Origin of the sequence: Corynebacterium sp. HMSC05H05 (assembly GCF_001807265.1) — a bacterium.
Classification (GTDB): domain Bacteria; phylum Actinomycetota; class Actinomycetes; order Mycobacteriales; family Mycobacteriaceae; genus Corynebacterium.
This window is the reverse complement of the sequence record NZ_KV788370.1, coordinates 1-54,985: the sequence shown is the minus strand read 5'-3', so window position 1 is coordinate 54,985 and position 54,985 is coordinate 1. Positions and strand designations below refer to the sequence as shown.

The 54,985-nt window shown below is 65.4% G+C and carries 52 protein-coding genes, 1 tRNA gene and 1 pseudogene (1 of these 54 cut by a window edge); 26 read left to right on the top strand and 28 right to left on the bottom strand.

Annotated elements, in window-relative coordinates:
* Positions 1-92, bottom strand: partial view of an SdrD B-like domain-containing protein gene (locus tag HMPREF3151_RS11950; RefSeq protein WP_070472520.1) — the 5' end (the start) only. It extends 1,429 nt beyond the left edge of the window; only the first 92 of its 1,521 coding nucleotides appear in the window; the start codon lies at positions 90-92; its stop codon lies beyond the left edge, outside the window.
* Between the two features lie 1,413 nt (positions 93-1,505).
* Positions 1,506-1,593: transfer RNA gene (locus tag HMPREF3151_RS01285), tRNA-Ser, on the bottom strand.
* Between the two features lie 31 nt (positions 1,594-1,624).
* Here HMPREF3151_RS01285 and HMPREF3151_RS01280 point away from each other — a divergent pair.
* Positions 1,625-2,560 carry an NAD(P)H-quinone oxidoreductase gene (locus tag HMPREF3151_RS01280; protein ID WP_070472517.1) on the top strand — a complete coding sequence of 312 codons (936 nt, stop codon included), beginning with the start codon at positions 1,625-1,627 and terminating at the stop codon, positions 2,558-2,560.
* A gap of 16 nt (positions 2,561-2,576) precedes the next feature.
* On the opposite strand, the gene HMPREF3151_RS01275 is transcribed toward HMPREF3151_RS01280, so the two are convergent.
* Positions 2,577-3,788, bottom strand: coding sequence for an aminotransferase class V-fold PLP-dependent enzyme (locus tag HMPREF3151_RS01275; RefSeq protein ID WP_070472514.1), 1,212 nt, complete (start codon positions 3,786-3,788; stop codon positions 2,577-2,579).
* A 144-nt stretch (positions 3,789-3,932) separates the two neighbouring features.
* Between HMPREF3151_RS01275 and HMPREF3151_RS01270 the strand changes: the two genes are divergently transcribed.
* Both HMPREF3151_RS01270 and HMPREF3151_RS01265 read left to right on the top strand, forming a co-directional pair.
* Complete coding sequence (locus HMPREF3151_RS01270; protein WP_070472547.1) at positions 3,933-4,781, top strand: galactan export ABC transporter permease subunit Wzm/RfbD; 849 nt, start codon at positions 3,933-3,935, stop codon at positions 4,779-4,781.
* A 17-nt stretch (positions 4,782-4,798) separates the two neighbouring features.
* Positions 4,799-5,605, top strand: coding sequence for a galactan export ABC transporter ATP-binding subunit Wzt/RfbE (locus tag HMPREF3151_RS01265; protein ID WP_070472511.1), 807 nt, complete (start codon positions 4,799-4,801; stop codon positions 5,603-5,605).
* Positions 5,606-5,684: 79 nt separating this feature from the next.
* Here the strand turns inward: HMPREF3151_RS01265 and HMPREF3151_RS01260 are convergent, their stop codons facing one another.
* On the bottom strand, positions 5,685-6,422 hold the full coding sequence (locus tag HMPREF3151_RS01260) for an endonuclease domain-containing protein (RefSeq protein ID WP_141741260.1): 738 nt from the start codon (positions 6,420-6,422) through the stop codon (positions 5,685-5,687).
* Between the two features lie 291 nt (positions 6,423-6,713).
* Here HMPREF3151_RS01260 and HMPREF3151_RS01255 point away from each other — a divergent pair, with 291 nt between their 5' ends.
* Positions 6,714-7,616: a galactofuranosyltransferase GlfT1 gene (locus HMPREF3151_RS01255; RefSeq protein ID WP_070472504.1), complete on the top strand. Its 903-nt coding sequence runs from the start codon at positions 6,714-6,716 to the stop codon at positions 7,614-7,616.
* Here HMPREF3151_RS01255 and HMPREF3151_RS01250 read toward each other — a convergent pair.
* Both HMPREF3151_RS01250 and HMPREF3151_RS11945 read right to left on the bottom strand, forming a co-directional pair.
* The gene (locus HMPREF3151_RS01250; protein WP_246815166.1) at positions 7,603-8,031 is read right to left on the bottom strand and encodes a GtrA family protein; all 429 of its coding nucleotides are present in this window, start codon (positions 8,029-8,031) and stop codon (positions 7,603-7,605) included. The genes HMPREF3151_RS01255 and HMPREF3151_RS01250 overlap by 14 nt on opposite strands.
* An 11-nt stretch (positions 8,032-8,042) precedes the next feature.
* A complete protein-coding gene (locus HMPREF3151_RS11945; RefSeq protein WP_070472501.1) occupies positions 8,043-8,825 on the bottom strand; it encodes a hypothetical protein in 783 nt (260 codons plus the stop codon).
* A gap of 25 nt (positions 8,826-8,850) precedes the next feature.
* On the opposite strand from HMPREF3151_RS11945, the gene HMPREF3151_RS01240 reads away from it, so the two are divergent.
* From HMPREF3151_RS01240 to HMPREF3151_RS01230, 3 genes are read left to right on the top strand one after another with little or no spacing between them, the layout of a single operon-like run.
* Positions 8,851-9,087, top strand: coding sequence for a hypothetical protein (locus tag HMPREF3151_RS01240; protein ID WP_070472498.1), 237 nt, complete (start codon positions 8,851-8,853; stop codon positions 9,085-9,087).
* 21 nt (positions 9,088-9,108) lie between these two features.
* A complete protein-coding gene (locus tag HMPREF3151_RS01235) occupies positions 9,109-10,506 on the top strand; it encodes a decaprenylphosphoryl-beta-D-ribose oxidase (RefSeq protein WP_371335871.1) in 1,398 nt (465 codons plus the stop codon).
* 12 nt (positions 10,507-10,518) lie between these two features.
* On the top strand, positions 10,519-11,283 hold the full coding sequence (locus HMPREF3151_RS01230; RefSeq protein WP_070472491.1) for a decaprenylphospho-beta-D-erythro-pentofuranosid-2-ulose 2-reductase: 765 nt from the start codon (positions 10,519-10,521) through the stop codon (positions 11,281-11,283).
* 118 nt (positions 11,284-11,401) lie between these two features.
* Here HMPREF3151_RS01230 and HMPREF3151_RS01225 read toward each other — a convergent pair whose 3' ends face one another.
* Entirely contained in the window at positions 11,402-12,793 is a 1,392-nt protein-coding gene (locus HMPREF3151_RS01225) for an FtsX-like permease family protein (protein ID WP_083290108.1), read from the bottom strand.
* A complete protein-coding gene (locus HMPREF3151_RS01220; RefSeq protein ID WP_070472485.1) occupies positions 12,790-13,455 on the bottom strand; it encodes an ABC transporter ATP-binding protein in 666 nt (221 codons plus the stop codon). The genes HMPREF3151_RS01225 and HMPREF3151_RS01220 overlap by 4 nt, the downstream gene beginning before the upstream one ends.
* A 92-nt stretch (positions 13,456-13,547) precedes the next feature.
* On the opposite strand from HMPREF3151_RS01220, the gene HMPREF3151_RS01215 reads away from it, so the two are divergent.
* From HMPREF3151_RS01215 to HMPREF3151_RS01185, 7 genes are read left to right on the top strand one after another with little or no spacing between them, the layout of a single operon-like run.
* The gene (locus HMPREF3151_RS01215; RefSeq protein ID WP_070472482.1) at positions 13,548-14,222 is read left to right on the top strand and encodes a sensor histidine kinase; all 675 of its coding nucleotides are present in this window, start codon (positions 13,548-13,550) and stop codon (positions 14,220-14,222) included.
* On the top strand, positions 14,219-14,863 hold the full coding sequence (locus tag HMPREF3151_RS01210) for a response regulator transcription factor (RefSeq protein WP_070472479.1): 645 nt from the start codon (positions 14,219-14,221) through the stop codon (positions 14,861-14,863). Before HMPREF3151_RS01215 ends, HMPREF3151_RS01210 begins: the two co-directional genes overlap by 4 nt.
* A gap of 20 nt (positions 14,864-14,883) precedes the next feature.
* The gene (locus HMPREF3151_RS01205) at positions 14,884-16,713 is read left to right on the top strand and encodes an arabinofuranosyltransferase (protein WP_070472476.1); all 1,830 of its coding nucleotides are present in this window, start codon (positions 14,884-14,886) and stop codon (positions 16,711-16,713) included.
* A 10-nt stretch (positions 16,714-16,723) separates the two neighbouring features.
* Positions 16,724-19,921, top strand: a complete 3,198-nt coding sequence (locus HMPREF3151_RS01200; protein ID WP_246815165.1) for an arabinosyltransferase domain-containing protein — start codon at positions 16,724-16,726, stop codon at positions 19,919-19,921.
* A 19-nt stretch (positions 19,922-19,940) separates the two neighbouring features.
* Entirely contained in the window at positions 19,941-20,807 is an 867-nt protein-coding gene (locus HMPREF3151_RS01195) for a cutinase family protein (RefSeq protein WP_070472471.1), read from the top strand.
* Positions 20,800-22,680 (top strand): M13 family metallopeptidase, encoded by a 1,881-nt coding sequence (locus tag HMPREF3151_RS01190; RefSeq protein ID WP_070472468.1) that lies wholly within the window; start codon positions 20,800-20,802, stop codon positions 22,678-22,680. The genes HMPREF3151_RS01195 and HMPREF3151_RS01190 overlap by 8 nt, the downstream gene beginning before the upstream one ends.
* Positions 22,674-23,321 (top strand): hypothetical protein, encoded by a 648-nt coding sequence (locus HMPREF3151_RS01185; RefSeq protein WP_070472463.1) that lies wholly within the window; start codon positions 22,674-22,676, stop codon positions 23,319-23,321. The genes HMPREF3151_RS01190 and HMPREF3151_RS01185 overlap by 7 nt, the downstream gene beginning before the upstream one ends.
* Here the strand turns inward: HMPREF3151_RS01185 and HMPREF3151_RS01180 are convergent.
* Genes HMPREF3151_RS01180 through HMPREF3151_RS01160 form a run of 5 tightly spaced genes read right to left on the bottom strand, consistent with a single transcriptional unit; the run spans position 23,318 to position 26,201 of the window.
* Positions 23,318-24,001 (bottom strand): VOC family protein, encoded by a 684-nt coding sequence (locus tag HMPREF3151_RS01180; protein WP_070472460.1) that lies wholly within the window; start codon positions 23,999-24,001, stop codon positions 23,318-23,320. The two genes, HMPREF3151_RS01185 and HMPREF3151_RS01180, sit on opposite strands and share 4 nt — an antisense overlap.
* Positions 24,001-24,288, bottom strand: coding sequence for an RNA-binding S4 domain-containing protein (locus tag HMPREF3151_RS01175; protein ID WP_070472457.1), 288 nt, complete (start codon positions 24,286-24,288; stop codon positions 24,001-24,003). The genes HMPREF3151_RS01180 and HMPREF3151_RS01175 overlap by 1 nt, the downstream gene beginning before the upstream one ends.
* Before the next feature lie 10 nt (positions 24,289-24,298).
* Positions 24,299-25,009 (bottom strand): SDR family oxidoreductase, encoded by a 711-nt coding sequence (locus HMPREF3151_RS01170; protein ID WP_070472454.1) that lies wholly within the window; start codon positions 25,007-25,009, stop codon positions 24,299-24,301.
* On the bottom strand, positions 25,006-25,578 hold the full coding sequence (locus HMPREF3151_RS01165; protein ID WP_070472451.1) for a LysE family translocator: 573 nt from the start codon (positions 25,576-25,578) through the stop codon (positions 25,006-25,008). Before HMPREF3151_RS01165 ends, HMPREF3151_RS01170 begins: the two co-directional genes overlap by 4 nt.
* Positions 25,575-26,201, bottom strand: coding sequence for an alpha-ketoglutarate-dependent dioxygenase AlkB (locus tag HMPREF3151_RS01160; RefSeq protein WP_246815164.1), 627 nt, complete (start codon positions 26,199-26,201; stop codon positions 25,575-25,577). The genes HMPREF3151_RS01165 and HMPREF3151_RS01160 overlap by 4 nt, the downstream gene beginning before the upstream one ends.
* Positions 26,202-26,334: 133 nt before the next feature.
* On the opposite strand from HMPREF3151_RS01160, the gene HMPREF3151_RS01155 reads away from it, so the two are divergent.
* Positions 26,335-27,759 carry an HNH endonuclease signature motif containing protein gene (locus tag HMPREF3151_RS01155; protein WP_070472449.1) on the top strand — a complete coding sequence of 475 codons (1,425 nt, stop codon included), beginning with the start codon at positions 26,335-26,337 and terminating at the stop codon, positions 27,757-27,759.
* Here the strand turns inward: HMPREF3151_RS01155 and thpR are convergent.
* Entirely contained in the window at positions 27,756-28,298 is a 543-nt protein-coding gene (thpR, locus tag HMPREF3151_RS01150; RefSeq protein WP_070472538.1) for an RNA 2',3'-cyclic phosphodiesterase, read from the bottom strand. The two genes, HMPREF3151_RS01155 and thpR, sit on opposite strands and share 4 nt — an antisense overlap.
* Before the next feature lie 25 nt (positions 28,299-28,323).
* Between thpR and HMPREF3151_RS01145 the strand changes: the two genes are divergently transcribed.
* On the top strand, positions 28,324-30,420 hold the full coding sequence (locus HMPREF3151_RS01145; protein WP_070472446.1) for an ATP-dependent RNA helicase: 2,097 nt from the start codon (positions 28,324-28,326) through the stop codon (positions 30,418-30,420).
* Here HMPREF3151_RS01145 and HMPREF3151_RS01140 read toward each other — a convergent pair.
* Positions 30,401-31,039 carry a Rib/alpha-like domain-containing protein gene (locus HMPREF3151_RS01140; RefSeq protein ID WP_070472443.1) on the bottom strand — a complete coding sequence of 213 codons (639 nt, stop codon included), beginning with the start codon at positions 31,037-31,039 and terminating at the stop codon, positions 30,401-30,403. The genes HMPREF3151_RS01145 and HMPREF3151_RS01140 overlap by 20 nt on opposite strands.
* Positions 31,040-31,127: 88 nt before the next feature.
* Here HMPREF3151_RS01140 and HMPREF3151_RS01135 point away from each other — a divergent pair, with 88 nt between their 5' ends.
* Complete coding sequence (locus tag HMPREF3151_RS01135; RefSeq protein WP_070472440.1) at positions 31,128-32,579, top strand: amino acid permease; 1,452 nt, start codon at positions 31,128-31,130, stop codon at positions 32,577-32,579.
* Here HMPREF3151_RS01135 and HMPREF3151_RS01130 read toward each other — a convergent pair.
* The gene (locus HMPREF3151_RS01130) at positions 32,562-33,311 is read right to left on the bottom strand and encodes a TSUP family transporter (RefSeq protein ID WP_083290107.1); all 750 of its coding nucleotides are present in this window, start codon (positions 33,309-33,311) and stop codon (positions 32,562-32,564) included. The two genes, HMPREF3151_RS01135 and HMPREF3151_RS01130, sit on opposite strands and share 18 nt — an antisense overlap.
* Positions 33,312-33,329: 18 nt before the next feature.
* On the opposite strand from HMPREF3151_RS01130, the gene HMPREF3151_RS01125 reads away from it, so the two are divergent.
* Positions 33,330-34,325 carry an AbrB family transcriptional regulator gene (locus tag HMPREF3151_RS01125; RefSeq protein ID WP_083290106.1) on the top strand — a complete coding sequence of 332 codons (996 nt, stop codon included), beginning with the start codon at positions 33,330-33,332 and terminating at the stop codon, positions 34,323-34,325.
* Here HMPREF3151_RS01125 and HMPREF3151_RS01120 read toward each other — a convergent pair.
* Positions 34,300-35,943: a DUF885 domain-containing protein gene (locus HMPREF3151_RS01120; protein WP_070472435.1), complete on the bottom strand. Its 1,644-nt coding sequence runs from the start codon at positions 35,941-35,943 to the stop codon at positions 34,300-34,302. The genes HMPREF3151_RS01125 and HMPREF3151_RS01120 overlap by 26 nt on opposite strands.
* Positions 35,944-36,009: 66 nt before the next feature.
* Between HMPREF3151_RS01120 and HMPREF3151_RS01115 the strand changes: the two genes are divergently transcribed.
* Positions 36,010-37,065 (top strand): ROK family transcriptional regulator, encoded by a 1,056-nt coding sequence (locus tag HMPREF3151_RS01115; protein ID WP_070472432.1) that lies wholly within the window; start codon positions 36,010-36,012, stop codon positions 37,063-37,065.
* Positions 37,066-37,854 carry a serine hydrolase gene (locus tag HMPREF3151_RS01110; protein WP_083290105.1) on the top strand — a complete coding sequence of 263 codons (789 nt, stop codon included), beginning with the start codon at positions 37,066-37,068 and terminating at the stop codon, positions 37,852-37,854.
* Here the strand turns inward: HMPREF3151_RS01110 and HMPREF3151_RS01105 are convergent.
* The 3 genes from HMPREF3151_RS01105 to HMPREF3151_RS01095 are packed head-to-tail and all read right to left on the bottom strand — an operon-like array spanning position 37,786 to position 40,605.
* Complete coding sequence (locus HMPREF3151_RS01105; RefSeq protein WP_141741258.1) at positions 37,786-38,676, bottom strand: CAP domain-containing protein; 891 nt, start codon at positions 38,674-38,676, stop codon at positions 37,786-37,788. The genes HMPREF3151_RS01110 and HMPREF3151_RS01105 overlap by 69 nt on opposite strands.
* Positions 38,603-39,676 (bottom strand): glycosyltransferase 87 family protein, encoded by a 1,074-nt coding sequence (locus HMPREF3151_RS01100; protein ID WP_070472426.1) that lies wholly within the window; start codon positions 39,674-39,676, stop codon positions 38,603-38,605. Before HMPREF3151_RS01100 ends, HMPREF3151_RS01105 begins: the two co-directional genes overlap by 74 nt.
* A complete protein-coding gene (locus tag HMPREF3151_RS01095; protein ID WP_070472423.1) occupies positions 39,673-40,605 on the bottom strand; it encodes a Sir2 family NAD-dependent protein deacetylase in 933 nt (310 codons plus the stop codon). The genes HMPREF3151_RS01100 and HMPREF3151_RS01095 overlap by 4 nt, the downstream gene beginning before the upstream one ends.
* Before the next feature lie 136 nt (positions 40,606-40,741).
* Between HMPREF3151_RS01095 and HMPREF3151_RS01090 the strand changes: the two genes are divergently transcribed.
* Together HMPREF3151_RS01090 and HMPREF3151_RS01085 are read left to right on the top strand one after the other, a co-directional pair.
* Positions 40,742-41,971: a dicarboxylate/amino acid:cation symporter gene (locus HMPREF3151_RS01090; RefSeq protein WP_070472419.1), complete on the top strand. Its 1,230-nt coding sequence runs from the start codon at positions 40,742-40,744 to the stop codon at positions 41,969-41,971.
* 202 nt (positions 41,972-42,173) lie between these two features.
* Positions 42,174-42,881, top strand: a complete 708-nt coding sequence (locus HMPREF3151_RS01085; protein WP_141741257.1) for a PDDEXK family nuclease — start codon at positions 42,174-42,176, stop codon at positions 42,879-42,881.
* A 183-nt stretch (positions 42,882-43,064) separates the two neighbouring features.
* Here the strand turns inward: HMPREF3151_RS01085 and amn are convergent, their stop codons facing one another.
* The gene (gene amn, locus HMPREF3151_RS01080; protein WP_070472412.1) at positions 43,065-44,423 is read right to left on the bottom strand and encodes an AMP nucleosidase; all 1,359 of its coding nucleotides are present in this window, start codon (positions 44,421-44,423) and stop codon (positions 43,065-43,067) included.
* A 9-nt stretch (positions 44,424-44,432) separates the two neighbouring features.
* Positions 44,433-45,020, bottom strand: a complete 588-nt coding sequence (locus HMPREF3151_RS01075; protein ID WP_070472409.1) for a TetR/AcrR family transcriptional regulator — start codon at positions 45,018-45,020, stop codon at positions 44,433-44,435.
* A gap of 41 nt (positions 45,021-45,061) precedes the next feature.
* On the opposite strand from HMPREF3151_RS01075, the gene HMPREF3151_RS01070 reads away from it, so the two are divergent.
* Both HMPREF3151_RS01070 and HMPREF3151_RS01065 read left to right on the top strand, forming a co-directional pair.
* Complete coding sequence (locus HMPREF3151_RS01070; RefSeq protein WP_070472406.1) at positions 45,062-46,372, top strand: M20/M25/M40 family metallo-hydrolase; 1,311 nt, start codon at positions 45,062-45,064, stop codon at positions 46,370-46,372.
* A 165-nt stretch (positions 46,373-46,537) separates the two neighbouring features.
* Entirely contained in the window at positions 46,538-47,086 is a 549-nt protein-coding gene (locus tag HMPREF3151_RS01065) for a hypothetical protein (RefSeq protein ID WP_070472403.1), read from the top strand.
* On the opposite strand, the gene HMPREF3151_RS01060 is transcribed toward HMPREF3151_RS01065, so the two are convergent.
* The 3 genes and pseudogenes from HMPREF3151_RS01060 to HMPREF3151_RS01055 all read right to left on the bottom strand — a co-directional run.
* Complete coding sequence (locus HMPREF3151_RS01060; protein WP_070472401.1) at positions 47,065-48,222, bottom strand: alpha-amylase family protein; 1,158 nt, start codon at positions 48,220-48,222, stop codon at positions 47,065-47,067. The genes HMPREF3151_RS01065 and HMPREF3151_RS01060 overlap by 22 nt on opposite strands.
* 64 nt (positions 48,223-48,286) lie before the next feature.
* Positions 48,287-48,661 (bottom strand): SRPBCC family protein, encoded by a 375-nt coding sequence (locus HMPREF3151_RS12250; protein WP_371441202.1) that lies wholly within the window; start codon positions 48,659-48,661, stop codon positions 48,287-48,289.
* Positions 48,662-48,679: 18 nt separating this feature from the next.
* Positions 48,680-49,918, bottom strand: a pseudogene (locus HMPREF3151_RS01055) (glutaminase); the annotation flags it as partial.
* Between the two features lie 57 nt (positions 49,919-49,975).
* On the opposite strand from HMPREF3151_RS01055, the gene HMPREF3151_RS01050 reads away from it, so the two are divergent.
* Complete coding sequence (locus tag HMPREF3151_RS01050; protein ID WP_070472395.1) at positions 49,976-51,148, top strand: globin domain-containing protein; 1,173 nt, start codon at positions 49,976-49,978, stop codon at positions 51,146-51,148.
* Here HMPREF3151_RS01050 and HMPREF3151_RS01045 read toward each other — a convergent pair.
* Positions 51,145-51,831, bottom strand: coding sequence for a helix-turn-helix transcriptional regulator (locus HMPREF3151_RS01045; RefSeq protein ID WP_070472392.1), 687 nt, complete (start codon positions 51,829-51,831; stop codon positions 51,145-51,147). The genes HMPREF3151_RS01050 and HMPREF3151_RS01045 overlap by 4 nt on opposite strands.
* 91 nt (positions 51,832-51,922) lie before the next feature.
* On the opposite strand from HMPREF3151_RS01045, the gene HMPREF3151_RS01040 reads away from it, so the two are divergent.
* Positions 51,923-52,306 (top strand): cupredoxin domain-containing protein, encoded by a 384-nt coding sequence (locus tag HMPREF3151_RS01040; RefSeq protein WP_070472389.1) that lies wholly within the window; start codon positions 51,923-51,925, stop codon positions 52,304-52,306.
* Here the strand turns inward: HMPREF3151_RS01040 and HMPREF3151_RS01035 are convergent.
* Complete coding sequence (locus tag HMPREF3151_RS01035) at positions 52,287-53,480, bottom strand: copper oxidase (RefSeq protein WP_141741256.1); 1,194 nt, start codon at positions 53,478-53,480, stop codon at positions 52,287-52,289. The two genes, HMPREF3151_RS01040 and HMPREF3151_RS01035, sit on opposite strands and share 20 nt — an antisense overlap.
* A complete protein-coding gene (locus HMPREF3151_RS01030; protein WP_070472383.1) occupies positions 53,473-54,825 on the bottom strand; it encodes an MFS transporter in 1,353 nt (450 codons plus the stop codon). Before HMPREF3151_RS01030 ends, HMPREF3151_RS01035 begins: the two co-directional genes overlap by 8 nt.
* Positions 54,826-54,985 lie beyond the last annotated feature (160 nt).

Below are 54,985 nucleotides of genomic sequence, written 5' to 3'. Positions count from 1 at the left end.
ATGGTGCCGCGCTTCGGAGCCTCAACTGTCGTGTGAACCTCAACCGTGGTCGGAACTGGCTGCTTGACCGTAGTCGGTACCGGTTGTTTCACGGTCGTCGGAACTTCAACCGTGGTCAGAACCTCAACCGTGGTGGGCTCGCAGTCACATGGAGCTTCAGTTGTTGGCGTCGGCTCCTCCGTCGGTGTCGGCTCCTCCGTCGGCGTCGGCTCCGCAACCACAATATTCTTGGTAGCGGTTGCTTGATCGAATAGTGGCGAATTACGGCTCACTACACTGGCACTGAAAAGCTCTGCTGACGGGTCGAAGGTGCAGCGCTCAGAGGACACATACTGCTGAATTTGCAGGTGCGATCCCTCTGGGACCCACGCCTCACCTGCAAATGCATTCTCGTTGATCCGCCACTGATACCTTTTCAGCCAATTATGGTTCTCGAACCTTCCTTCGGAACGTTCTGGCTCCCCATCAGGCATCAAAGTGGCTACTGGAGAACCATCTTGACCGAAGACCTGGCCCGTCAGATCCTCACCGTTGGGCCCCGTTAGCTTGAACGACGCATCGCCGTAGAGTTGAAAATCAGAGTTCGTACCTAGCCAGAGATCCGCCATCCACGTGCCGTATTGACCGATATTGTCAAAAGAGACCTCGACCGTGCCCTTACGGACACATCGATCCTGCCCCGGTTCAAGCTCGTCAACACTCTGCATGGTGTAGTTGCCGAATTCCCAGTCTAGATCCGGACGAATATCGACCTCAGAGCCAACAGCTAACTGAAGTTCCGTTCCCGGTTCAACGTCCTGGGCTACCTTGACTGGCACTTCGAGGGTGAAACCCGGATTAGCCCCGAGCGGAAAGTCGCTAGCGGCAAACTCGATAGTCAGCTCGTTAATCTCTTCGTCAACACCAAATGTGTGGGGACGACGATTCTGCCCGTCGCCCCATCGGATATTGGATTCGACCGAGTCACCGAGGTCAATCTCCAACCTGTCGTCAACTTGGATCGAGAAAATCACAGCTGTCGCATCGGACTCTCCATACTTATTTTCTGCGGTTTTGGCGAAAGGAACCGACGAGCCAACTTTGATTGTGGCGGTGGTGGATTCACCCGCCCGAACCTCTGTGTCCGCCAGGTCCAAAGCAATGGACGCTTGCGGTTTCTTCCCCAGGTCGTCCCCGTGCTGGGTGGTGAGAGAGTCATCTTGGATGTAAGCCCCCGCGGTCTGCGGCACCGCCACACCGCCGATACCCAGCGCCACCGTGCTAACTACCGCGGCGACGCTACGCCACCAGCGGTTTTTCCTCGTATTTGATCGTCTATTCTCGCTCATCCCTGGCCTCCACTGTTGAGCGGCAACAAAACTGGTTGTGTCCCGGATAACCGGTATGCCAGGGAGGTTACCCCTTTACCAGACGTGCTGATCAGGCTCTTCCAATAAATTCACCGAGATTTAAGGAAGGGAGGGAAACCGGAAGGCGTCGTTAAGCAAAGGCCCCCGAAAAGATGTTGGCGGAGACGAGGGGATTTGAACCCCTGGAGGGATTAACCTCGCCGGTTTTCAAGACCGGTGCATTCGGCCGCTCTGCCACGTCTCCAACTCGAAGCAGTCTAACGTAGCCTTGCCGCATGAAAGCAATCAATGATGAGCTCATGCTTTACGACGCCCAAAGGCCCACCCCGCAAGACGGCGAAGTCCTGGTCAAGGTCGTCGCCGCCGGCGTGAACCGCGGCGACCTGATGCAGGCCGCCGGGAAGTACCCGCCGCCGAAGGGCGAGTCCGAGATCATGGGGCTGGAGTGCGCGGGTGTGATCGTGGATCCGGGCACGACTGGCCGCAAGGAGGGCGAGGAGGTCGGCTGCCTGCTCGCCGGCGGCGGCTACGCAGAATACGTGGCGGTGCCGGAGGGCCAGCTCACGCCGATCCCTTCGGGCTTGACCGTGGAGGAGACCGCCGGCGTGGTCGAGGTGGCGTGCACGGTGTGGTCGAACCTGGGCATGGTCGCCGGGATTGCTGAGGGCGACAAAGTGCTCATCCACGGCGGCGCGGGCGGCATCGGCTCCTTTGCCATCCAGATGTGCAAGGCGCTCGGCTGCGAGGTGGCGGTGACCGCCGGAAGCCAAGAGAAGCTCGAGTACTGCCGGGAGCTCGGCGCGGACATCCTGATCAACTACAAAGAGCAGGACTTCGCCGAGGAGCTGCCCGGGTGGGCGGACGCCATCCTGGACGTGGTTGGCGGGCCGTACCTGGAGCAGAACATCAAGACGCTGAACACGGACGGGCACCTCATCGTCATCGCGGTGCAGGGCGGGCCGAAGGGCACGTTGTCTTTGGGCCGGATGATGCCGCGGCGCCTGTCCGTCACCGCGACCACCCTGCGTGCGCGCCCCCGGCCGATGAAGGCGGCGATTGTTTCCTCCACGGTGGAAAATGTGTGGCCGCTGATCGAGTCGGGCAAGATCGCCCCGAACATCTCCGCGCGCTTCCCGCTCGCAGACGCCAAGCAGGCCCACGAGCACCTGGATTCCGGCGACAACACCGGGAAAATCTTGCTGGTTCTCTAGTGACGCGCCAGCGTCACTAGGCCAGCGACGCCACCGTCCGCACCAGCTGCTCGATGTCGTTTTGGGTGTTGAACGGCGACATGGCAATGGTCACGGCGCCGCCCATGTCGGCGACGCCCATGTCGTCGAGAAGCGGTGTGGCGCACGTCTGGGTGGCCACGATGCCGTTGGCCAACAGGCGGCGCAGCACGGTTTCGGACGGCACGCCGGTCACGCCGAACGCCAGGCGCGGAATGCGCTCGACGCGCGCGTCCTCGGCCGCCTCGCCGCTGACGCCGACGATGTGCACGGCGGGCAGGGTGCCCAAAAACGTGTGCAGGTCATCCCTCAGGCCGTTGAGGTAGGCGGTGGTCGCGTCCAGGGAGTACTTCAGGCGGTTGCGGCGGGTCGCACGGCCGGTGTACCCCTCGACCAGGGAGGCGTAGTGGTCCACCACCGCCGGCACCGCGCCCGCCAGCCCCTGGGAAACCTCCAGGTCCAGCGCCTCCATGTCCAAGCGCTTGAACATCGCGGAGTCGCGGAAGATCAGCGCGGCGATGTCCGGCCCGCCCAGCTGGGCGATGTCCACCGCGGCCACGTCCGCGCCCCAGGCCTCGAGGTCTACGGGGCGGTAGGGGGCGTACGCAGTGGCGTCCACAAGCACCCACGCCCTCGACTTCGCGCGCACAGCCTCCGCGATGTCGGCCACCCGCACCACGTTGCCCAGCTCCGCGTGCGCCGCCGGCACAGACACCAGGCGGGTGGAGCCGTCCGCGATCTCGCTGTACTGCCACGCCGGCAGGTCGCCGGTAGCCAGGTCCGCCTGCGCCCACACCTCATCCAACCCGGCGCGCTGCAGCCGCTTGGTCAACTGCGGGCGATCCAGAGGGTTCAGCACGATCGACGAGTTCCGCCGCAGCATCGGTTTCATCGCGTTGACCAGCGCCGAGTACAGCGCAGGCACGCTGGGGCCCAGCACCACCTGGTCCGCCGCCACACCCGTCAGGTCCGCGATGGCCACCCGCGCCGCCTCCGGGTACTGCACGCCCTCCGGCTGGCCCAGCGCCTCCTTGGAGTGCGACCCCAGCACCGGCTCCGGCGGCGGCACCAACGCCGCGCTGCGGAAACTTCTCGAGACCGCCGTGGCCACCTTCTCCGGCACCTGCGGCTGCGTGTGGGCGTTCAGGTACGTCCAGCCGCTACCGAGCGATGTGTAGAGTCCACGCACTCCCCACACGTCATACGCCACGGCCGACCTCCCTTCAGGCAAGAATGCCCCAATTATGCACGCCCGTCCGACACGGCGCACACCGCCAGCTCGGGTGCGCAAATACCGTGCACTAGGGTGATCTGCGTGCACAACGAAGAACAGCTGCGCCAAGACGTCGCCCGCATGACCAGCCCTCCGGGCGGAGACACGCCGCCGTCGAAGTCCAAGACCTTCCGGCGCGCGTTCGACGACCTCATCCGCGGCTGGGGGCAGCACGAGCTCTGGCTGCAACTGGGATGGCAGGACATTAAACAGCGGTATAAGAGGTCCACCCTCGGCCCGCTGTGGATCACCATCGCCACCGGCGTGATGTCGCTGGCGCTGGGCCTGCTCTACTCCATGCTGTTCCAAATCGACGTCGCGGAGTTCCTCCCGCACGTCACCGTCGGCTTCATCGTCTGGGGTTTCCTCTCCGGCTGCATCAAGGACGGCGCGAACGTCTTCATCGAAAACGAAGGCCTGATCAAACAGCTCCCATCTGCACTGTCGGTCCACGTGTACCGCCTGGTGTGGCGCCAGCTGCTGTTTTTGGCGCACAACATGGTGATCTGGCTGCTGCTGGTGCTAATCTTCCGCATCCCGCTGACCCTGCACACCCTGCTGTTCATCCCCGGCCTGGCACTGCTTGTGGTCAACGGCGTGTGGGTGGCCATGTTCTTCGGCATGGTGGCCACCCGCTTCCGCGACGTCGCCCCGCTACTGGAAGCGCTGGTGCAGCTGCTCTTCTACGTCACCCCGATCGTCTGGACCACCCGCACCCTCAAGGACCAGGGTGGCGAGGTCGCGCAGCGCGCCATGCTCGCCGAGGTCAACCCCCTCTACCACTACCTCGAGATCGTGCGCGCCCCGCTTATCGACGAACCGTTGGCCACCTACCACTGGGGCATCGTCCTCGCGTGCACCGTCGCCGGCGTCCTGATCACCCTGCTTGCCATGAAGCGCTGGCGCTTCCGCGTGCCGTACTGGGTTTAGGAGTTTAGGAGTTTCACATGGTTTCCATCGACACCTACAACGCCTGCGTCGACTTCCCCATCTTCGACGCGAAGTCCCGTTCCCTGAAGAAGGCCGTGATGTCGTCCGCCGGCGGCAAGATCGGCCAGAACGCCTCCAACACCGTGGTTGTGGAGGCGCTGCGCGACATCAACCTCCACCTTAGGGAGGGCGACCGCGTCGGCCTGGTCGGCCACAACGGCGCAGGTAAATCAACCCTGCTGCGCTTGCTGTCGGGCATCTACGAGCCCACCCGCGGCGTCGCCGACGTGCGCGGCCGCGTCGCCCCCGTCTTCGACCTGGGCGTGGGCATGGACCCGGAGATCTCCGGCTACGAAAACATCATCATCCGCGGCCTGTTCCTGGGCCAGACCCGCAAGCAGATGAAAGCGAAGATGGACGAGATCGCCGAGTTTTCCGAGCTCGGCGACTACCTCAACATGCCCCTTCGCACCTACTCCACCGGCATGCGCGTCAGGTTGGCACTCGGCGTGGTCACCTCCATCGAGCCGGAGATCCTGCTGCTCGACGAGGGCATCGGCGCCGTCGACGCCGCCTTCATGGCTAAAGCCCGCGTGAGGCTCGCCGAGATGGTGGAGCGCTCCGGCATCCTGGTCTTCGCCTCCCACTCCAACGACTTCTTGGCACAGCTCTGCAACACCGCCCTGTGGGTGGACAAGGGCGAAATCCGAGAGGCCGGCCTGGTCGCCGACGTCGTGGGCGCCTACGAGGGCCCCGAGACCGGCGAGTACGTCGCAGAGCTGGTGGAGCGCTTCCACGGCGAAGCTGACGTCGAGAAGCCCTAGCCCCTCCCGACACATCGCGGCCGAATCTGTCAGACCGGACCCAAACCCCCAGTTCGGCACAAACGCCCGCCGTAAATTGTCAGGACTGGAGCTTGCGGATCAGCGCCACGAGCTTCTCCACAAACTTGTGCAACGACGCCGAGGTGAAGCGCAGCACCCGCCACCCGCAAATAGTGAGGTCGGAGTTGATCTCAGCGTCTTTGTGCCACTGCTTCGCCTCGCCGTGGTGGGCGCCGTCGTACATGATGCCGATCCCGAGCTCCGGGATGGCCAGGTCAAACGTGGTCACGATCTTGCCACCGTCCCGGACAACGACTTGCTCTTCCAGCCGCAGCCCGAACTCGTCGCACACCATCTGGGCGAGCAGGCGCATTTCGGTCTCCTTCGGCGAGTCCGCCAGTTTGCTCGACTTCGCAAGCGCGCGGGTGAGCCACCGCTGGCACACCGTCCCTGAGCTCGCCTTCAGGATCTCCATCGGGTCAATGCCCAGGTGGCGCCGCACACAGTCAATGAGAGTGATCGCTTCCACAAGGTCCATGCTGTGCCCGGCGAAGGTGGCGCCATTGCTTGGCGACGACCTCCGGATCTCCCTCAACACCTGCGCCGTCGCCGCCGCAGGGCTGGCCACCTGCAGCTCATGCCCGTAATGTCGGACCTGCCAAACATGCTCGGGTTTGCACCCCCGGCGCACGATCGACGGCTTGGAGATATTGCCGTGTGAGTTGCGTTCCGCGGATGGATCCATGAGCACAGTGTCCTTGCCCTCCACCCGGTACCTGAGCCCGTACAGCGCAAGCGCGCCATGGGCGAGGACCACGGTGGAAGGTTTCTCTATGCCAAAAGCCGCGGCACGATACGCGGCGGGGACTTGGTAGATCACTCCCCGCGGGTGGTTTCGCGCGTCCGCCCGGGCTAGCTCGTAGGATCTCTGTTCCCGCGCGAGCATGTGGAATCGCGCGCTTACCTGCATCGTTTGCATCCGCTGGGGCAGGTTCCCGGCGGGGAGCAAACTGTTCTCTGGACCGACATTCATCCCGTCATACAAATTCGCCATGCCTACTTAGACGTGAAGAGTGCGCGTTTGGATCCCTCGGGCACAATAAAAGGCATGACTGCGTTGAATCCGAACGGCACGACCGCCGCCGTGATTGTCACCCACCGCCGCGTTGACCTGCTGAAACACTCGCTTGAGCAGGTGGTCAACCAGACGCATCCGGTGGATTGGGTGATTGTGGTGGACAACGGGGCGCAACACGAGGTGCAGGAGCTTCTCGGCGACCTCGCGGCCGACCGCGCCGTCTACCTCCCCTCCCACACCAACCTGGGTGGGGCGGGCGGGTTCGCCTACGGATTCCTGCACGCACTCGCGCTGGGCGCGGACGCGATCTGGTGCGCGGACGACGACGGCCGGCCGAAAGACGAGCACGTGCTCAAAGAGCTCTACCGGGTCGCAGAAAAGCACCAGCTTGCGGAGGTCTCCCCGGTGGTGGCCAACATCGACGACCCGGAGAAGCTCGCGTTCCCACTAAGACAGGGCACGACCTGGCACCGTCGCGTCGATGAGCTCGAAGGCGACTTCCTGCCCCAGTACGCGAGCCTGTTCAATGGCGCGCTGATCTCGGCAAAGGCTATGGAGCGCATCGGCGTGCCGGATTACCGCCTGTTCATCCGGGGCGACGAGGTGGAGTACCACCGTCGTCTGGCACAATCCGGCCTGAACTACGGCACGGCGCTGACCACGTTCTACCTGCACCCGGACGGCTCGGGCGAGTTCCACCCGATCATGGGCGGCCGGGCCCACGCCCAATTCCCCGACAACCCCACTAAGCGGTATTTCACGTACCGGAACCGCGGCTACATCATTAACCAGCGCGGCATGAAGAAGATGCAGCTGCAGGAGGTGGTCCGCTTCGGGTGGTTCTTCCTGCTGGAGAAGAAGGACCCGAAGGGCTTCTACCAGTGGCTGAAGCTACTTCGGCGGGGAGCCAAAGAGGACTTTAGGCGGCCATAGTCTTCTTGGCTTCGCGGAAGATCAAGTGCCGCTGCAGCTCAAAATTGACCACGGTGGCCACGCCCTGGGCGATGACAAACGACACGACGTTCTTCCACGGGTTGACCAGGCCTAGCGAGGTCAGCGGCGAGTCCGTCACACGCCACAGCACCATCTGCACCGCGAACGTCACGGCATAGAGCACGAAGACTGCCCCGGCCTTCTTCGCGTTGATCTTGGATTGGAACGAGAACTTGGAGTTGAGCACATAGGCGGCGACGGTGCCGAAAACCCAGCCCACGGCCTTGGCAAAGTCGCGCTGCACCCCCATGAATTCGTCGAGGCTGTGGGTGATGCCGAAGTCGATGACTGCGCAGCCCACGCCGACCAAGAGGAAGGGCACGAGCTGCCGTTTCAGGGTAGAAGTTTCCGCCACGGGCGAATACCCTACCCGCGCATGAGCTGACGGTAGATATCCAACATCTCCGCCGCGCTCCGTTCGCCGCCGATTTCATCCAGCGACGCGAGCGACTCGGCGCACAGCCCCCGGATCTCCCCAATCCCCAACTCCTCATGCCCCAACGAGGCGAAGATGCTCTCCGCGATCTGCGCGGTCTCCCCGCCAGCGCAGCAGGCCAGCGCGAACACCAGGGACCAAAAAGCATCCCTCTCCTTGCGCCCAGACTCCACCGGCAGCGCCTCGATCCGCTCCCCCGCGCCCACATCCAGCGCCTGCAGCAGCGGCACAAAGTCGTGCCCGCGCGCCCGCGCCATGAACTCGCGCACTTCCGCGCGCAGCCCCGGCACCTCGACCTCCCCCATCAGCCGCGCGTTGACTTCCCCGATGTCGAACCCATGCGGCCCGAACGAGCCGGAGCCTGCCACGCACACGGACGGCGGCGTGGACTCGTCGCGCGGGTACACGCCCGCCAGCTGCATCTCAAAAGACCACAACCCATGGGAGAAGTGGGTGGATTCGCCGGGGGACTTTAGGACGTCGCAAAGCAAACGCTCCTGGGGCACATCCGCACCCACCTCCTCGACGCCGAATACCTCCCCCACGATCTCGCAGCAGTCCGCGATGGTCGCGTCCTCGTCGATGCCCACCCACCGGTACACCACCTCATCCGACACCAGGCCAACGCGCACAAGCAGCGTCGCACCAGCCCGGCGCTCGGCGAGGCGGATCACCGGCGCGAGGTGGTCTGAACGGTAAAGGGTGCTGGACATGGCGCCCAATATAGGCTTTCTTTCCATGAGGAAGCATTACAAAGGCGACGACCCCAACGCCATCCACGAGGCAGCACAGCGTATCGACGCCCCGCTGTCCGACTTCATGGTCCGCCTCATGGCGGAAGAATTGCCCTTTGTGGACTCCAAAGGCCGCACCCGGATCTACGAGATCCTGCGCGAGCACAAGGAAGCCGGCAAACCTGTGATTTCCAGCCAAGAAGAGCTCCCCGCGGAGATTCGTAGCATCATGGATCTGTGATTCCGGCGTAGGGTTATGGGCATGGAACTGACAACCCAATCCCTCTACGGCTGGGGCCGTACCGCCCCCTCTACCGCACAGGTGTTGTCCACCGCCGACGTTGACACCATCGCCCAGGCAGTCAAGCAGGTGGCCGACGAAAACTCCGAGCTTCCAGAGCACAAACGGCGCGGTGTCATCGCCCGCGGCATGGGCCGCTCCTACGGCGACCCCGCCCAAAACGGCGGCGGCCTCGTCGTGGACATGACTCCGCTGAACCGCATCCACTCCATCGACCCGGACACCGGCATCGTCGACGTGGACGCAGGCGTGACCCTGGACCAGCTGATGAAGGCCGCGCTGCCCTACGGCCTGTGGGTCCCGGTGCTGCCCGGCACCCGCCAGGTCACCATCGGCGGCGCCATCGGCCCGGACATCCACGGCAAGAACCACCACTCCGCGGGCTCCTTCGGCGACCACGTCCTCTCCATGGAACTGCTGGTCGCCGACGGCCGCGTGCTGCACCTGGAGCCCACCGGAGAGACGGCCGAGCTGTTCTGGGCCACCGTCGGCGGCATGGGCCTGACCGGCATCATCCTGCGCGCCCGCATCCAGATGACGTTCACGGAAACCGCCTACTTCATCGCAGACACCGACCGCACAGACACGCTGGACGAGACGATCGCGCTGCACTCCGACGGCTCCGAGGTGAACTACACCTACTCCTCGGCCTGGTTCGACGCCATCTCCGCGCCGCCGAAGACCGGCCGCTCCACCATCTCCCGCGGCTCGTTGGCCACCCTGGACCAGCTCAAGGAGCTCGCGCCGAAGCTGGCCAAGGACCCGCTGAAGTTCAACGCCCCGCAGCTGATGACGGTGCCGGACATCTTCCCGTCCTGGACCATGAACAAACTGTCGCTGATGGCCATCGGCGAGGCGTACTACTTCATGGGCAAGCCCGCGCGTAACCAGGTGCTCAACCTCACGCAGTTCTACCAGCCGCTGGATCTCATCGGCGAGTGGAACCGCGGCTACGGCAAGGCCGGCTTCCTGCAGTACCAGTTCGTCGTGCCCACCGACGCCGTCGAGCCGTTCAAGGACATCATCTACGACATCCAGTCTTCCGGCCACTACACCGCCCTGAACGTGTTCAAGCTGTTCGGCGAGGGCAACCAGGCGCCGCTGTCCTACCCGATGAAGGGCTGGAACGTGTGCGTGGACTTCCCGATTAGGGATGGCCTGAACGAGTTCCTGGACCGCCTGGACGACCAGGTCATGCAGTTCGGCGGCCGTCTCTACCTGGCCAAGGAGTCCCGCACCTCCGCGGAGAAGTTCCACGCCATGTACCCGGGGATGGCCGGCTGGCTGAAGACCCGCCGCGACATCGACCCGACCGGCGTGTTCGCGTCCGACATGTCCCGCCGACTTGAGCTGAACTAAGGAGAACCGACCATGTTGAATGCAGTAGGCCAAGCCCAGCACATCCTGCTCCTCGGCGGCACCAGCGAGATCGGCCTCGCCATCGTCGCCGAGCTAGCCTCCCGCGGCGGCAACCCCACCGTCACCCTGTGCGCGCGCAAGGACTCCCCGCGTATCGACGGCGCGATCTCGGCCGTCCAACAAGCCGGCGCAGGCCACGTGCGCCTCGTGGACTTCGACGCCCTCGACTTCACTTCCCACCCGGCGGTGCTCGACGCCGCGTTTGAGGACGGCGACGTCGACGTTGCCGTGGTCGCCTTCGGCACCCTCGGCGACCAGGAGCAGCTCTGGCAGGACCAGGCAGCGGCAGTGGCGTCCGCGCAGACGAACTTCACCGCCCCGATGTCCGTGGGCGTGCTTCTGGGCCAGCACATGAAACGTCAGGGCCACGGCACGATCATCGCCCTGTCCTCCGTTGCGGGCCAGCGCGTGCGCCGCTCCAACTTCGTCTACGGCGCCTCCAAGGCCGGCATCGACGGGTTCTACCTGCAGCTCGGCGAGGCGCTCAAGGACGACGGCGTGAAGGTCACCGTGGTCCGCCCCGGCCAAGTGCGCACCAAGATGACCGACGGCCTCGACGAGGCCCCGCTCACCGTGAACAAGGAAGACGTCGCCGAGGCAGCCGTCGACGCCGCCCTGGCCGGCAAGTCCTCCGTGTTCGTGCACAAACTCTTCGGCCCGATCTCCCTGGTGCTGAAGGCCATTCCGGCGCCGATCATGAGCAAGCTCAACTTCTAGTTCTGCCCGCATAATTCAGCCACGATCCGTCACCGCTGACGGATCGCGGCTGAATTTGTCAGACGGGCCCTATTTCCCCAGGACCCTGACATTTTCCGGCGTAATGTGTCAGGACTACCTAGTCCTTGGCGCGGCCCATGCCCAGCAGCACCTGCTCGCGGAGCCGGCCGGTCCCCACCACCGCCAAAACACAACCAACCAGCGCGACGGCGACGAGGGCGCCGAACAGGGCCACCTTGTCGAGCACGTTGACGTAAACCATGACCATGCCGAATCCCATCAGGCTACCCATGCCGAACCCCAGCAGGGCCACCACGAGCATGGGAATCCCAACTTCACGCACGGCCACCTTGGTGTGAAAGGCGGCGGGCGCTCCAATGAAGTAGAGCGATTTGGTCAGTTGCTTCTGCTCCACCACGGAAAGTGCCTGGGTGAGCAGGGTGGACGCGACCAGGAGGACTGCCGCGAAGACGGCGGTGATGACCACGCCGGAGGGGATATCCCCTGTGATCATCTTCAGGGCGGGCTGGTCGTCGATCTCCGGTACCGCGGAGATCCAGGCGCCGACGCCTCCGATGAATGCCACGAAGTACAGGGCGGTGACGCGCTTCCAGGTGGTTTTCGCGCCCCGGCCGACCCGGCGCGTGGCCACGTAGTTCGCGGCCCCGGGCACCCGGTAGCTCACGCGAGCGAGGAGTTGGATCACGCCGACGGCGATCAGTGCGTTGACGGTGAGAATGCCACCGGCTACAACCAGCAAGGCGCCGAATTCCAACGCGTCTGCCTGCGGAGCGATGGTCAGGGAGCTTAGGTAGCGGTACAGCACCACCGCGCCAACGAGCGAGAGCACCAGCGTGATCAAGTTTTGGCCCTTTGGTGGGATTTTCTTGGTGACGCCGAGTGGGGTGACGGCGACTCGTCGCAAGGCAAGCCACACTGAGCACGCGGCCAGCACCAGCACGACGATCCAGGCGATGGGGATGACCCACCAGGTGAGCATCTCCCAGGCGCCGACGGGTTTGTCCTGGAAAGTCAGCAACGACCACGCGGGACTCGTGACCACGTAGAGCACTGAGCCAATCACGAGCCCGACAAGCGCCTGGCGCAGGGACTCCAAGATCATCATTCCGCGCACCTCGCCGGCGGTCGCGCCGATGAGGCGTAGCGCTGCCAGGTGTTCTTCGCGCCCGCCGAGGTTCGCCCGCGCAGCTTGGGTGAGCAGCCCCAACAGGCTTGGCACGAGGAGCACACACGCGAACAGCGCGAGGAAGATATACGCGATGGAAATGGGGCCGCCCATCGACTCCTCGATTTCCACGAGCGCCTCGTGCGGGTGTAGGTCGCGGGCGAGGAACATCCAGGTGCCGCCCATGAGCGTGCACAGCATCCAGGTCGCCACGGTCACGGCGACCAGCGACAGGGCACGGACCCAGCGTTCGCCGATCTGCCGTTGCGAGCGCCCTTCGCTTGTCGACGACACCGCCGAGCGCATCAACGTCATTGCACTCATCGCGCCACCTCCGAGTGGATCAGGCCGTCGCGGATTTCGACGCGGCGGCTGCACCAGTCGGCGATCTTCGGGTCGTGCGTGACCAGCACGAGGGTGACGCCGAACTTCTGCGCGATTGCCACGATCTGCTGCATGACCTCGTGCCCGGTGGCTTGGTCCAGGGCGGCGGTGGGTTCGTCGGCAAACACCACCGACGGCGGCCCGGCCAAGGCGCGGGCGATGGCCACGCGCTGCACCTGGCCGCCGGAGAGTTGCCCTGGGTACCGGTCCACAAAGGCCCCCAAGCCCAACCGGGTGAGCATGTCGATGGCCTCGGCGTGTGCCTCCGCACGCGGCACCCCGCGCATGATCTGTGGCAGGGCGACGTTTTCGGTGGCGGTCAGCTCCGGCAGCAGCTGGCCGTCTTGGAAGATGAAGCCAAAGTTCTCGAGGCGCAGGCGCGAGCGTTCCGCGTCGTTCATGGCCGACACGTCCTGGCCGTTGAAGCGCACCTGGCCGTCGTCGGGCACGAGCACGCCGGACATGCAGTGCAGCAGGGTCGATTTGCCGGAGCCAGAGGGCCCCATGATCGCGACGGATTCGCCGCCGCCAACCGTCAGGCTGATGCCTTCGAGGACCCGTTGTTGGGTGAAGGACTTCGTGATGTCGTTGAGTTCAAGCATGGTGTCTATTCCACAGGTGGTCGTCGATAAGCACTATGGCCCTGGCTCCCGAATATGGGTAGTGCTAGCTCTACCTGGCTACGCTCGGGGCCATGCGGCGACATAAACACGAGGAGCGCGCGGCCGCCAAAATCCACCAGTTGACGGTTTCGCGGCGCAGGATCGCGGAGGCGTACGAGGTGGAGCGGCTGCGCATCGAGCGCGACCTGCACGACGGCGCGCAGCAATATTTTGTGGCTGCCGCGATGAAGTTGGGCGAGGCAAGGTTGGACATTGCATCGCAGCTTCTCGACGACGCCGCCCGCGACCTCCACAACGGCCTCGACGCCCTGCGCCGCACCGTAAGGGGCATCCACCCGCGAGAGCTGTCGGACCACGGGCTGGTTGCCGCGATCGAGACCGCCGCCGCACAGCACGGCCCGCATGTCACGGTCCGCGCGCCGCACGAGCTGCCGCGTATCGACGCCTCCGTCACCGCCGCCGCCTACTTCTTCACCACCGAAGCCTTAACCAACGCCGCAAAGCACGCACCACATGCACCGGTGAGCGTGCTGGTCACCTGCGACCACACTCTGAATGTTTCCGTCACCGACCAGGGCGGCGGCAACGCACGCATCACCCCCGGCGGCGGGCTCGACGGGATGCAGGAACGAATCGCAGCGTTCGGCGGTGAGATGGAGCTGCACTCGCCGGATGGTGGGCCGACCACCGTCACCGCCCGTATTCCGTTGCTGTTGTTCCGGGGAGAAAGTGGGATTGCGCCATGAGGATTGTTATCGCGGACGACTCCGCACTGCTGCGGGAAGGCGTTGCCGGCCTGCTCACCCGGCGCGGCCACGAGGTTGTGGCGCAGGTGGATAGTGCGGATCGGGTGCAGGGGGTCGTCGATACGCATGCGCCCGACCTGGTGATCACGGACGTGCGCATGCCGCCGAACATGCGCGACGACGGCCTTCAAGCAGCACTGGAGCTGCGCCAACGGGGCCCAGTCAACGTGCTGGTGCTGTCGCAGTACGTCGCGCCCGCCTACGCCAGGGAATTGTTCTCCGGCGGCGACGGCGGCACCGGCTACCTGCTGAAAGACCGCGTCGCGGAGGTGAAAGACTTCATCCAGGCGTGCGAAACCGTGGCGTCCGGCGGCGTGGTCATCGACCCGGACGTGGCCAGCGCGCTCATGGCCGCGAGCTCGCGCTGGCTAACCACGCTCACCTCGCGCGAGATGGAAGTGCTCGAACACATGGCGGAGGGCCTGTCCAACGCGCAGATCTCCGAGCAGCTCTACCTCTCCGGCGCTGCGGTGGCGAAGCACGTCTCCAGCATCTTCTCCAAGCTCGGCCTCACCCCCGACGAGGACAACCGGCGCGTACGCGCGATCCTGATGTACCTGGCAGAACGTGGAGTTGGGTAGCGTATGCGAAACTGTTACGTATGACTACCGCTTACCACCCCGACGAGCAGTCGGTTGGGCAAACCGCTGCCCGGACTGTCGCGGCCGGGCTCGCCGGCGGCGTGATCGCCCTGGCCGCCTGGTTCGTGCTGCACAAGATCTCGCTGCCGGCGTTTAACACGTCGATGGTGACCAGGTCTTTGGCTACCGCCGCGTCCTTCGTCTGCATCGGCGTCGGCGTCGTTCTGGCTGTGCTGTGGACGAAGGGCAAGAAGCCCTGGATTTCCTCGGCCGTGATGTCGTTGGTGCCGGCGGGGCTGGTGGTGTCGTCAATCGGCATCCCGCTGGGCGCGACCCGGCTGTACCTGGACGGCATCCAGGTGGACCAGGGCTTCCGCACCCAGTTCCTGTCGCGCATGACGGAGAACCTCGGCCACGCGGACATGGCGTACAAAGACCTGCCCACCTTCTACCCCATGGGCTGGTTCTGGCTCGGAGGCCGCACCGCCAACGTGCTGGGCATGCAGGGTTGGGAGGTGTACCAGCCGTTCGCGATCGCCACGTTGGCGGCGGCCGCGGCGATGCTCACCCCGGTGTGGCGCAGGCTCACGGGCTCGCTGCCCACCGCGCTCGCCATCGCCACGGTGACCACGGCGGTTGTGCTCACTGAGGTGCCGGAGGAGCCGTATGCGGCGGTAGTGGCCATGTTCGTGCCGGCGGCGGCCGTGATGTCGTACCGCGCGGTCAACGGCTCGTGGGCGTCCACCATCGCGCTGGCTGTCTACCTGGGCATTTCCGCCAGCTTCTACACCCTGTTCACCGCGATTGCGGCGCTGACCATGGTGGTGCTGGCCGTCATCCACACCTTTACTAAGCACTCGGTCCGGCCGCTGGTGCACCTGCTGGTCACCGGCGTGGGCTCGCTGGCCATCGCCGCGATTTCCTGGGGCCCGTACGTCTGGCGGGTGATCACCGGCGACGAGCAGCTGGAGTCCACCGCGAACCACTTCCTGCCCATCGAGGGCACGTACTTCCCGCTGCCGTTTTTGTCGTTCTCGCTGATCGGCCTGCTTTCCATGATCGGCTTGATCTACCTGATTTACAGGATTAAGGAGCCGGAGTTGGCGGCCCTTGGTGCGTCGATAGGCGTGTGCTACCTGTGGGCCCTGGCCTCGATGGCGATCACCCTGCTGGGCACCTCCCTGCTGGGCTTCCGCCTGGAGGTGCTGATTGTGGCGCTGTTTGCCACCCTCGGTGTGATTGCGATCTCCGAGTTCGGGCTGAACAAGTACACCACCGCCGTCGCCGCGATCCTGGCGGTGGGTGCGCTGCAGATGGTGCAGAACATCCCGGTGGAAAACGAGGACTACATCGATCAGGCGTATGCCGACACCGACGGCAACGGCGAGCGCGCGGACCGCTTCCCGCCGGACGCGGGCCGCTACTACCAGGAGATGGCCGACTTCATCGAGGCCCACGGCCACATGAAGAACGACGCGGTGATCTACACCGACGAGATCAACTTCATGGCCTTCCAGCCCTTCTACGCGTTTAACGCCTACACCAGCCACTACGCCAACCCGCTGGGCGAGTTCGAGCACCGCAACGACGAGTTGAAGCAGTGGGCGGAGCTCTCCTACGAGGATCCGGAGAAGTTCACCGAGGCGGTGGACAATTCGCAGTGGGAGCCGCCGGTCGCGTTCGTGTTCCGCGACAACGGCAAGGACGGGTTGAAGACCCACATTGCGCACGACATTTACCCGAGCCAGCCGAACGTGCGATACGAAGGCCTGTTCTTCAACCCAGACGCATTCGAGCAGGACTGGGACCTCAAGCAGTTCGGCCCGTTCGCTGTGGCGGTGAGGAAGTAAGGTGTCCGCTGTGAAAAGAGTCCAGACCACCGCGACTGTCGCGGGTTTGATCGCGTTTGTCCTGCTGTTGCTCGTGCCGTTCCTGCCGGTGAAGCAGACGGAATCGTCCGTGTCGTGGCCGCAGAACGGCTCGGTGGCGTCGGTGAACGCGCCGCTGATCTCGCTCGCGCCGCAGCAGCTCGATGTCACCGTTCCGCTTTCGGCTATCGACGAGCTCCGCGAGGGCCAATCGTTGCTTTTGGGCACGCTGCCTGAGGGCTCCCCGAAGGCCAGCGACCGCGGTTTCTTTGTCACCTCGCCCGACGGCGGGCTGGTGGTCAGCTCCCTGAACGAGGTGCTGCTGCAGCTCACCCCGGCGCAGGTGGCGAAGCTGCCCGACGACGCGAAGCTTGAGGCCCACCTCGCGCACGACCTCACCACCGTGGAGATCCCGGGCACGAACTACGCAGAGGAGGACGATGAGGAGGATTACCGCCCGCAGCTCACCGGCATCTACACCGAGCTCAAGGACGAGCAGAAGCTTATCGACGCAGGCCTGTCCGCCCGCGTGGACATCAACTCCCGCTTCACCTCCCAGCCGACACTGATCAAGACGCTGGCGATGGTGCTCGGCCTGATCAGCGCCCTGATCTCCCTGGCCGCGCTGCGCAAGCTGGACCGCCCCGCCCCGCGCCTGCGCCGCCAGGGGCTGAAGCCTCTCGACGGCCTGGTGGCCGCCGTGCTCGGCTTTTGGCACATCTTCGGCGCTAACACCTCCGACGACGGCTTCCTGCTCACCATGGCGCGCGTGGCCGCCAACACGGACTACATGGCGAACTACTACCGCTGGTACGGCGTGCCGGAGGCCCCGTTCGGCTCCCCGTTCTACGACCTGCTGGCGTTGATGTCGCAGGTCACCACGGCGTCGATGTGGATGCGCTTGCCGGCCCTGTTCGCGGGCCTGGGCACGTGGTGGCTGCTCTCGCGCGAAATCCTGCCGAAGCTCGGCCCCGCGGTTGCCAACAGGCGCGTCGCCCATTGGACCGCCGCGCTGGTGTTCCTGACGTTCTGGCTGCCGTACAACAACGGCACCCGCCCGGAGCCGATCATCGCGTTCGGCCTGATGGCCACGTGGGCGCTGTTCGAGCGCGCCATGGAGACCGACCGCCTGGTCCCCGCTGCGTGGGGCACCGTCGTGGCGGCGCTGACCCTGGCGTGCGGCCCGACCGGCCTCGCCGCTGTGGGCGTGTTCCTGATTTCTTTGCCCTGGGTGTTGGGGACCATTGGGCGTCGAGAGGCAAAGCTCGCTTCGATCGCGCCGTTCATGGGCGCCGGCATGGCTGTGATGGTGCCGGTGTTCAAGGACCAGACGCTGGCGACTGTGCTGGAGGCGACCGCGGTGCGCTCCGAGGTGGGCCCCGCAATGAGCTGGTTCGAGGAGTGGAGCCGCTACTCCGTGCTGTTCGAGCAGACGGTGGACGGCTCGCTGGCGCGCCGCTTCCCCATGTTCGTGCTGCTGCTGTGCATCGGCCTGACCCTGTGGTGGTTCGCCCGCGGCGGTGAAAGGACAAAGACCGCGCAGCGCATGATGCTGATCATCGGCTTGTCCACCTTCTTCCTTATGTTCACGCCGACGAAGTGGACGCACCACTTCGGCATCTACGCGGGCCTCGGCGCGGCGATCGCGGCGTACGGCTCGGTGGTGCTCTCGCGGATCGCGCTGCAGTCCAAGCGCAACCGCTCGTTTGCAACAGCCGCGGTGCTGTTCCTGCTGGCTCTGACGCTGGCGGGCTGGAACGGCTGGTGGTACGTGTCCTCCTACGCGGTGCCGTGGTGGGACCGCACTCCGCAGCTGAAGGCCGTGGAGTTCAACACCATCGTCCTGGCTATCGCGCTGGTGGTGTTCGTGGTGGGCGTGGTGCAGTCCATGCGCCCGCCGAAGCCTGTGGACGCCTCCCGCTGGGCCGGCGTCATGTCCGCCCCGATCGCCGTGGCGGCGGCGCTGATTGTGGCGCTGTCCTGCCTGACGTTTGTGAAGTCCTTCATCTCCCAGGCGCCGAACTACTCGGTGGGCATGGGCAACGTGCGCACGTTTGCGGGCGACCGCTGCGCCCAGGGTGCGGATGTGCTGTTGGAGGAGGACACCAACGACGCATTCCTTTCGCCTATCGACGGCGTCCCGCTCGGCCGCTCCCTGGATTCCGGCGACAACTACGGCTTCCACCCCGACGGAGTTCCCGCCTTCATCGCGTCTGAAAACGCCGACACCTCGGATTCGAGCAACCAGCAGGTCCAGTCCGACGACACCGCCGACGTGGACCCCGGCTCCGACGAGGCGCAGTCCACCTCGCGCGTGAACACGCAGGGCAACCGCCCGCGCTCCATGCGCGGCGTGAACGGCTCGACGGTGCGCCTGCCGTTCGGCTTGGACTACACCCGCGTGCCGGTGCTGGGCACCTTCGAGGACGAGCCGACGCAGTCCGCGAAGCTGGAGACCTCGTGGTTCGACCTGCCGTCCGATTCGGAGGAGCGCCCGCTGCTGGTGACGTCCGTGGCCGGCCGCATCAAGCACCACGACATCAACGGCGTCGAGCAAGAGGGCAACGAGCTGGAGCTGCAGTACGGCCGGAAAACTTCCGGCGGCGTGCAGAAGCTCGGCGCGGTGGAGATGCTGGACCAGGGTCCGACCCCGCAGTGGCGCAACCTGCGCTACCCCATTGCTGATCTGCCCGACGAGGCTGACGTGGTGCGCCTGGTGGCCAAGGACACCTCCCTGGCGGAGAAGGACTGGCTGGCCGTGACCCCGCTGCGCAACCCGAAACTGGTGGAGCTGAACACCATGTTCGACTCCGAAACCCCGGGCCTTCTGGACTGGGCCGTGGCGTTCCAATACCCCTGCCAGCGCCCCTTCTACCACCACGCAGGCGTGGACGAGATCCCGGAGTTCCGCATCATGCCGGACGCCCCGGGCAAGCAGCAGCTGTCCGGCTTCATGGACTTCCTTGGCGGCGGCTCGCTCGCCCCGGTGGAGGCCGTGAACACCTCCTACGAGGTGCCGGGCTACCTCAAGGGCGACTGGCAGCGCGACTGGGGTTCTGTGGCCAAGTACGAGCGCCGCACCAACTCCGCCGGCGAGGCTCCCGCCCTGGCGCAGGTGGACCTGGAAGAAACCACCAGGTCGGGCCTGTACACCCCCGGCCCGATGAAGGTGCGCGACCCGGAGGAATAAAAGGTACAATCCCCTCGCTATGAAACTGCCAAAGATCGCCGCCGCCGCTGCCCTGCTGTTTTCCCTGGTCGCCACCCCCGCTCAGGCTCAGGCCCAGGCCCAGCAGAGCTGCGCCGCGCACTACTTGGTCGCGGTGCCGGGCGGCGCTAACACGGCAGAGGGCATCCCGGACTACGTGCCGCACGGCGGCAACGTGTTCATGACCGGCATGCTCACCCGACTGGGCACCGGCGGGGAGATCACACCGCTGTGGGTGTCCTACCGGTCCACCCCGTTCGCCACCACGGAGTACGAGAAGTCCAAGGCGGGCGGGCTGAAGCGCGCACGATCCACTGTAAAAAGACTGGCCAACGCGTGCCCGGACGCGAAGTTCAGTTTCACCGGCTACTCGCTCGGCGCGGACATCGCCGCCACGATCACCAGCGACATCGCCAATGGACGCGGCCCGATCGAACCGGAGCGTGTCTCCGGCGTGGCACTGTTTGCCAACCCGCACCAGGGCGGCAACGGCGCGGTGCTCTCCGCCGGCACGTCCCCGCACTCGCGCGGCTCGCTGGGCTCGCTCCCGGACGGCTACGGCGTGCTCGGCCCGCGCGTGTTGGAGATCTGCCGCGTCGACGACCTTGTGTGCTCCATGCAGGAGTCGCACCGCGGACTGGTCGCCCCCGCCATGCGCACCAACCTGGCCGCCGGCCGCGTGCCGCTCGCCGAGTTCAACGTGCTGTTCCGTGCACTCGGCCTGAAGTCGCTGGGCATCTTCTTCGACATCGGCTCTCACGGCGGCTACACGCTGGCGCAGCAGCGCGAGGCCAGCAACTGGATCATCGAGCAGTCCCAAGCCCCCATCCAAATTCCTGTTCCGGCGGTAGAGTTGGGGCATGAATGACCTCTTTGAGCTTGTAAACGGCACGTGGGCGAAAACCCACGAAATCCCCGCTGACCGCGGCATCGACGGCGCGTTCTACGTTTTGCGCGATAAGTCCGAGGAAGACGTCCACGCCATCCTGGAGGAAGGTGCCGGCTTGGGCGGCGACCTGTTCACGTCCTTCATGGACAACCCCGGCGACATCAGCTCCCTCGACCCCGACCTGGCCAAGATTGAGGTCGCGGACGTCGAAGGGTTCGTGCGCGGCTTGGGCGAGCTGGAGCGCGTGGGCATCGGCGGGCCGGTGAGCTACTGGGTGGAGAAGGACTCGCAGGGCGAGGAGTCCGTGGCCTACATTTTCCAGTCTGGCCTGGGCCTTCCGGACGAGGCGTACTACCGCGACGAGGACCACGCGGAAACCCTCGGGGCGTACAGGAAGCACGTGGCGAAGATGCTCGGCTTCCTCGAGCCGAAGTACCTGCAGGGACTGACACCCGAGATCGCCGCCGAGCGCATCGTCAACCTGGAGACCCAGCTGGCGGCGAGCCACTGGGACGTGGTCAAGGCGCGCGACGCGGTGGCCACCTACAACCCCACCACCCTTGAGGAGATGCCGCCTTTGGTGCGCGTGCTTCTCGACGCCTCCGGTCTTTCCGGCAAGGTCGTCAACATGATGCCGTCGTTCACTGAAGACCTGGACGGCATGCTGCGCGGGGAAACACTCGCGGATTGGCAGCTGTGGGCCGCGTGGAACATCCTGCGCTCCCGCGCCGGCGTGCTCTCTGAGGAGATCGGCAAGACCAACTTCGAGTTTTATGGAAAGCATCTCTCCGGCGCCACCGAGCAGCGCGACCGTTGGAAGCGTGGGGTGGGGCTCGCGGAGAGCCTGGTTGGAGAGGATATTGGGCGGAGCTACGTCGAGAAGCATTTCCCGCCCTCATCCAAGGAGAAGATGCTGGAGCTGGTGGAGTACCTGATTGCTGCTTACCGCTCCCGCATCCAGCAGCTGGAGTGGATGAGCGAGCCGACGAAGGAGCGCGCGCTGGAGAAGCTCGCGCAGTTCAACGCCAAGATCGGCTACCCGGAGAAGTGGCGCAACTACTCCGGCCTGGAGTTCGGCGAGGACCTGGTGGAGAATGTCCGCCGCGGTGCCGCGTTCGAGCACGACTACCAGCTATCCAAGATTGGAAAAGCCTCCGACCGGCAGGAATGGGTCTCCTCTCCGCAAACGGTGAACGCGTTCTACAACCCTGTGGTCAACGACATCACGTTCCCCGCCGCGATCCTGCAGCCGCCGTTTTTCGACCCGGACGCTGACGCCGCGGAGAACTTCGGCGCGATCGGCGCGGTGATCGGGCACGAGATCGGCCACGGCTTCGACGACCAGGGCTCGCGTTACGACGGGCTAGGCAACCTCAACTCCTGGTGGACCGACGAGGACCGCGCCAACTTCGAGCAACTGACCGCGAAGCTAGTCGGCCAGTTCAACGGCCTGGTGCCGTCCGTGTTGGAGGGCACGAAGACCAAGGGCGTCAACGGCGAGTTCACCTTGGGCGAGAACATCGGCGACCTCGGCGGGCTGGGCATCGCCGTGGTGGCGTACAAGAAGTACCTTCAGGACCACGGCCTCGATGATGGGGAGCCGCAGAAGTTCGGCGACTTGGAGGGCGAGTACACCGGCTTCCAACGCCTGTTCCTCGCGTGGGCGCGTGTGTGGCGCTCCAAGGCACGCCCGGAGATGGCGGCGCAGCTTTTGGCCATTGACCCGCACGCGCCGAACGAGTTCCGCTGCAACGTCATCGCCGCGAACATCGCCGAGTTCTACGAGGCGTTCGATGTGGAAGAGGGCTCCAAGATGTGGATCGACCCCGAGGACAGGGTGACGATTTGGTAGAGCACATCAACGAGCAGGGCGACCCGAACTTCAACGTCGGCGGCGTCAAACGCGACATGCCGCCGGAGCTGCAGCTGGAGCAGCTGGCGTCCTACATGCACGCCACCTACGAGGACGGGCCGAACTACCTGGCCCTGCTGCCGGACCGCATCACTCACGCCGCGATGCTCATGCTCGGGAGCGCCGTCGACCACGCGCTTCCAGCGACAAAGTGGGCTGATGGAGTCACAGTGGAATCCCACGAGCTTGGTGTTGTGTTCCGCCCATCAAAACCGAACGGGAGGTGGGCAGTTTCGCTTTGGGACGGCCCCACAGGCGCCAAGGACATGCTCTGGCGCCCAGATGTCGCGGCCGCCGCGGAGCTGTCCGGCACCACGATTTTGGACGTGGACTCAGTGGCAGATGCCACCAGGGCTGTGGAATTGGTCGGCGCCGAGGTGGTGTGGGCACTCGGCGACGTAGCGTTGCCGCCGGCAGACCGCTACATCGTCACCTTTCCCACCACGCAACCTGCGGTGGACGGGTTTATCCAGGTCAGGGCCGGTTCTGGCCTTGAGGGCACCGAGTACCACGCCGACGGGTTCATCTCCACGCCGGCGGAGATCCGCCGCCGGGTCACAGACGCCGCCGAGGAGCTCTAGCCCAGAACAGACTCGGCTTCGTCCACCTCGTCGAAGGTGGGCTCGTCAACCTCGGCGAGGAAGAACTGGGCGCCGTTGGCGTCGTGCACGCCGGCAGTCCCGTTCTCGGGGCCAAACTCCACCCCGCCGCCGAGGTTTTCCACCTGCGTGCAGGCCGCGTCCACGTCGCGCACGCCGAAGTAGCTGAACCACTGGGCGTGTTCGCCGACGAACATGCCCAAAAACGGCGCCCCGTCCTCCACCGCGACGAAGTAGCCGTCCTCCTCGCGGATCTCCCAGTCGAACAGCTCGCCGTAGAAGTCGATGGCGTCCATGCTCGGAGCCGAGTACTCGTACCACACCGGCACACCCGGCTCACCTGCGGCGAAGAAGCGCTCCTCCGGGTCCTTCAGACCGAACAGGCCACCGGCGGGGTCCTGGCAGAGTGTGACGGATTCATCTGCACTGAGCACCTTGCCGCCCAGCTTTTCCACGTTCTCCGGGCTGCCGATAAACGACGTCACCCACATGTCCATCTGCGCCGGCACAATGCCAGCCACCGGCAGGCCCTCTTTCCGGGCGATACCGTCCACGATCTCCCAGCCCAAAAGCTCGGAGTAGAAGTGGGTGGACTTGAGCTGGTTCTGGGTGACCAAGTCCTGCCAGAACGGCATGCCTTCCTTGCCTTCGAATGCGGGCATTACAGGTTCCTCCACTTCTCGGGGTCGAAGTCGTCGTTGGCGGTGCGCTCGTCGAAGTAGTCGCCGTCGTCTCCGTCGACTACAACCGTGGCCGAATCAGCCCCAAGGCCGACGGTATCGCCGTCGATAAGCGAGTGCCCCCTCGAGGTGACCACCTCGTTGTTGACGGTGACCTCGCCGGAGCTGATGGCCTCCTTGGCGTGGCCGCCGGATTCTGCGAGGTTGGCCAGTTTGAGAAATTGGCCGAGTTTGATCGTGTCGCCTGAAATGGGCACGTCGATATGCATGGCCGACAGTCTAGCGTTCTGCCTGATCCACCGGCATGATGCTCATCGTGTCGATGTTGACGTGCGCCGGCAGGCTGGCCACCCACCGCACGGCCTCCGCGATGTCGTCCGCGGAGAGATTCTGCTTGCCCTCGTAGACCTTGTTTGCGCGCTGCTCGTCGCCTTTGAATCTGTTCAGGGAGAAGTCCGTCTTCACCCGGCCCGGGTCGATCTCGCACACACGGATGTTGTTCTCCGCCTCCTCGCGCCTGAACGCCCTGGTCACGCCGCGGAGTCCGTGCTTGGCGGCGTTGTAGCCCGACCCGCCCTTGTACGCGTCCGTGCCAGCCACCGACCCGATGTTCACCACCAGCCCGTTCGACGCCTTGAGCTGCGGGTACAGCGCGCGGGTGACGCGCATCGTGCCCATCACGTTGGTCTGGAACATCCACTCCCAGTCCGCGTCGTCCGCGTCGCGCAAAAAGTCCAGCTCCTTCGCGCCGCCGGCGTTGTTGACCAGTAGATCGACGCGGTCAAGCTCCGCAAGCTTCTCGACGCTCCCTCGGTCCACCACGTCCAACTCCATCGCCACCCCACCGATCTCGTCCGCGATGCTCTGGCACTTCTCCAGGCGCCGCGCCGCCACGACGACCTTCCAGCCGTCCTTGGCCAGCGCCCTGCATGTGGCCTCCCCGATACCTGCCGATCCGCCAGTGACTACTGCTACCTTCTGCTCGCTCATGAGCCGAAGTGTAGGCCCTCCCACAGCATCCAGAGTGCTAATGCGATGAAGATGCTGCCCGTGATGACGTCGATAAGCTTGCTGTACTTGACGATCAACTGCGACATTGCTTGGACTGCCAGCGCAAAGCCGGTGAACCAGATGGTGCCCGTGATAACCATGACCGGCGCGGCGATCCACCCGAGGTGCGCGAACTGGGCGAAGATGGCGCCGAAGAACAGGATCGCTTTCGGGTTGGACAGGTTGGTGAGCAAGCCCGTGAGCAGCGGCCTCGGCACCCGCTTCGTGGCGGGGATCTCCGGGTCGGAGGCACGGATGGCGCCGATGCCCATCCACAGCAGGTAGGCTCCGCCCACGATCTGGAGCACCGACAAAACCTGCGGAAATGCCTGAATCAGCGCACTTAGGCCCGCCAGGGATGCGACGATCCAGATGGTGTTGCCGAGCATGATGCCCAGCGCGCACATCACACCCGACCTGCGGTCCTTCGATCCCACGCGGATGATCTGCACCAAGTCCGGGCCGGGGCTCGCGATCGCCGCAAGCCACACACCGAGTAACGCAATCATGTCGCCTCCATTTGCCGCATGGTGATGTTCAGCCGGCCTTCGAGCAGGTCGGACGTGCCCTTTCTAGCGCCGAGCACGCCATGTTTCGCCCTCCTGGCTGGACCGCCAAAGACGACAACGTCGCCGGACAGGAGCAGCGTATCGCGCCCAGCGATGCGGAAGATCGTGTCCTGGCCGAACGACAGGCTGACCACCGCATTCTCCGACTTTTCCTCCGCATCCACGTGCTGGCCCATCCCCTTGCCCGGCGGGTAGAAGTTCACCAGCGCTGTTTCAATTCTTGGGGTCGGGCCGACTAGCGGGTCTACTTCCCTCGCCTTGGCCATGACGTTATCCGCGATGGCCTGGAAGTTCCCGGGGATCGGCGGCACTGGGTAGCCGTCGACCTCCCTGACCATGCGGTACGGGTTCGTGGCCCAGAACCAGCCCAGCGAGAGCAGCCAGGCATCCATGTGGCCGTGGCCGACCTTTGGACGTCGCATAGCAACGGGCGTCCCCGCTGCCATCCGTGCCAGCTCGCGCGCCTGGGCGACCAGTTCCTCCTGCTCAGCGGACGTGAAGAAGGCAGGCAAATGGACCGCACCAGGGATGATGCGGGCGGGCGGCCGCGGAATGACGAGCACGGGAATAATGTAGCGCACCAGCGCGTAATGGTCGCACACGTGAGTGGTTTTCGTTTTATTTTTCCTGGCCTACCCCTTGACAGTCGTTCACGTGTTCTATATTGTTGAGCATATCACGACGAGAGGGGCGACCGTGACCACCGCCACCACAGCACCGAAAAAATTTCGTAACCAGCGAGAACACGACCCGGATAGCGAATGCGCCCAGGCCATCCGGGACACGTACTGGACCATGTTTGGGCACTACGCGTACCCCGGTTTCGACGTCGAGGATTTCGACGCCACTGTGACACAACTGCAGCTCGCCACCGGGTGGCACAAAGGGTTTGTCAAAAACGCCATCCTCGGCCACGCCGCGCTGCAAGACCTCCCGCGCCTGCGGGAGCTGCAACAAGAATCGCGCGTGATGGACGTGGGGCACTTGACCGCGGTCTACACCGCCATCGAGGAGCTCGGGGAGGATGCGGACGAGGAAGCACTCATGCTTATCGACGGCATCCTGGTAAACACGTTCACCCCCACCCGCCACGACCAGGCTGTTCCCCAGCGCAAAACCGTCACAGACCGCATCCGTGCCGCGATTAAGCGCATGGATAGGGGTCGCGCCTACGACAAGCGCAAGCGAGAAAAGCGCGAGCAGGACAACTCAGAAAAGTTCGGCATCTACGAGTACCGCGACCGGGCGATCGTGCAGCTGGACACGAATTCTCTGGACGGCCGGAGGATCCAGGCGAACGTCGCCGAGGTTGCGCGCGAGCTCGGCATCAGCACGGCCGACGCGGCTATCATGCTGCTGTCCGGCGAGGCGATCGGCATTGAGGTGACTCCGGTGCTGAACGTGTACGCCCCGAAGAACCGCGCGATCAGCGGCCCGGTCTACCTCCCCGGCAGCGGTTGGACGACACCGGAGGCCACCTCCGCGTTCGAAGACTGGTTGGCAAGAACGTTCCCCGTCACGCGCGATCTGGAGAAAGAGGGCGAAAAGGTGCTGCAGGGCTACGGCCCCGGCGAGGGCATGCGCCACGCCGTGTACGCCCGCAACCGCACCTGCATCTACCCGGAGTGCAACCGTCCCGCCGAGCAGTGCCAGCTGGACCACCGCATCCCCTACGAGGAGGGCGGCCGCACCGAGGTGGACAACCTTTTCCCCCTGTGCCAGCACCACCACAACATGAAGACCGACCGCCGGATTTTCTACATCCCCGACCCCTACTCCGGCGACATCATCTTGCTATTCGCCGACGGCACCTATGTCGTCACCGCCGAAGAGGGCCTGTTGCGCGACCAGATCACACCGTTTAACCCGCGGTGGCAGTCCAGTATGTCCGCCGTGCGCAAAAATCGCTCCCGGGCTGCGGAGTTTTTCGCCAAAGGCCACACAATCCTGGACACCTTCGAGCAGGACCTGGACCTCGAACAGGCCACCGCCGCGATCAAAGACTTAGAGCAGGAGTACGGCATGAAATTCGGGTTCACTCCAGAGATGCCATACGTGGAACCGCTCCCCGAAGAGCCGGTTGAGGCCCCGTTCCCCGACCCGGAGGAGGAAGAACACTAACGCAAGTAAAACCGATCCACCACCTCGTACTTTGGGCCGCCACTTCGGCCCTTGCCCAGGTGTGACTCCAGCAGCAGCACTTCATCGGCGGCGAATTCAGGGCCGGTGTAGATGGCGAGGGCGTGGGCGTGGTCGTCGAGAAGCCATGGATCCCTTGTGCGAGTGCCGGTCCGCGCGACGGTCAGGTGTGCGCGCTGCCGGCGGCGCATGTCGGGGTCGAGCTGGCAGTCCGCCATCAGGTCTTTCAGCGGTGCTTTGTCGCCGCCGACCCCGATCCACATGGTGCGCCGATCAAAACACCCGGCTCCTCGGAGGTGCAACCTCAAGGGCCGGGTGAAGGCGGTGGCTTGCGCTAGGTGGTCGGTGACCGCGGCGGCGTCGTTGGGCTGTGACCCGTAGAAGGCGACCGTGATGTGCCAGTTGTCGGGGTCGGCCCAGCGCACTTCTGTGCCCGAGAAGTCCCGGATGGGCCGCAGGGCGGTGATGAGGTGTTCGCGAACATCGGCCGGAGGGACGATCGCTGCGAAGAGGCGTCTCATGGCCCACACGCTACCCTTAATTGCCATGTTTGACCTCGCGAAAATCGGACGGGATTTGCCCGTGTCGCGTGTTATCGACCAGCTGCCGGACAAAGGCCCGCTGGTGGTGGAGGCGCCACCCGGCACGGGCAAAACCACGCTGGTGCCGCCGGCAATCGCGAACAAGGTGGGAAAAACGCTGGTCACGGCACCCAGGAGGGTGGCGGTGCGGGCGGCGGCGCAGCGGCTCGCGCATCTCAGCGACAGCGCCAAAGTCGGCTACAGCATCCGCGGCGAGCACAAGGACGGCGAGCTCGTCGAATTTGTCACGCCGGGCGTGCTGCTCAATCGCCTGCTCAAGGACCCGGGCCTGGAGGGCGTCAACGCGGTGGTGATCGACGAGGTGCACGAGCGCCAGCTGGACACTGACTTGGTGCTGGCGATGTGCATGGAGGTCGCGCTCTTGCGCGATGACCTGTACCTGGCCGCCATGTCCGCGACGCTGGACGCGCAGAAGTTCGCGGACCACATGGGCGCGCAGGTCCTGTCCACGGAGGCGGTGACGCACCCGCTGGACATCCAGTACGCCCCGCACCCGGAACGGATCCAGGGGACGAAGGAGTTTTATCGTCACGTCGCGGCGCAGACCGACAGTGAGCACCGGACGCTGGTGTTCGTGCCGGGCGTGCGCGAGGTGGACCTGGTGTGCGGGTTCCTCGATGATGCGAGGCCGCTCCACGGCCGCCAGACCAGCAAGGAGCAGGACGAATCTTTGCGGGGGACAAACCGGGTGGTGGTGGCGACGTCGGTGGCGGAGTCGTCGATGACTGTGCCGGGGGTGCGCAAGGTGGTGGACGCCGGGTTGTCCAGAGTTCCCAAGCGCGACAACAGGGGCATGACTGGCCTGGTCACGGTCTCGGAGGCGAAAACCAGCGCTGACCAGCGGGCCGGCCGCGCGGGGCGCGAGGGCCCCGGCGAGGTGGTGCGTGTCTTCTCCCGCGACGAGTACGCGAGGATGCAGCCGGACATCACCCCTGAAATCCTCACCGCGGACCTCACCGGCGCGCTGCTGACCATGAAGGCGTGGGGGTCGCCGGACCTACCGCTTATCGACGAACCAAAGGACCTCACCGAAGCCGAATCCAACCTCGAGCAGCTCGGGGCCACCAAGAACGGCAAAATCACGGAGTTCGGCAAGAAGCTGGCGAGGTTTCCCCTGGACCCGAGACTCGGTGCTGCTCTGTTGGAGTGGGGCTCCCAAGCGGCGCCGATAGTGGCGAGACTTGCCGGGGATTCTCCCCGGCTGCGCCGGCTGGTGCCGGACAAGGGCCCGGTGGATCCGGGCGAGGTGATTGCGAGTGCCTTCCCGCAGTGGATCGCCAAGAAGGTCGGCGATGAGTACCAGCTGGCGTCAGGCACCCGCGCAAAGTTCAACTCGAACGCCGAATGGATCGCGGCCGCGGAGGTGCAACGAACCCACAGCGGGGCAGTCATCCGCGAGGCCGAACCGATCGCGTTTCCGGAGCACCGCGTGGTGGAGGAGACGAAGGCCTACCTGGAAGATGGCAAGGTCAGAGGCCGAAAGGTCGCCAGGATTGGCGCGATCGAGCTCAGCTCCACGCCAGTGAAGCTCACCCCGAACGAGGCGGCGGAGGCGCTGACAGACGTGGACTTTGCCAGCTTCCCGCTGACCAAGGAGGAGCAGCACTTGAAGGAGCGGCTGGACTTCCTGCACGAGACATTGGGCTGGCCGGATGTCAGCCAGGGCGATTACTCGGTGGAGGTACGTGGGGTGGCCGAAGGTGCGTCGATAAGCAATTGCGACATGAGGCAGGCGATGCTGCGCCAACTGGATTGGAAGCAGGTGGCGGAGCTGGATGCTGCGGCGCCGAAGGAGTACCAGTACGGCAGTGGCAGGCCGGTCAAGCGCGTGAAGCTGCAGCACATGTTCGGCCAGAAGGGGCAGACGGTGTCGGGCGTGAAGGTGCTGTACCACCTGCTGTCGCCGGCGGGTAGGCCGCTGGCGGTAACCGACGACTTAGACAGTTTCTGGGAGGGGCCGTACCAGCAGGTGCGCAAAGAGATGCGCGGGCGCTACCCCAAGCACGCGTGGCCCGAGGACCCTACTGGCACTGGGAAATGATGGCGCCGGCGCCAGCGAGGCCCGCGGCGGCGAGGATTGCGGCGATCCCCATGTCCACGTCCTTGGAGTTCAGGTCGCGCAGCTTCACGTCCAGCTGGAACGGCACGTTATCCACCTGCAGTTGCAGGTGGTCCTGGCGCGCCACAAACGGCATGCTCAGCTGAGACGCGAACCCGAGCGGCAAAAGCACCAGCAGCGGCAGGCCGACTCCGAGAGCGGTGGCTGCGCAGCGGTGGGAAACCTCGGGGGCGTACTGGACAAACGCGTCGATGACGGCGCCCTCCTGGGACGCGTCAGACTCTGTGCCCACGGTGACGCTGACGGGGAAGACCTGGGTGGTCTCGTCGGCGAACGTCGCGGTGACCGACCACTCGTAGACGCCGGGGGTGATCTCCTCCCCCGGTTCTAGGTGGATCGCGCCGTCTGGCGTCATCGTTGCCCAGCTAGGCATGGAGTCCGCTTCGTACCATGCCGCGCCGAGTGGCAGCGGGGGTTCAAGGGTGGCGGTAAGCCCCGGAACCACGTTGGTGGTCTCGTACCCATCTTCAGCGTGAGCTGGGGAAACTGTCGCGCAGGCGAGCGCGAGGGCGCTCGTGAGTGCGATAAGTTTGGTGCGCATTTCTCAGGTTTCCTCAGTTGTAGATGTTTATATGGCTTCGGATTATCGATGATTGTAGTGGACAACTCCTGATGTAGTCTTACTCGCCATGTCAAAGCGCACTGTTTCCGTGTGGACCTTGGTCTCACTCATTATCGGATCCACCATCGGGTCCGGCATTTTCGCGCTGCCCCAAAACATCGGTTCAGTAGCCAGCCCGGGCGCCATGCTCACCGGCTGGGCTATCGCAGGCGTGGGAATGCTCTCCATCGCCTTCGTCTTCCAAATCCTGGCGGTGAGAAAACCGCACCTGGATTCCGGAGTCTACTCCTACGTCCGGGCGGGGCTGGGCGACTTCATCGGGTTCACCTCCGGCATGGGCTACTGGCTCGGCTCGGTGATGGCCCAGGTGGGGTACGCCACACTGTTCTTTAACACTCTCGGCTACTACTTCCCGGTCTTCTCCAACCGCTGGGTGCTGGCTATCTCAGTGAGTGCACTGAGCTGGCTGATCTTCTTCGGCCTGACCCGCGGTCTGAAGCAGGCGGCGGTGATGAATGCGGTCACGACCGTGGCGAAACTGCTGCCCATCCTGGCCTTTATTGTGCTGGTGGCGTTCCTCGGGTTCTCCTGGGACCGCTTCACCATGGATTTCTGGGGCTCGCACATCCCCTTCACGGACCAGCTCAAGGGCATCATGCTCTACACCGTCTGGGTGTTCATCGGCATCGAGGGCGCCTCGGTGTACTCCAAGCAGGCGCGCGTGCGTAGCGACGTCGGCAAGGCCACCATCATCGGCTTCCTCTCTGTTTTGGGCCTTTTGGTGGCGGTGTCCACCCTCTCCTACGGCGTGCTCAGCCAGGAAGAGCTGGCGGCGCTTCCGGACAACTCCATGGGCGCGGTGCTCGAGCAAGTGGTTGGACCGTGGGGCGGCGCGCTGATCTCCATCGGCCTGTGCCTGTCTGTTTTGGGCGCGTATGTGTCGTGGCAGATGCTGTGCGCCGAGCCGATCGTGCTGATGGCGCAGGACGGGCTGCTGCCGCACTCGATGGGCAGCCACAACACCAATGGTTCTCCGGTGCGAGCGCAGCTTTTGTCCACGCTGGCGATCCAGTTCTTCGTGGTGGTGTTCTTCGTCTCCTCGGCGTCCTACAACGCCATGGTGCAGCTGGCCACCATCATGTACCTGCTGCCGTACATCTTCTCCTCCATCTACCTGGTGCTTTTAACCATCAGAGGCAAGGGCCTGACCCACCCGCACGCCGGCACGCGTTTCGACGACTCCGGGCCGGACGTTTCTCGCCGCGACAACCGCAGGCACCTTTTCGTGGGCCTGATCGGCTCCGTGTACTCACTCTGGCTGATCTACGCCGCGGACCCGGTGTACGTACTGCTCGGCGCGCTGGCCGTGGTGCCGGGCCTGGTCCCCTACATCTGGACGCGCCGCAAGCACGGCGACAAGCTCTTCAACGCCTTCGAGTGGGCCGTGGTGGCGGCAGTGCTGGTCGCGGCGGTGATCGCCGTGGTCGGGCTGGTCAACGGGTCACTGGTGCTGGAGTAGGTCCCAGCCCAACTTCGCAGTTAGCGTGACCACGAGCCCAAGGAGCGCCACGCGCACCAGCGTCGATCCGCCCTTCAGCACCGTCCGCGCCCCCAGCTGCGCGCCCACCACGTTGGCGGCTGCAAGCGCGAGCGCGAGCTTCCAATCAATGAAGCCGCCGAGGCCGAACACCAACAGCGCACCTAGGTTCGTGGCGGTGTTGACCACCTTTGCCATCGCCGCCGAACGCACGAACCCCTGGGTGAAGATCGCCGTGAACGCCATGATGAGGAACATGCCGGCGCCGGGGCCGAACACGCCGTCGTAGCCGCCGATGACGGCGACTGCAAGGGCGGCGAAGGCGAGACGCTTGCCGGAGAAGATGCCGGCGCCCTCCTGCCCGAACTTCGGGTTCATGGCCACAAAGATGCCCACTCCGACGAGGAGGATGAGGATGATGGGGGTGGCCACGGAGTCGTCGATAAGCGAGACCGCCCTGGCGCCGAGCGCTGCCGCGACGCCGGCGATGAACGCGTACACCCACGTGATGCGTGGCACCCCGACGCGGCGCACGAGGGTAGCCGCGGCGGAGGCGGTGCCCGAGATCGCCGCGACCTTGTTCGTGGCCAGCACGGACGCCGCCGGCATGGACGTCGCCGACATCAGTACCGGGATGAGCACGAGCCCGCCGCCGCCGATCACGGCGTCGATCCAGCCGGCGAACGCGGACGCCGCGAGGAGGAAAACAATCACGAGACTACTATGCCCCACATGAACCGTTGGCTTGTGGCTGCACCTCTTTCAGTGGCGCTCGGGCTGTTGTTTACGTTTCTCAATGTGCCGGCAGCCTGGATCCTGGCCGGGATTCTGGGGGCCGGGTCGGTGGCGCTGGTGACGGAGGAAGACCTGCCCGTCAACGAGCACCTGTTCACCTTCGCCCGCGGCACCGTCGGCGTGTTTGCGGCGCTGCCGCTGGTGGGGATGAACCCGCTGCCCTACCTCCTGCCGGGCGTGGTTGCGGGCGCGGTGGTGATCTCTCTTGGATTCGTTGGCGGTCTAGTGCTGGCGAACCACGGTGTTTCACGGGAAACGGGTGTGCTGTCGCTGCTGCCCGGCGGTGCGTCGCTGATGCCGGCGATCGCACGCGACGTGGGCGCGGACATCCGCTACGTCAGCCTCAGCCAGTACCTGCGGCTGCTCATTGTGTCCGTGTCGCTGCCGCTGGTTGCGTCGCTGTTCGGCGCCCCTACTGCGGCACACACAGACCTGGAGCCCTACTGGTGGATGTGGCTACTGGTCCCGGCGCTGATTGTCGTGGGGCTGTTCGGGGGCAAGCTGCTGAGGTTTCCCAACCCCTCGGTCTTTGGCCCGATGGCGCTGACGGTGCTGGTGGGCGCGCTGGTGGATGTGACCATCGTGCCGCCGCAGCTGCTGTCCATTGTGGGCTTTTTGGCCATCGGGTGGATGTGCGGCGGCGGGCTGTCCGTGCCCGCGCTGCGCCGGTTTTCCCGCCTGCTTCCCGCCACGCTGGCCTACATCGCCGGGCTGATGCTGGCGTGCGCCGGCATGGGGTGGCTCATGGCCAAGTGGCTGGGCCTGAGTTTCTACGAGGGCTACCTGGCCACCAGCCCCGGCGCGCTGGAGACCGTGCTGGTGCTGGCCACCAGCCCGGCGGTGGTGGCGCTGCAGGTGATCCGGCTGATCATGGTGATCCTGTTCGCCGGGTGGCTGCCCAAGATCCTTAGTGGTGGAGCACCTCGTTCGTGAGCATGTCCATGGGCATGGAGCCGAGCTTGAGGGCCTTGACGTGGAACTCGTGCTCGCTCATGCCCTGGATGAGTGCCTGGCGGCGCAGGTCCACCCAGTCCTTGTAGCCCAGGGCGTACGACGGTGCCTGGCCGGGCCAACCCATGTAGCGGTCCAGCTCGAAAGCCAGGTTCGCCTCCGGCATGGCAGTGTTGTCGCGCAGGAACGCCTTCGCATATTGGGCATCCCAGGTGCCGGTGCCCTCCGGGGTGGTTTTGCCCAGGTGGACGCCGATGTCCACCATCACGCGGGCGAGGCGGAGGCGCCTGGAGTCGAGCAGGCCCATGCGGTAGCCGGGGTCCTCGAAGAAGCCGTGGTCCTCCATGAGGTGCTCGGCGTAGAGCGCCCAGCCCTCGCCGTGGGCGGAGTTCCAGCACACGGAGCGGCGCCACAGGTTCAACTCGCTGCGGTTGAGCAGGGCGTAGCCGTGCTGCAGGTGGTGGCCCGGCACGCCCTCGTGGAAGACGGTGGACATCTCCTGCCAGGTGTGGAACGTCTCCTGGCCTTCCGGCACGGACCACCACATGGTGCCGGGGCGGATCATGTCGTCGCTGGGCGGGGTGTAGAAGATGCCGCCGGAGCCGGCGCGGTCGATGTCGCACTCCACTGTGTGCAGGCCCTCCGGCACGTGGAAGACGTCGGCGGCCTTGTCGTTGAGGTCGGACATCCACTCGATCAGCGCGTCTGCGCCGCGGAGGATGTAGCGCTCGTCCTGGTTCAGGTTGCGGTAGGCGCCCGCCACGGAGACGTCGCCGTAGAGCTCGCGTGCGATGGCGCGCTGCTCCTCCACTGTTTTGGCCAGTTCCTCCTGCGCCCATTCGTAGCTGGCGTCCAGGTCCACCTCGCGGCCGTGGAAGAACTCGGCGAACAGCTGGTAGCGCTCGCGGCCCACGCCGTCGTTGTGGGAGGCCTGCGGCGACAGCTCGGTGGACAGCCAGTCCGCCATCTCCAGGAACGCCTCCTTGGCATGGCCCACCACATGCGAATCGGGCGACAGGCCCAGGTGGTCCAGCTGGGATTCGGTCTCGCCGAGGAGCTCGCACTGGTTGATTACCGCGTCAATCTGGCGGTGGGAGGCAACATCGCCTGTCGCCGCCGCCTCGCTCAACGACTCGCGGTACCCCGCCAACGCGTTCGGGATGCGAGACATGCGCGAGGCGATGTTGTCGAAGTCCTCCTCCGTCACCTTCGGCATCAGCGCGAAGGAATCACGGATGGTCTGCACCGGCGAATCGATGTTGTTCAGCCGGCACAGCAGCTCGCCGCGGTGGTGGAACTCCAGCTCCGCACTCATGCGGTCGCGCAGGATCGCGGCGGTGAGGTTGTCCACGTCGTCGAAGTCGTCCTCGTCGTCGGAGGCATCCGTGCAATCGTTGAGCGCGTCCACGTCCGCGACCAGGTCCCGCATCCTGTCCGCCAGGCGGCTCCAGTAGTCCGGGGAGAAATCCTGCAACTCCCCGTCGTGGCCGTCGATGCCAATCTGGGTGGCAAGGGTGGGGCTGATCTCGGCGAGGTCGTAGACGAAGTCCTCACAAGTGGCGTCCAGCAGGGACGGCTCGCGCAAGCTTTCGTTGGTCATGCCGAGCGATTGTATCCGACCTGGCCAAATGGACAATTACGTCAAGCGCCGGGTAAATATATTCATATGACCTTCTCCCGCCCGCGAACACCTGCAGCCAAGTGCCTGCACCTTATACGGCTGCACGAGACGACGTCGAGAAGCGATCTTGTCAAAGCGACCGGGCTGTCCCAGCCAACCGTCACACGCGCGATCTCAGCGCTGGTGGACGCCGGTTACGTCACAGAGCGCAACGACCTCACCCAGTCCAAGGGGCGCGGCAGGCCCACCATCCCGCTGGAGCTGGCGGACACCCCCGGCGTGCACGCGGGCGTGGCGGTGGGCACCGAATCCACCTACGTGGCCCTGTTCGACCTGAAGGGCCGCACGCTGCTGTGCCGCGACATGGACATCACGGTGAAAAACGTCAGCGAGGACGACTTCATCCAGTCCATGATGGCGGAGCTGAACCAGATGACCACCAAGCTGGAGCGCCCCATCCGCACCGTCGGCGTGACCACCTCCGGCACGGTGCGCGAACGCGGCAAGGTCTTCGCGCCGAACCTGGGCTGGGACGGCGTGAACATCGGCGACCAGCTGCGCGAGCAGTTCTCGGTGCCGGTGGAGGTCTCCTCCATCTCGAGCGCGATCGTGGGCTCGGAGATGCAGTCCACCGCCTCGCTGAACATCCCGTCGGTGATGGCACTCTTCGCGGACGACTCGATTGCCTGCGCCATCTCCCCCCCGGATGGCGTGGAGCCGATCGAGGTGGAGCAGGGCGAGCTGACCACCCGAGGCCTGATCGACAGCATCGGCGTGGAGAATATCCGCACGCTCAAGGACGCGGTGACCGACTCGCGCGAGGACACCCGCTACGCTCTGGACCGCCGCGCCCGCGGCTTGGGTTCGCTGGTGGCGGGGCTGTGCTCAACCCATTGCCCGGCCACGGTGGTGGTTGCGGGCAGCGCGTTCATCGACGACCCGCTGGCCTCCGCCCCCTTCGCCCGCACCGTGCGCTCCGAGGCGAACTGCACCCCTGAGCTGCGCCTGATCCCCACCCACCGCGAAGTCGTGCGCGACATCGCCCGCGCCGTGGCGCTGGACCACGTGCTGCGCGAGCCACTGAAAGTCGCGGGGAAATAGATGAAGCGCGCCGCATGGTTGTTGGCGCTGCTCCTGGCGGGTTGCTCCGCCCAGGAGGCTGAGCCGTTGCACACCGCGGTGACCACCCAGCCCGCGCCCGACCCCTTCGAGGGACTCGACGAGGCGGTGGCCGCCATCGAGAAGGACACTGACACTGAGGTGGGCATCGCGCTTTTCGACGGCTCCGAGATGACGCAAACAGGATCCCTCTACGCGCTGCCGGCCTGGTCCACCATCAAGATCCCCATCGCGCGCGCCGCAGTGGAGCACTGCGACTACGGCGCAGACTACGTCGAAGAGCTGACCCAGGCCTCCATCGAGTGGTCCGACAACGACTCCGCCCGCGCCCTGTGGGACTGCATGGGCAGCGACGAAAAGGCCGGAGAAATGGTCCGCGACGAGATTGCCAAGTCCGGCTCCAAGGTGCAGGTGGAAGGGGCCTTCGGCACCACCAGCTGGTCCTTCCCCGGCCAGGCGCGCTACGCGTTCTACCTCAGCCAGCAGGACGAGGACGACCCGGTGATCATGGAGATGCACCACATCGCCGAAGACCAGTCCTACGGGCTGGGCACGCTGGAGACCGTGCCGTTTAAGGGCGGATGGTCCGACGACGAAACCGACGGGTCCTGGCACACCCGCCAGTTCGGCTGGTTCGACGGCTACGGGGTGGCCATCGGCGCGCGCAGCGAGGACGGCAGCTACGACGACACTATGGACGCCTTAGACAAGGTCGCGGAGCTGCTTGAGCTGCGGCTCGACGAACTTGTACAGGGTCTGCAGGACAGATAGCACCGTCAGCACGGTGGCGATGATGCCGAGGATCTCCTTGGGCGAGGAGGACGAGGCGGCACCACCAAACACAAGCTTTTTCGGGGTGGTGCTGGGCTTTTCTCTGCCGTTGGCCGGGCGGTGCAGGACGGTGCTCTGCTCGCCCGCAATGCGCTCGTTGCCGGCGCCGACGCCACAGGTGGAGGTCACGCTGGCCTCGCCCTCTGCGGTGACCACGCTGGCGAAGCCGTAGTGCCTCATCCGCGGGTCCAACAGGTTGTGCAGGTGACCGCTGCCGTTGTTGAAGTGGCCGTTCGCCCGGACGAGGTCGTTGACTTCGCCGTAGCCCCAGTCCTGCATCGCCTTGCCCATGCTGGCGACGGAGTGCAGGTTCTCCCCCGGCGCCGCCTTGCCCTTGTAGGTGGCGGTGTTGATGTCGCCGCAGTTGTTCGTGCAGGTGGAGTTGTACGGGCGCTGGTGGCGGAAGAACTTCGCAGCCTCGGCACCGCGTTGCAGCGCGATGCGGGACAGACCGGCGTCGTACTTGGCGGCGCCCACGTACGCGTCACGGGTGGTCAGGCCGTGCTTGGCGGCTGCCTGGCGCAGGGTGGTGCCGTCGAAAGGCACGTTGCGGTCCCACATGTCCCCGCGTAGCTTGCGCAGCTCCCGCATCGCGGTGTCTTCGTCGGAGGTGAGGTTGAACTTCGCCTCCACGGCGATGACCTGGTCGGCGGGCTGGTTCAGCTCCACCCCAGTCACTGGTGCCGGGTCAGCGGCGGCGAACGGAGCGAGAGTCAGTGTTGTGGCGGCCGCGGTCGCGGCGGCGAATAAACGGGTGCGCATACCCTGAGCGTAGCGTGTACCAGAGCATAAAGCCGACTGGGACCAAGGTGAATAAAAGCTCCGGGACGTGGAACAGGTTCACCGACGCGAACGGCACCATGAACAGCGCGAGCACGATCGCTCCCCAGCGGTTGTAGACGTAGGCCAGCATCGGCAGGATCCACACCCAGTGGTGGTACCAGGAAAACGGGCTGACCAGGCAGGACGCCATGCCGATGAAGGAGGCGGCGAGGGGGGCGGGAGCTCGTCGAGAAGCAGCAAGCGCAAGGGCGGTGACCAGGGCGCAGAGGATGAGCCAGAGCCACAGCTCGTCGTGGCCGGCGCGGGCGAGGACCTGGCGGATGGACTGCGCGCCCGGGTTGTCGTCGGTGCCGATGCGGGTGGTGGTGAAGATGGCGTCGGTCCAGAAGGTTTTCGCATCTAGGACCTCGGAAAAGCCTGTGGCGACGGTGCACAGGAACGTCAACGCGGCGATGAACACCGCGCCCCAGCGGCGCTGCTGGATGAGCAGGAGCACAAAGAACGCCGGCGTGAGCTTGAGCCCCGCGGCGAGCCCGATACCGATGCCGGGAAGCCTCACCCGCGGCAGGAAATCCAGGCACACCAGGCCCATGAGCAGCAGGTTGATCTGGCCGAAAAACAGGGTGCCCTGCACCGGCGAGAGCCACAGCACGAACACGGCGGTGAGCAAGAGGGCATGTTTGCTTGTGGACGCGCGGACCACGAGCAGCACCACCAGCACGGAGAGCAGTTTCCACACCACCCCCAGAGTGGCGCTCTCCGTCAGCCAGGAAAACACCACGCCCGCGAACGGCGGGTAGGTAAACGGCAGGCCGGGAAGCAGGTCGGCGTCGTAGAGTGGCAGGTGTGTGGCGACCTTCTCGCCGCCCAAGAGGTACACCTTGAGGTCGCTGGGGAACTCGGTGGTGAACGCGTTGGGCAAGCCCGAGTCGATGTAGCGCCAGAGTGCAAACGCCAGCAGGAGGATAAGGCCGATCACAGGTCGAGCCCGTCCAAGATCTCGTCGAGCGCGTCGGCGACTTGTGCGCGCCAGAGAGTGGCCACTTTGGCGTCGGCGCGGCCCGGCCCGCCGTTGATCACGGCGGTGGGTTTGCCCTGCTTGCGTGCGTCCAGGATGAACTTGTAGCCGCTCATCACCGCCAGCGAGGTGCCAATCGCGATCACGCTCTCCGATTCCTTCAGCCAAGCATCTGCAGCCTGTCTGCGTTTTTTCGGCACCCCCTCGCCGAAGTACACCACGTGCGGTTTGAGCCGGTGGCTCTGGCACGTGGGGCAGGCGATCATGCGGAAACGCTCGACGTCTTCGGCTCTCAGTTCCACGTCGCCGTCCGGGTTCAGCATGGAGCCCTCGACTTCCACGGAGTCGAAGTAGGTGGGGTTGGCGGCGGTGAGGAGGGCGTCGATAAGCGAACGCTCATGCAAAGTTGTGCAGTCGAGGCACACCACGTGCTCCATGTCCCCGTGCAGCGCAATGACGTTTTCGGAGCCGGCCTGGGTGTGCAGCCCGTCGACGTTTTGCGTGACGATGCCGCGGATCAGGCCCGCCCTCTCCAACTCGACGAGGGCGAAATGCGCGCGGTTGGGCTGTGCCTGGCGCATGTAGTGCATGCCCACGAACGCGCGGGCCCAGTAGCGGTGCACCTGTCTCGGCGAGTGCGCGAACTCCTGGAACGTCATCGGGCGGCCCTTGGTCAGGCGGCCGTTTTTGCTGCGGTAATCCGGGATGCCTGAGTCTGTGGAGATGCCCGCGCCGGTGATGATGAGCGTTTTCGGGTTTTTGAGTTGCTCGAGGATCCTGGCTTTTGCGTCGGGGGTGGGCGCGGCGGTTTCGGCGACGACCCGCTCGATGGAGCGCACGGCGGAGCGGTGCGCCATGGCGATTGCTGGGTCGTCGAAGTGGGGTTCCATCGTCTGGGAAGTGTATCCTCTGAGCCTAAAACAGACCGTGTTGTCTGTTTTTCCGGTTTGCTTTTTCGGGCCGGAGGAGTAGGTTATCCACGTCTTTATCACATAAGTGAACAGTTCTGTCTAGAAGGAGCCGCTCGTGCCTAAATGGGCAACTAGCTTCGGCGCACAAGTCATCTACGGCCTGATCATCGGCCTCGTCCTCGGCTTCATCGCCGTGGACGTCGAGCCACTGGCCGACACCCTGGACTGGGTCGGATCCACCTACGTCCAGCTGCTCAAACTGCTGATCCCGCCGCTGGTGTTCACCGCGGTGGTCACCTCCATCGCCAACCTGCGCCAGGTCACCAACGCCGCACGCCTGGCCGTGCAGACCCTGGTGTGGTTCGCCATCACCGCGTTCTTCTCTGTACTTATCGGCATTGCAGTCGGCCTGGTGATCAAGCCCGGCGCGAACACCTCGGTGGATGCGGCGACTGCGGCGGAGCCGACGTCGACAGGCTCCTGGATGGGCTTCTTGGACTCCGTGGTGCCCGCCAACATCCTCGGCCTGGGTGTCTCCGGCGAGTCCGTGAAGTTCAACGTACTGCAGATCCTGGTGGTCTCGCTGCTGCTCGGCATCGCCGCAGTGCGCGTAGGCAAGCCCGCCGAGCCGTTCATCGAGTTCTCCGGCTCGCTGCTCAAGGTGGTCCAAGAGGTGCTGTGGTGGATCATCCGCCTCGCCCCGATCGGTACCGCCGCGCTGATCGGCAACGCTGTGGCGTCGTACGGCTGGGACGCACTGGGCTCGCTGGGCAAGTTCGTGCTGGCCATCTACATCGGCCTGGCCTTGGTGATCTTCGCGCTCTACCCCATCATCCTTGCTGCGCACCGCATCCCGGTGCTGGAGTTCTTCCGCCGCGTGTGGCCCGTGACCACGCTGGGTTTCGCCACCCGCTCGTCCATGGGCGTGATGCCGGTGACCCAGCGCACCACCGAGGAATCCATGGGCGTGCCCAGCGAGTACGCGTCCTTTGCCATCCCGCTCGGCGCCACTACCAAGATGGACGGCTGCGCCTCCATCTACCCCGCCATCGCCGCCCTGTTCGTGGCGCAGTTCTACGGCATTGACCTGACTATCTCGGACTACGTGCTCATCGTCATCGTGTCCGTGCTGGGCTCTGCGGCCACCGCCGGCACCACCGGCGCAACCGTCATGCTCACCCTGACCCTGTCCACCCTGGGCCTGCCGCTCGCCGGCGTGGGCCTGCTGCTCGCGGTGGACCCGATCGTGGACATGGGCCGCACCGCCGTCAACGTCACCGGCCAGTCCGTGGTGGCAACGGTGGTGGCCAAGCGCGAGAAGATCCTCGACGAGTCCCGCTGGTAGCATTTCCCCCATGGGGGATTGGAAAACGGATATTCGCAGCCAGTTAGTTGACGTTCGGGGGGCGGACTCTTCGCAACGCTTAGCGCTCCTAGACAAGGAGCTCATTCGCCTATCGACGACCCACGCCCTGAGCCGCACCACATACACAGAGCTACAACGAAACCAACAGCACTGGGCACGGGCCTACTGCGTGGGGTTGTCCGTGCGACAGGCAGTGATCACCGGACGCGCGTCGGCGTACTTGAACGACATGTGGGTGGCCAATACGCCGCTTGACCGGGTCGCGCTAGTCGCCCGGCACGTCCCGCCGCGCTCGCAGTGGCCGGAAGGTGTGCAGTACGTCAAGGGGCGGCTCGCGGAGCGCGACCTGGTGCGGGGGACGGCGATGTCCACGACTTCCCCGCTGCGCACATTCTTCGACGTCGCGCGTTTCGACGGCTTCGCCCACGCTCTAGTCATCGCTGACTGGCTGGCCAAACACGGCGGGTGCGCACCGGAACGGGTGCGAACCCTGGTGGAAATCCAGCCGACCTTCCCCGGAAAGGTTGCTGCCCGCTTCGCCGCGCAGCACGTGTCGACTCGTCCGGATTCCGCGCCGGAGTCGTACGCGCGCGGGCTGCTACTCGCCGCCGGCATCACCGACGTGCAGGTCAATGTGTGGGTGCTGGGCAGGAAGTACCGGGTGGACCTGCTTGTCAACGGATGGCTGGTCATCGAGATCGACGGCTGGATCAAATACGACGGTGAAACGTACGGCAAGACCGACGAGCAGCTCATGAAGGAGAAACAGCGCCAAAACGAGATCGAAAACGACCGGTTCAAGGTACTCCGCTTCTCACCCCGCTACCTCGAAGAGCGCCCGGACAAGTTTATTGCCACCGTGCGGAAATGGCTGGCAAAGGGGTACTGACGGGTCGATATGCCCATGTCGATACCTCTATGTCGATAGTTCCTGGTCACAGCGTTGGATACACTTTCACAGTCACGTGTACCAGAAGTCGCTGACCTGCAACTATCGACATAGGCCTATCGACTTCGAGGTATCGACCCGGAAACCCGCAGGTCAGCACACTCGCGACGAACCTATCGCCGACTACCTAAACGGCACCTCGCCGATCGCGCGGCGCAGCTTACGGGTGCGCAGCCTCTCCGGGTGCCGCGCGAGCTTCTCCACGGCCCTCACGGCGCACATGACGTGGGCTTCCTTCGAGTTGGAGTAGAACGCCTGGGCCCCGGCGGGCAGTTTCGGCACGGCGTGCAGCGGCAAGTCGGACACCGCCAGCAGGGTACCGTAGGGCACGCGGTAGCGGTAGCCGTTCGCGGCGATGGTGCAGGACTCCATGTCCACGGCCGCCGCGGTGGAGCCGCGCAGCCACTCCCACAGATCGCGCGGGTCCTTCCACTCCCAGTTCCTGTCGCCGGTGGACAGCACGGTGCCGGTGCGCATCAGCGACGCATCCGAGCCGTAGACCTTGGACACCGCCTTTTCCAGCGTGCGCTGGATCTCCGGCACGGCGGGGATGGGCAGTTCGCGGCGCAGATAGTCATCCAAAACGTGGTCGTGGCGCTCGTACGCGTTGCCCAAAATCAGGTCGCCGATGCGCATGCGGGCGTCCAGGCCGGCGCAGTGGCCGATCATGATCCACGCCTCAGGCCGCAGCACCGCCAGCGAGTCGGTGATGGTCTTGGCGTTGGACGGCCCGACGCCGATGTTGATCATGGTGATGCCGTCGCCGTCCTCGGTGACCAGGTCGTAGCGCGGCATCTGGAACTTCGAGCCCAGCTCCAGGTCCTCCAGCGCCACAGTGTCGGACACCGTCTCCCCGCTGGGCAGCACCAGGCGGGTGTACCTGGAGGACGGGTCCGACAGCTCGCGCAGACCGAACTTCACAAACTCGGTCACGTGCATGGCGTAGTTCGTGAACAGGATGAAGCGCTGCAGCGAGTCGGCTTCGATGCCGGTGTAGTGCTCCAGCCGTGCCAGCGCCAGGTCGAAGCGTTGCGGCCCGAAGTGAAACAACGGTTTCTCGGCGCCGTTGAAGGCGTCCCAGTGGCCGTCGACAATCGCGTCGTGCACCTCATCCAGGGTGGGGCGTGGCAGGTTCGCGGTTTCGTCGATAGGCGGCATGCCCTTGATATAAGCGGGCGGGATCGCCACATCCGAGTACCCGACATCCACGGAACATGGATAGTTAGAGGTCAGCGCCTCGAGCTGGGCCGTCAGGTACGGCTCCATGAGGTCAGGGCGCGAGATGACGGCGGAGTAGGTGCCGGCCTCGTCGACGTAGCCGAAAGGCTCAGAGCGGTCGATTGGCCGCCACCGCTCCACCTCCACCGTGAGTTTGGGGTACCGCACCTCCCCGTAGCGGTCGAACTCCCCCGAGCGCGCGATTTCGCACGACTTTTCGTAGAGGGCTTTTAGCTTTGCGACGACCTCCGGTACCTCACACATGCAGCCAGGCTACTCACGAATGAGCACACGGCGCACGGCTTCGGCGCGGCGGCCGATCTCCTCCGCGGTGCAGCCTTCGCGGACGCACTGCTCAATGAGGCGCTGGATGCCGGCGACGTAGACGCGGGACATGTCGGCGACAAGCTCGGCGTCAGCATCCCCCCACTGCTTCGCGCGCGGCAGCAGCTGCTCGCGCATAGTGTCCTGCATGACGCGCTGCACCTCGTTGTCCAGCACGGTGTGTACCGGGGAATCGATCAGGCGCACGGCGGCTTCGTTCTTTCCGTCGACGACGCTGGCCAGTTCGACAACTGACGCCTCGAAGTTTTTGTCGATGCTGAATCGATCCGCGAAGTGCTCGTAGGCGTCCATCACCCAGTCCGCGGCGGCGGCGAGGATGAGCGCGTCGCGGTCCGCGAAGTGCTGGTAGAACACCTGGCGGCTCACCCCAGCCTCTTTCACGATTTGGGACACATTGAGGTCGGACACCTCATGGTCGTTGAGGAGACGGAGCACTGCGTCGACAAGTGCCTTGCGGGTACGTAGGGCGCGCGGGTCGGTGCTGTCAGACCGGCGGCCGGGCAGGTCGTGGTTCATCCTGGACTCTCCAAAGACTTTGGACGTTAGGCTTTTGTGACATGAGCCTAACTGATGACACCATCGCATTATTGCAGAAGCTCATCCAGAATGGATGCGTCAACTATTTTTCGGCAGATTCTGGACACGAGGTCAAGAACGCCGACACGTTGGAAGACTTCTTCACAGGTACCGACGTGTCGGTCGAGCGTTACGAGCCTCACCCCGGACGCGTGTCCATCAGCTTCACCGTGGAGGGCACCGACCCTTCTGCCGAGCCGCTGACACTCCTCGGCCACACCGACGTGGTGCCGGTGGACGAAGACAAGTGGACCACAGACCCGTTCGGGGGCGAGATTATCGACGGGCGCGTGTTCGGCCGCGGCGCCACCGACATGCTCTACATCACCGCGGCGATGGCGGCGTGCGTGCGCGACGTGGCCCGCGGGGACAGGCCGCGCGGCACCCTGACGTTCGTGGGCTGCGCCGACGAGGAAGCCCGCGGCGGGCTCGGCGCGAAGTGGCTGGCCGAGCACGGGAAGTTCTCCTGGAAGAACTGTCTGTCCGAGGAGGGCGGCTCCCACATCCCCGCCGTTGATGGCTCCGACGCGCTGGCGGTCGTCGTCGGCGAGAAGGGCGCAGGCCAGCGGCGCCTGACCGTCCACGGCGACGCCGGGCACGGCTCCGCACCTTTTGGCCGAGACCTGGCCGTGGCGAAGATCGCGGAGGTGGCCCGGCGCGTGGCCGCCATTGAGCCCGAGGTGCGCGCGGACGAGATCTGGGAAGGCTACGTGCGCGCCTGGAAGTTCGACCCCGCGACCGAAGAGGCGCTGCTGCGCGGCGAGGGCTACGAGGCGTTCGGCCAGCTGGAGAGCTACTCCCACGCCATGAGCCACCTGACCATCTCCCCGACCGTGCTGCGCGCCGGCAACGGCATCAACGTCCTGCCGTCCGAGGCGTGGCTGGAGCTGGACATCCGCCCCCTGCCCGGCCAGACGCAGGAGGAGATCGACTCGTTGTTGCGCTCAGCACTGGGGGATCTTGCCGACGAGGTGGAAATCAACCACCTCATCACCGAGGACGGCACAGTTTCCCCCACCTCCGGCCCGCTTTTTGATGCCATCTGCCAGACGTTCGACGAATTCTTCCCCGGTGTCCCAGTCGTGCCCACCATCGCGGCCGGCGGATCGGACCTGCGCTTTGCCCGCCGCAAAGGAGGCGTCGGCTACGGGTTTGCCCTGCACGCGCGCGAGGAGACGCTCGGGTCCGTGCTGGGCCAGCTGCACAGCCACGACGAATCCGTCGCCGTGGAGGACGTGGACTTGACCGTGCGGGCGTACCGCTCCCTGATCCGCCGCTTCGTCGGGGCGTAGGGCTGTTTCCCTCCCTCCCCATTTCCGCAAATCCAGCTAGTAGGACCCAGCTATCCGGCTCCCGAGAGGCGATTATCGAGGTGCTACTAGCTGGATCTGCATTTTTGGGGCGCGCAGGCAAATCACTCCTGCCACATTTGCCCCATCCGTGACATACTTGCCTGCATGAAGATCCGCACCCTTGCCCTGACCGCCACCCTCGCCGGCACCGTCGCGCTCGCGCCGACCGCCGGAGCCGACGCCATCGACGACGCCCTGGCCAAGCTGCCGTCCGGCCCGATCTCCTGCGACCAGGCCTCCCGCTACTGGACCAATGACGCCGACTACCAGCAGAAAGTCCGCCAGGCCCGCGCGATCGCCGCGTTCGACCGCCGCGGCCCGCAGATTCTCGACGCGCTGTCGCGTGTCGACGAAGCCGCGAACCGCTGCGGCCTGAAGGGCACCCAAGGCGGCGCGAAGCCTGCGCAGAACAACCAGCAGCAGCCGAAGCAGAACCAGCCAGCACAGAACCAGCAGCCGAAGCAGAACAACCAGAACCCCCAGAACTTGAACGTCCGCCCGCAGTTCCCGGAGCGGATCAACCTCGCGCCGGCCGGCGCCCCCAGCTTCGATGTGCCGGTGGCGAATATCACCACGTTGCAGCTGCCGGACATCATCAAGATGATCCAGCAGGCGCTGGCGCAGATCCTGGCTTACTTCAACATCCAGGTGTAGAGCTCGTCGTCGCCGGCGTGGATGCGCACGCCGGGGGTGGGCGTGAGCCAGAGGTCAGTCTGCAGGGAGTGCTCGCCGTCGCGGCACAGAAACGAAATGGTCTCGTTGGTCTTGTCCAGCACCTGAACCGTCGCGCGGGTGAGCCACGCGTTGCGGCGGCGCACCCCGATCAGCCGCTGGTGCTCGGTGAATAGCCAGCCCCCTAAAGGCGACAGTTCCGCAGGTGAGGCGGGCAGCGCGGGGCGTACGGCGTCGTCGGCGGACCAGCTTTCGCCGCGTACGCCGGTGAAGCCCTGCTCGTCGCCGTAGTAGATCGACGGCATGCCCGGCACCGTCATCAGCACCGCCGCGGCCAGGACGGCTTTCTCCGGCCCCACTGTGGAGGCGATGCGGTCCACGTCGTGGTTGCCCACAAACGTGTTGGGCAAAACATCAGCAGGATGCCGCTCGAGCGCGTGGGCGAGCTCCCAAAAGTTCACGTCCACCAGCGAGGACCAGGTCGCCTTCCAAAGCTCGTACTGCGTCACGGCGTCCAGGGAGCCAGCCTTGCCTATCGACGCGTAGTCCCCGTGGATGACCTCCCCCAAAAACATCGCGTCGGGGAACTCCGCACGCACGCGCGCGAGCACGTCGGCCCAGAAGTCGGCGGGCACGGCGTACGCGACATCGAGGCGCCAGCCCGCGATGCCGCGGCGCAGCCAGTGCAGCATGATCTCCACCACCGCGTCGCGGACAGCGGGATCCGAATGGTGCAGGGTGGCCAGCTCGCCGTGGCCCTCCCAGTCCGTATCGCCGGCAAGCCCCTGCTCAACCCACGGGTGCGTGCGGGCGACGTGGTTGAAGACCCCATCCAACATGATGTGGATGCCGCGGGCAGAGGCTTCGTCGATAAGCCAAGCGAAGTCCTCTTCGTCCCCGAGGCGGGGGTCGATGCGGAAGTGGTCGAGGGTGTCGTAGCCGTGGGTGGCGGAAGCGAAGATGGGGCCGAGGAGCAGCCCGTTGCAGCCGAGTTCGACCAGGTAGTCCAGCCACGGCTCGAGGGCGCGGAGGCGGTGGGCCGAATCGTGCTCCTCGCGGATCGGCGCGCCGAGGGCGGCCAGCGGGTAGACGTGCCACCAGATTGTGCGGTCCAGCATGCGCCCGAGCCTACCTCCTAGCTGCGAAAACGTTCGCTATCGGTCGAATTTTCCGTGCCCTACGCTACGAATTTTCCTCGCGGTTGATCAAAGGCTGCAGGCCCTTGGCGATGCGGTCCTTCCAGGTCTTGGCAATCTCGTCGTAGCCGCGGTCGTGCGGGCGGATGCCGCGGTGGGTGAAGTTGACCTTGGTTTCGCCTTCGTCGTCTTCGGAGATGTCGAAGATCAGCGAGGTGTCGTCCCACTCGTGGTCGTTGTCGTCGGTGGGTTCGACGTTCCAGACCACGCGCTTGCCGTCGTCGGCCTCGCTGACGGAGAAGCCGCGGTCCTCGACGTGGAATTCGCCGCCCTCGACGCTGGCGTCGCCCTCGGCTTCTTGGTCCCACCAGCTGTTGGGTTTGGTGATCGCGCGGTAGACCTCCTCGCGGGTGGCGGGCACGGAGAAAGAGGCGGTGAAGTCGCGGATGGCTTGGGCGGTGGTGCCGTCGGCGAACGTCCAGTCGGACAGGGTGTGGTCCGGGTCGTAGATGGCCACCTCGAAGCCGTCGTCCTTGTACTTCATCAGCCCGTCCTTGATCAGGTCGCGGCCGGCTTTGTTGAAGCCGGTCACGCCCGAGACGTCGAAGATGAGCTTCTCGCCGTTGAGGCGGCGTTGCGCAAGTCCCCGCAGGATTTTCTCGGCGGCGGTGAAGTTGATCATGCCCTGCAGCTCCACGATGTCGGCGCCCTCGCGTCGCTCCACGGACTTGATGCCCGGCGCGAGGTAGAAGTTGGAGGACAGCAGGTTCAGCCCCAGTGAGCTGGACAGTTCGCGGAAGATCTTCACGCCGCGCACGGAGTTGCCCTGTTTGTTCAGCCGCGGGCTTAGCGACGCGATCCCGAGCTGCCCGGGCAGCGTTCCAATCAGCCCGCCGGCCACGCCGGACTTGGCGGGGATGCCCACGTTGACCATCCACTGGCCGGAGGCGTCGTACATGCCGGAGGAGACCATCACTGCCTGGGCGATGCGGGCGGCCTCGGCGGAGAGCACTTTCTCGCCGGTGACGGGTTGGGTGCCGCCGTTGGCCAGTGTGGCGGCCATGGCGGCGAGGTCGCCGACGGTGACCAGCACTGCGCACTGGGCGATGTAACTGGCTACGGCGTCGTGGGCGTCGTCGGTGATCATGCCGCCGTCGCGAAGCATGTGCGCGAACGCCTTGTTGCGCTCGGCGCTGTCCAGCTCGGAGTCGAGCACGCGCTGGTCGATGGACAGCTCGCGGCCGGCCAGGCGCGAGAAGTAGTCGCGCAGTTTCTCGCTGCGCTGCTCCACCGGGATGTCGGGGCCGCCGATGAGTTGGTTGACTGTGATGGCGCCGGCGTTGATGAGGGGGTTGGCGGGGCGGCCGTCGTCGTCAAGCGAAAGTGCGTTGAACGCCTCGCCGGAAGGCTCCACGCCCACGTGCTTGTCCACCTCGTCGGCGCCGTACATGTCCAGTGCGAGCGCGTAGACGAAGGGCTTGGAGATGGACTGGATGGAAAACTCGTAGTCCGCGTCGCCGATGGCGTAGAGGTGGCCGTCTGTGGTGCACATGGCCAGGGCAAGTTTGTCCGGGTCGGCGTTTTTGAGCACGTCGATGTAGTCGGCGAGGTCGCCGCTGTCTTGGTCGCGGACCTTGTCCACGATGGCCTGGAGGTGATCGTTGACTGACGAGAGCATGGCGCCAGTGTAGAGGCCCGCCCTGCGAGACTGTTTAAACCGGGTATAATCGGTTTTATGTACAACGACACTCTCCCAGATTCAAAGCACTCACACCTCTCCGAAGCCCACGCCGAAACCGTCAAGGCGACGCTCCAACCGGTGGGCGAAAACATCCAGACCATTGCGAACACGTTCTACTCCAAGATGTTCGCCGCCCACCCTGAACTGATCTCCGACCTGTTCAACCGCGGCAACCAGAAGCAGCAGGCGCAGCAGAAGGCGCTGGCGGCGTCGGTGGTGAAGTTCGCGTCGCATCTTGTGGACGACTCCGCACCCGACCCGGTGGTCATGCTCAACCGCATCGCGCACAAGCACGTCTCCCTCGGCGTGACCGAGGCGCAGTACCAGATCGTGTACGAAAACCTGATGGCCGCGATCGCCGAGGTGCTCGGAGACGCTGTCACACCCGAGGTGGCGGAGGCCTGGAGCGCGGTGTACTGGCTCATGGCGGACGTGCTGATCAAGGCCGAAAAGGACCTCTACGCCTCCGACGGTGTGGCGGACGGCGACGTGTTCCGCCGCGGCACGGTGATGGAGAAGCAGGAGCTTTCGAGCGCGGTGACCGCCTTCACCGTGGAAGGCGAGTTCACGCAGCCGAGGCCGGGCCAGTACACGTCCATAGGCGTCAAGCTTGACGACGGCGCACGGCAGCTGCGCCAGTACTCCATCATCGAAGGCAGCTCGTCGCGCTACCGCATCGCGGTGCAGAAAGACGGCGAGGTCTCCTCGTTCTTGCAGGAGCGTGTCAGCGTCGGCGACACCGTGGACGTCACGCTCGCCGCAGGCGACCTGGTGCTGCAGCCGGGCGAGCGCCCGGTGGTGCTGATCTCTTCCGGCATCGGCTCCACCCCCCTGACCGGCATTCTCCGCCACCTGGAGCAGAACGGTGATCCGCGCCGGGTGACCTACGTGCATTCCGACGACTCCGAGGAATCCTGGGCGCAGGCGCAGGAAACCCGCGAGCTGGTGGAGGGGCTGAAGGATGGGTCGCTGCAGACCTACTTCCGCGGTGATGCCGAGCGTATCGACGTGGCCGCGCTCGACGTCGCAGGCGCGGACGTGTACCTGTGCGGCGGCACCGGCTTCCTCCAGTCGCTGCGCGACGCTGTAGCCCAGTTGCCCGCCGACAAGGCACCCGCCAACGTGTACTACGAGCTGTTCAGCCCGAACGACTGGTTGGTCGCCTAAGCCTCGCGCTTGGTCAGGCGGGCGCCGCACTGGCCGGGGCGGTCGTGCGGGATGAGCTGCACCTTCACGTCGCCGGCGCCCTGGTCCAAGAAGCCCTCGTGCAGCGCGCAGACCACCGGGGCGGGGCGGGTGCCCGCCTCGGCGATGAAGGGGCAGGCGTTCAGCCCCACCTCACGCACCTTCGCGCTGGCAGCGTCTTGGCGCGGTGTCGGGTCGAAGCCCATCTCGCGCAGGGTCTGGCAGGTGTGGCGCTCCGCGGTGTCTAAATCCACGCGGAGGTTTTCGTGGCGGCGGGTGTTCACCCGGTCCGCCCACTGGCGGCCGAGGCGCTTGGCGCTGTCGGTGTCTTTGTCCGCCAAGGTGCTGGCCAGCACCTCCACCAGGGCGATCATGGAGTGGGAGGCCAGGTTCGTGCGCGCCACGCGAGCGGTGTAAATGTGGGAGGGGCGGCCGCGGCCGGTGCCGGAGGCGACGCGGCGGGAGACCACGCCCGCGGCCAGGAGCTCCTCCAGGTGGCCGCGCACGGTGTTCGGGTGCATGCCCAGCGTCTTACCGATCTCGGCGACCTGGATGCCGTCCGGGTTTTCCTGGATCACGTGAAACACCTCGAGCTGCTTTAGGCTGAGGTGGCCGACCGCGTTGAGCAATTCACCGGCGGGACGGGGCGCGTGAGTGCGTTCCATGCGCATTCTCCTGGAGGCGTTTTGTTGTTACGTCAGGAGTATATTCCAACCTTAGATGTTGGACAACTTGGTTTTTGGAGGTGTTGGCCACATGCCACGTGCTATCGACGTTGCAGCGTGGGCGGTTGTCGCCGCGGGTGTGGCGGCCGTCGCCACCACAGCGGCGGTCACGCAGTCGCGCGAGGGCGAGCTGCCTACTGGCGACGACGTGGTCACCGCGGACGTGCGCATCGAGCGCATGCGCTACGTCCCCGACCGGATCGAGGTCCCGCGCGGCACCAAACTGGTGGTCAACCTGGTCAACGACGGCGACAAGGAGCACGACCTGAAGATCGGGGAGGCTAACTCCGGCAGGCTCTCCCCCGGCGAGGCCAGCACGACCTACTTCGGGGAGTTCAACAAGGACACCCGCGGGTGGTGCACCATCGCCGGGCACAAGACGATGGGCATGACGTTTAAGGTCGACGTGATTTGATCACGGCCACCTGCGCCTTCACCGCACGCGCCATGAGCGGCAGAAACGCCACCAGCACGCCGAACGCGATAAAGGACAGCACGATGCGGGCGTAGGAGTTGCCCACCACCAGCCAGGCCAAAAGCGCCGCGTTGAACAGGCCGGCGCGCAGGTAGGCGGCCCGGTTGAGCTCGTACAGCCCGGCCTTGACCGCCGCCGGGCCGCCGCCCATGGTGGTGGGCATGAGGTAGCTCATGGCGCCGATGAGCAGCTGGCCCGCGAACCCGAGCAGCAGCGGCAGCGTGGGGATCTCCCCTGCCCCGCCGAACATCCGCACCGCGTACCAGGTCAGCCCGCCGATCAACCACGTCACCGCGAACAGCGCGGACAGCGCCGGGTAGGTCACCCGCCCGCGGGGGTCCTTCAGCACAGTTAGCGCGCTGGCTAAGAACCCCTGGTAGAGCCACACCCAGCCCGCCAGGATCACCACGGTGCCCGCGCCCGCCACCACGGGCAAGCGCAGCAGCGAACCGGCCACCGCCACGGCAACACCGGTGCCGGCCAGCGCGAGCGCCACGCCGACGCGGTCCTGCCCGCGGGTGCGCCACATCGCCGGGAACAGCACGCTCAGCGCGCCCATCGCCGCAAACCCGACGAACCCGCCCACGTTGGTGAACATGTGGGCCTGGCGCACCGCGCTGTGCCACTGCCCCGGCAGGCCGGCGGACAGCGCGGCGCCGAACAGCGCGCCCACGGGCAGGCAGCACGCGGAAGCGAGAAAGCCTAGGACCCCGGCATGCTTACGAGAAGCCGAGCGCACCTGTTTAAAGAGCACCGCCGCGTGCCACGCCAGCGCCACCGCGATCACGAGCGCGCCCGCCCACGTCAGCCAGTACCACCGCGCGAGCTGGCCTACCAGGACGGCGACGGTGCCGGCGTTGAGGAGGTAGGTGCGGGTGAGTTGGGCGGGCCGGGAGGCGTCGTCAAGCTTGTGCCCCAAGAAACGCTCGGTGAGGTTTTGGGACCACAACATGATCGAGTTGGTCAAAATCCCCAGCGTGAAAATGTGGATGAGCAGCCAGGACCCGTCCGGGATGAACGGGTGCGCGAGGCCGGCGAGGATGAACACCGCCATCCAGACGCTCACCGGGCGCGATGCTTTGCGGTGCCACGCGCGGGGGTTCATGTCAGGCATTGACTCCTCCAGACTTCGGGTTGTCGCGGAAACACCACCAGGTGGCAACAGCAAAACACATGGCGCCCGCCGCCAGCACGCCGATCACCCCGGTGTAGGCGTCCGTGTAGTCCGCCCCGCGGTCCAGCCCCGCCTGCAGCAGCGACCCCGTCAGCGCCACGGTGATCAAGGTGCCCAGCTCGTAGGACACCTCCTCCACACCCGCGGCCATCCCGGAGCGGTGCATCGGCGCCGAGCCGATGATGGCGATCGAGGAGACACTCATCACCGAGCCCGCGGACAGCCCCAGGAGCACCATGCCTATCGACGTCCATCCGGCCGCCAACACCACCGCCCCCACAACCGCACCGACGAACCCGCCGGCGATGAGCGGCAGAAAGCCGATCTTGTGCAGGTATGCCCCGCCGAGCGTGGAAGCCGGGATGGCCGCAAACGCCATCACGGCGACGGTGGCGCCGGCGGCGAGGGGCGTGAGTGCGTCGACAAGCTGCAGCTTCTGCGTGGTCATCAGCTCGGCGCCCGCGAGAACGAACATGCCGCCGGCCGCCGCGAGGACCCCGCCGGTGAACAGGCGGGAACGGAAGATATCGAAGGTAAGCAGCGGATCCTCCAGGCGGTTCTGGCGGCGCACAAACAGCCAGGAACCCACGGCGGTGGCGGCCAGGGCTGCGGCAGTGATGGCGGGGCTATGGGCGGCCTGCTTGATGGCCATAGTCAGGCCCGACAGCGCAATCAGGGCGTAGAACGAGGAGATCACATCCCACTGCTTGTCCAGGTTGGGCAAGTTCTCCGGCGCGAGCGCGACGGTGAGCACGAGGGCGACGACGACGATGGGCACGTTGATGAGGAAGACAGAGCCGACCCAGAAGTGCTCGATCAGCGCGCCGCCGACCACCGGGCCGAGCGCGCCGCCCGCCACGGCCACCGAGCCCCAGATGCCGATGGCGGTGTTGCGCTCGCGCTCGTCCGGAAACGTCAGGCGGATCAGCGCGAGGGTGGCCGGCATCATCACCGCCGCACCCATGCCGAGCATGCCGCGCGCGAAGATCAGCTCGAGCGGGCCGGGCGCGAACGCCGCGCCCAGCGACGCCAACCCGAAGATGGCCAAGCCCACGATAAACATGAGGCGGTGGCCCACCCTGTCGCCCAACGCGCCGGTGCCCAGCAGCAAACCGGCCAGCACCAGCGGGTATGCGTTGATGATCCACAGGCCCTGCTCCGGGGAGGCGCCAAGCGAGTGCTCCAGCGCCGGCAACGCGGTGTACAGGATGGAGTTATCCAAGCCGATCATGAGCAGTCCGAGCGAGACCACCGCAAAAAATCCCCAGCGCTGCGCCTTAGTCATGGGCAGATGGTACCGCGCACGAAAAAGTGCGCCCCAGTTGCGGGACGCACTGTATTGGTTGGTGCTGTTAGCGCATTGCGAGGAGTGCTGCGCCGATGCCGAGTGCTGCTAGGGCTGCGGCGATGCCGCCGATGATGGCTGCGATGTTGATTTGTGCCTC

Excerpts from the sequence above, each read along its gene's own strand:
- HMPREF3151_RS01045 (WP_070472392.1), bottom strand. The coding sequence starts at position 51,831 with ATGGAACGCACTCACGCGCCCCGTCCCGCCGGTGAATTGCTCAACGCG.
- HMPREF3151_RS01140 (WP_070472443.1), bottom strand. The coding sequence starts at position 31,039 with ATGCGCACCAAACTTATCGCACTCACGAGCGCCCTCGCGCTCGCCTGC.
- HMPREF3151_RS11945 (WP_070472501.1), bottom strand. The coding sequence starts at position 8,825 with ATGTCCAGCACCCTTTACCGTTCAGACCACCTCGCGCCGGTGATCCGC.
- HMPREF3151_RS01210 (WP_070472479.1), top strand. The coding sequence starts at position 14,219 with ATGAGGATTGTTATCGCGGACGACTCCGCACTGCTGCGGGAAGGCGTT.
- HMPREF3151_RS01065 (WP_070472403.1), top strand. The coding sequence starts at position 46,538 with ATGAAGATCCGCACCCTTGCCCTGACCGCCACCCTCGCCGGCACCGTC.
- HMPREF3151_RS01040 (WP_070472389.1), top strand. The coding sequence starts at position 51,923 with ATGCCACGTGCTATCGACGTTGCAGCGTGGGCGGTTGTCGCCGCGGGT.
- HMPREF3151_RS01205 (WP_070472476.1), top strand. The coding sequence starts at position 14,884 with ATGACTACCGCTTACCACCCCGACGAGCAGTCGGTTGGGCAAACCGCT.
- HMPREF3151_RS01220 (WP_070472485.1), bottom strand. The coding sequence starts at position 13,455 with ATGCTTGAACTCAACGACATCACGAAGTCCTTCACCCAACAACGGGTC.
- HMPREF3151_RS01270 (WP_070472547.1), top strand. The coding sequence starts at position 3,933 with ATGACCAGCCCTCCGGGCGGAGACACGCCGCCGTCGAAGTCCAAGACC.
- HMPREF3151_RS01145 (WP_070472446.1), top strand. The coding sequence starts at position 28,324 with ATGTTTGACCTCGCGAAAATCGGACGGGATTTGCCCGTGTCGCGTGTT.
- HMPREF3151_RS01195 (WP_070472471.1), top strand. The coding sequence starts at position 19,941 with ATGAAACTGCCAAAGATCGCCGCCGCCGCTGCCCTGCTGTTTTCCCTG.
- HMPREF3151_RS01180 (WP_070472460.1), bottom strand. The coding sequence starts at position 24,001 with ATGCCCGCATTCGAAGGCAAGGAAGGCATGCCGTTCTGGCAGGACTTG.
- HMPREF3151_RS01095 (WP_070472423.1), bottom strand. The coding sequence starts at position 40,605 with ATGGAACCCCACTTCGACGACCCAGCAATCGCCATGGCGCACCGCTCC.
- HMPREF3151_RS01190 (WP_070472468.1), top strand. The coding sequence starts at position 20,800 with ATGAATGACCTCTTTGAGCTTGTAAACGGCACGTGGGCGAAAACCCAC.
- HMPREF3151_RS01050 (WP_070472395.1), top strand. The coding sequence starts at position 49,976 with ATGTACAACGACACTCTCCCAGATTCAAAGCACTCACACCTCTCCGAA.
- amn (WP_070472412.1), bottom strand. The coding sequence starts at position 44,423 with ATGTGTGAGGTACCGGAGGTCGTCGCAAAGCTAAAAGCCCTCTACGAA.
- HMPREF3151_RS01235 (WP_371335871.1), top strand. The coding sequence starts at position 9,109 with ATGGAACTGACAACCCAATCCCTCTACGGCTGGGGCCGTACCGCCCCC.
- HMPREF3151_RS01230 (WP_070472491.1), top strand. The coding sequence starts at position 10,519 with ATGTTGAATGCAGTAGGCCAAGCCCAGCACATCCTGCTCCTCGGCGGC.
- HMPREF3151_RS01030 (WP_070472383.1), bottom strand. The coding sequence starts at position 54,825 with ATGACTAAGGCGCAGCGCTGGGGATTTTTTGCGGTGGTCTCGCTCGGA.
- thpR (WP_070472538.1), bottom strand. The coding sequence starts at position 28,298 with ATGAGACGCCTCTTCGCAGCGATCGTCCCTCCGGCCGATGTTCGCGAA.
- HMPREF3151_RS01175 (WP_070472457.1), bottom strand. The coding sequence starts at position 24,288 with ATGCATATCGACGTGCCCATTTCAGGCGACACGATCAAACTCGGCCAA.
- HMPREF3151_RS01110 (WP_083290105.1), top strand. The coding sequence starts at position 37,066 with ATGAAGCGCGCCGCATGGTTGTTGGCGCTGCTCCTGGCGGGTTGCTCC.
- HMPREF3151_RS01105 (WP_141741258.1), bottom strand. The coding sequence starts at position 38,676 with ATGCGCACCCGTTTATTCGCCGCCGCGACCGCGGCCGCCACAACACTG.
- HMPREF3151_RS01255 (WP_070472504.1), top strand. The coding sequence starts at position 6,714 with ATGACTGCGTTGAATCCGAACGGCACGACCGCCGCCGTGATTGTCACC.
- HMPREF3151_RS01075 (WP_070472409.1), bottom strand. The coding sequence starts at position 45,020 with ATGAACCACGACCTGCCCGGCCGCCGGTCTGACAGCACCGACCCGCGC.
- HMPREF3151_RS01115 (WP_070472432.1), top strand. The coding sequence starts at position 36,010 with ATGACCTTCTCCCGCCCGCGAACACCTGCAGCCAAGTGCCTGCACCTT.
- HMPREF3151_RS01120 (WP_070472435.1), bottom strand. The coding sequence starts at position 35,943 with ATGACCAACGAAAGCTTGCGCGAGCCGTCCCTGCTGGACGCCACTTGT.
- HMPREF3151_RS01070 (WP_070472406.1), top strand. The coding sequence starts at position 45,062 with ATGAGCCTAACTGATGACACCATCGCATTATTGCAGAAGCTCATCCAG.
- HMPREF3151_RS01060 (WP_070472401.1), bottom strand. The coding sequence starts at position 48,222 with ATGCTGGACCGCACAATCTGGTGGCACGTCTACCCGCTGGCCGCCCTC.
- HMPREF3151_RS01265 (WP_070472511.1), top strand. The coding sequence starts at position 4,799 with ATGGTTTCCATCGACACCTACAACGCCTGCGTCGACTTCCCCATCTTC.
- HMPREF3151_RS01135 (WP_070472440.1), top strand. The coding sequence starts at position 31,128 with ATGTCAAAGCGCACTGTTTCCGTGTGGACCTTGGTCTCACTCATTATC.
- HMPREF3151_RS01165 (WP_070472451.1), bottom strand. The coding sequence starts at position 25,578 with ATGATTGCGTTACTCGGTGTGTGGCTTGCGGCGATCGCGAGCCCCGGC.
- HMPREF3151_RS01035 (WP_141741256.1), bottom strand. The coding sequence starts at position 53,480 with ATGCCTGACATGAACCCCCGCGCGTGGCACCGCAAAGCATCGCGCCCG.
- HMPREF3151_RS01215 (WP_070472482.1), top strand. The coding sequence starts at position 13,548 with ATGCGGCGACATAAACACGAGGAGCGCGCGGCCGCCAAAATCCACCAG.
- HMPREF3151_RS01240 (WP_070472498.1), top strand. The coding sequence starts at position 8,851 with ATGAGGAAGCATTACAAAGGCGACGACCCCAACGCCATCCACGAGGCA.
- HMPREF3151_RS01280 (WP_070472517.1), top strand. The coding sequence starts at position 1,625 with ATGAAAGCAATCAATGATGAGCTCATGCTTTACGACGCCCAAAGGCCC.
- HMPREF3151_RS01125 (WP_083290106.1), top strand. The coding sequence starts at position 33,330 with ATGAACCGTTGGCTTGTGGCTGCACCTCTTTCAGTGGCGCTCGGGCTG.
- HMPREF3151_RS01170 (WP_070472454.1), bottom strand. The coding sequence starts at position 25,009 with ATGAGCGAGCAGAAGGTAGCAGTAGTCACTGGCGGATCGGCAGGTATC.
- HMPREF3151_RS01225 (WP_083290108.1), bottom strand. The coding sequence starts at position 12,793 with ATGAGTGCAATGACGTTGATGCGCTCGGCGGTGTCGTCGACAAGCGAA.